Genomic DNA, 57,671 nt, shown 5'->3' on the forward strand with positions numbered 1-57,671 from the left:
CCCGACCCCGACACCACCGGCCCCGACACCACCCCCGAACCACTCACCACCACACCAGCAACCACCAAAGCCGAGACCGTCACCGGAGCAGAAACACGCATACGGCCACACCCAATCCCTCGACGTCGTCCGCGTCTCTCGGGACGGACGTATCCGCACGGGAGACAGCGGAGTCCTCCTTGCCGGGCCGTATCCCGACCCTGCTCCACCTCGGCAGGTGAAGTGAACCTCCAATAACATACGGTACACAGTGTGCAGCAAATCGGCCCGTGAGTTGCGGAAACACACGATAACTTATCGTCCGCGCGGCAACCTTGTCTCCAGGGTACCGGTCTCCGCGGCGATACGCCGTGACTCATCGCCGAGATACGTCTCGGTCCAAGCTCTTTCACGGGACCGCCGGTTATGAACTCCGGAAAGCTTTCGGCCTCCGACCGCTTCGCGTCCTCACGGACGCCGGGTGCGCTGCGGCTTTCGCGCGGCTTCCTCGGTCATCTGGGCGCGCCGCTCGGCGGGCACCAGAGCGCGGATGTCCTCCCGCGAGCCGATCATCAGTTTCTGCAGGACCGCGGCCATCTGGGCGTCCACGGTCTTGAAGGAGCTGCCGCGCCGCGCGGCGATCGCGGTGTTGGTCCAGCCCGCCGCGGCCAGCACGGCGACATCTTGTTCAGCCGTCGACAGTTCCTGCCAGCGTGAGGGCCGATCACGCCGGACCGGGTGGTCGACCGGCAAACGGTCCAGTGCCAGGCTGCCCAGCGCCAGCTGCGCGACCTCGCCGAGCTCGGGCCGCAGCAACGCTCCTTCTCGCTCCGCCACGGCGAAATCCTTCGCGCCGAGGACTTCTCGAGCAATCGCGGTGGCGGCGTCGGTCTCGGTCGCGAACGGTCCGAGATTGACGATGTTCACGCCGAGTTTGTGCCGCAGCGTAGCGGCGCCTCCGGCGAGCCGGGCGATGTCCCGCGCCCAGTCCGTCACGACGTCCGAGCGCTCGCCGGCCGCGGCGGTGATCAGGCGTGCCAGTGACCACGCGCGAACGTGGACGGCCCACACGGCGCCCCACTGATCGCGCATGGCCAGCTGCTTGGTCAGCGTCGTATGCCCCACGGCCAGTGCATCATTCGGGTCGCCGTGTTTGGTCAGTGCGATCGCCCAGGCCAATTCGGCCCAGGACTTGGCCCACCGCGCACCGGACCGATCCGCGTTGTCCAAGTGCCGCCGGGCGATCTCCAGCGCCTGCGTCGCCGTGCCGAGGAACGCGGCCGCCAACGCCTCGAACAACTCGCTCATCGCGGCGCCACCACGGTCGCCGCGCGCGGCGAATTTCGATCGGGCGCGGGCGAATACCGCGATCGCGCGCACATCGCGACGCACCAGCATCAGTTCGCTGCCCCTGCTGAACTCGACCGCGGCGGGCAGATCGAGATCGCGTTCGGGGTGCTCGCGCCACCCCGAACGCGCGACGGGGTCCGGCACGCAGGTGGCGACGCACTCGTCGAGCATGCGCTGGGCGTCGCCGTGCGCGCCCTGGCACATGCTGATCCACCCGATCAGCGCCAGCGCCGCGATCTGCAACTCGACCGGCTGCGGGTCGAGGCTACGGCTGGCGGCGAGCGTGCGCTCGGCCCATCGGCGCGGTTCGCGCAATGAGCCGGTGAAGAACGGGCTGCGCAGAGCGATGAGCCCGACCGCGATCTCCAAACCGGTCGCGGCCTCCCCCGGCGTGCTGAGGCTGCCCTCGATGGCGCACAACAGGTTGTCCCAGGCCGCCCGGGCCCACTCGAGCAGGTCCTGCTCGGCCGGGCCGAACCATTCGGCCTGCGCGGTGACGACTTTGTCCCGGTAGTAGCGACGGTGCCTACTGGCCAACCGCGCGAATTCGGCGCCGCGTTCGCGCAAACGCTGCTGAGCGAACACTCGAACGCTCTCCAGCAGCGAGTAGCGCACCGTGGTCGCGGTCAGATGGACCGCAACCAGGGATTGATCCGCCAGCCGCTCGAGCAGGTCTTCGATCTCGGTACGGGCCAAGCCGCCGGGCTCCTCGTCGGCGCAGACGGCTTCGATCGCCTCCAGCTCGGCGCCGACGTCGAGCCCGGGCGTGTCCGCGTCCTCGTGATCGTCGTAACCGGCGGCGAACACCGACAACCGCTCCAACAGCAGCCGCTCCTGGTCCCCGCACAGGTCGTAGGACCAGCCGATGACGTCGCGAATGCCCTGGTGCCGTTCCTCGGCGCCGACCCGGGGCCCGTGCGACCAGCGCAGGCGCCGATCGCTCGCCTCCCCGCTGAGGTCACGCAGGATCATCGCCAGCGGCTGGCGCAGCAGGCGCGCGGCGGCCAACCGGATATACAGCGGGTGATTGTGCACGTGCCTGCAGATCGCGGCGGCCGGCTCGACATCGCCGTCGGCGATGACGTGCCCGGTCAGTTCCGCCCGTGCGCGGAACAAGGTCAGCGCCTGCTGCTTGGACAGTGCGGGCACGGGCACGAGCTGCTCGTCGACCCAGCCGATCGCCTCTCGGCTGGTGGCCAGCACGGTGAGCCCGGGCGCCGCGTCGAGCAAGTCGGCGATCACCTGGCCCGCGCCCTGCAAGACGTGCTCGCAGTTGTCCATCACCAGGATCGTCTGCAGGGTGCGCCCGACCGCATCGCGACGCCGCAGCGTGTCGAGCACCGCCTCCCACGCCGACCGTCCAGAGAAGTCGGCGTCGATCAGCGACCGCGCGACCTGCTCCTCCACCGCACCCGCGTCCGCGTCGCGGGACAGCACTGCCAGCCGCACCCAGTGCACCGGCACCCGCCGCGCCTTGTGGAACCGGTGCACGGCCTCCGCCGCCAGTCTGGTCTTGCCGATGCCGCCCGCACCGATCAGGGTGACCAAGCGGGTCGCACCCAGCAGCGACATCCCGATCTTCTCCAGCTCGCGTTCGCGGCCGACGAAATCGCTGGTTGTCGCGGGTGGGAGACCCGGACCCGATGCACGCCTTACCGACACAGCAGTGCAGCGTAGTCGGCCTGCGGACCGGAACGCTCCGGGGAACGAGCGGGCGACAGAGCGGGCATCAGCCCATACCGATCGGCCCGGGATGCTGTCCCGGCGGCCGGCCAGGTCTCTACCGATGTGGCGCACCCACCTATTCCTCGACGATTCCGCTATCGCCGCAATCGATCTCACGACCGAAAGGACGCCATGGTGGGACAGGTACAGGTACTCGGAGCGGGCGAATGCGGGCTAACCCTCGCCCATTGTCTCGTGCGCGGCGGTAGCTCGGTCACGCTCGTGACCGACCGCGACGCCGAAGCGATCCTCGCGGGCACGGTGACCAGCACGCAGGTCAAGTTCCCTCGGACGCTCGACCTCGAATCGGATGCGGGCCTGGGCTTCTGGCGGACCAGCGCGCCGAACATCGAGGGCATCCGGTTCACCATGGCGGTCGACCGCACGGCCGTGGCCACCTGGGCCGGACGCTTGCCCCGGCCGGCGCAGAGCGTGGACCAGCGGACCGTCTTCGCACGCTGGCTGAGCGAATTCCTGGCCGCGGGCGGGGACCTGCGCGTCGCCGATCCATCGGTGACGGACGTCGACCGCGCCGCCGCCGACTACGACCTCACCGTGGTGACCCGCGCGTCACGCGAACTCGCCGCCTGTTTCGAGGACGACCCGGCGTGGACGGTGCCCGCCGCGCCCCAGCGGCGGCTCGCGGTGCTGTACCTCGACGGCGTCCAGCCCGATCCGCACCACCTCGGCACCTACACCGCACTACCCGAACACGGTGAGGTGATCTCCTATCCCGGACTGACCGGACGACCGGGCCAGGAACGCCGCTGCGAGATCACGCTTTTCGAGGCGCGGCCGGGTGGCGCCCTCGACGTCTTCGACCAGCACGGCACACCGGCGCAACGATTGCGGCAGGCCAAGCAGCTCATCGACGAGCACCTGCCCGCCGAGCTCGCCGAGCGGTATCGCGGCGCCGAGCTCACCGACGCCGGAGCGACGCTGGTCGGGGCCGTGGCACCGGCCATGCGCAGGCCGGTCGGCACCCTGCCCTCGGGCAGTCCGGTGCTCGGCGGCGGCGACGTCGTCTGCCGGATGGATCCGGGCGGCGCGCAGGGCGCCAACAATGCCGTGCACTGCGCCATCCGCTACGCGGAGGCGATCCTGCACACGCCCGACGGACGCTACGACAGGGACTGGATGGAGTGGGCGGCGGCGCCGTGGCTCACCGCCGTCGCGCATCCCGCGGCGCGATGGACCGCGACCGTGCTCGACCCACCTCCGGCGATGCAGGAACTGATGCTGGCCGCGCAGCACGATTCGACGCTGGCCGATGCGTTCGCCGCCACCTTCGCGCGGCCGTCCAGTATGGCGCAGTTCGCGGCGGCCGCCCCCTCCTGAGCCGTCGCGGGTGCGGTGTCACGGATGCCAGGGTGGGGTCTCGGGGAAGACGACCGGAAGCGCGGTCAGGGCTCGATGGAAAGGCCCTGGCCGCCAGGTCAATTCGTGCACCGGGACGGCCGGCCGCAGTTCCGGCAGCGCGTCCAGCAGCTGGTCGATCGCGTTCTGTCCGATCAAGTAGGCCGGGGTGCGGGCCGGACAGGCGTGCGGCCCGGCGCCCCACGCCAAATGCGACCGGTTTCCGCTGTGATTCTCGGCGCTGATCGCCGGATCGTTGTTACACGCAGCGAAACTGACGACGACCGGTTGATGGGCGGGCAGCCACACATCGTCGATCAGGATCGGCTGACGCGGGTAGGTGACGGAGAAGTTGGCCATCGGCGGGTCGGTGAACAGCACCTCGTCCAAGGCGTCGCGGGTGGACAGGCTCCCGCCGAGGACGTGGCCGCCGAAACGGTCGTCGGTCAGGATCAGTACGAGGCTGTTGACGATCAGGTTCTGTAGCGGCTCGATGCCCGCACCGTAGAGCACGACGAGCTGGTGGATCAGCTCCGCGTCGTCGAGGCGGGCCGGGTGCTGCAGCAGGCGGGTGGTGATGTCGTCGCCCGGTTCGGCGCGCTTGAGTTCGAGCAGCCGCAGCAGCGCGGCGCTGAGCATGCGATTGCCCGCTTCGGCGTCGACGCCGTCGAACACCGCGGCGGTCGCGGCGGCGACCTCCTTCCCGATCTCCGGTGGGCATCCCAGCATCGCGTTGATCACCTCGAAGGCGAGCGGTAACGCGTACTGGGAGACCAGATCGGCGCTGCCCGTCGTGCAGAAGGTGTTGATCAGCGGCACGGCGATCCGCTCCACCGTGGCGTGCAGGGCGTGCAGATCAACGGCATTGATGGCCGCGGTGTTGGCCTCGCGGTAACGGGCATGCTCGGCGCCCACGCTGCGCATCGCGTTGGGCCGCCATTCCAGCACCGGCAGCACCGGGCAGTCGGCGGGTACGCTCGCCTGCCAGGTACGCGGATCGGCCGGGAAATGCTGTGGGTCGTGCAGGATTCGCACAGCGGTGCGATAACTGAGCACCAGTGTCGCGGGCACGCCGGGCGCCAACTCCACGGGCGCCAGCGAACCGTAACGTGCCCGCATGTCCCGGTATGCCCGATGCGGATCGGCCGCGAACTCCCTGGAGTGCAGCGGTATTCGTTCGACGTCGGTGTCGATCGGCGAACCATGATGTGCGCCAGTAGTGTTGCTGGCCGGGACGAGATCTCGGGGCGTGGTCAACGCGCGACTCCCACAGTTGAAGCGAATTCGGCGGTCGGGCGAACTCGGCACGGACCGTCCGACGCCGCTGTCGTCCGGTTCTGCGGTGCACCAGCGCGACATGAGCTCCCGACCGCGGTTCTGATCGACACACAGGATGGTCAGGTAGGTATGCCATCGGCATCGGTAGCGGCGGATGACCTGCGCTTATGCAGCTCACTCAGAATGTTTCACAACGGGATTCGCGGCTACCGCGTCAAAGGCGTGGACGCGGTGGGATGGCTGTATCGACGGTCCACACCGTCACCTGTGCTATGGCCAGTCCACCGGCGCGAGCGGAGCGATCCTCGCACACAGCGCAATTCGTTCACGATGCTGTCGATTCGCTGTACCGAGCTCGGCTCGAGCACCGGTCCGGTACGAGTCCGACGCCGCTGGTGAAGCGCGGCGGAACAGCTCATATCGAAGGGAGCACAAGCACTTCGGCGCGCAGGGCCTGGTGTATAACTTCCATCGGCCCGGTCGACTCCACCGACAAGCGATAGCGAGACACGATGCACGGTTACCTGAACCAGGTCTCCCACGGCACCACCCCCTCCGGCTATCCGACACGCGAACCCGAAGTTCGCGTGGTCGAGCCGCCGCGCAAGGGGGATCTGGTCGTCAGCGCGCTGCTGTGGCTACTGCCCGCGGCGCTGGCCACGATGTCGGTGGTACTCGCGCCGTGGTTCCTGATGGCGGGCGGCATCTGCGCGTCCAAGCCCGACTGCCGGGTCGACACGAGCGCGGGCGTATGGATCATGGTGGGCGGCGGAATTTTCGGATTCGCCGTCGGCGCGGCACTGTCCGCCACGGCGGCCAGGCACGGGCGTGCACTCTTCCCCGGCGCGCTGGTCGGTGCCTTGCTGGTCCTGCTGGCGTGGTTCGCCGCCTCGTTCGTCATGGGCTGACCTTCCCGGCTCGGCGACGGAGACGCCGGGAAGGGGACCCCATCCCGCGGTGTCCGTTCGCCGGAATCACCGCACAATGCGAACTCGACCTGACAACCCGCGCTGCCTGCGCGCGTCCTTTGCCACCATAGAGGGGTGGGCCAGATCCGGATCGGCACGTCAGGATGGGTATATCCGCCCTGGCGGGGGACGTTCTATCCCGCGGGCGTGCGGCACAAGCGCGAGCTGGCCTATCTGTCGGAGCGACTCGACAGCGTCGAGATCAACGGCTCCTTCTATTCGCTGCAACGCCCGTCCAGCTACCGCAACTGGGCGGAGCAGACCCCGGACGACTTCGTGTTCGCGGTGAAGGGCAGTCGCTTCATCACCCACATGAAAAGGCTGCGGGACGGCGACGAGCCGCTGGCGAACTTCCTCGCGTCCGGCCCCTTGGCGCTGGGGCCCAAGCTCGGTCCGATGCTGTGGCAACTGCCACCGACCTTCCCCTTCGACTCCGACGTGCTCGACGCCTTCCTCTCCAGGCTGCCCCGCAGCACCGAGGAGGCCGCGGTGATCGCGCGAGGGCACGATCACCGCGTCGACCCCGCACACACCAGCACCGATGCCGACCGGCCGATGCGGCACGCACTGGAGATCCGGCACGCCAGCTTCCTGACCCCGGCGTTCACAGACCTGCTCACCCGCCACGGTGTGGCGCTCGTCGTCGCCGACGCGGCAGGCAAGTATCCGCTGATCGAAGAGGTCACCGCTGATTTCGTCTATATCCGGTTGCACGGGCACGACGAGCTCTACGTCAGCGGCTACACCGACGAAGGCCTGGACATGTGGGCGGAGAAGATCCGTTCCTGGGCTCGATTCGGCGATGTGTACACGTATTTCGACAACGACGCGAAGGTGATGGCGCCCCGCGACGCCATCGCATTGCGGGCACGGCTGACGTAAACGGTCGCGCGGAAATGATTCCGGATTTCGCCTGCCTCAGTTCGTTCTCCATCGTCGCGCGCGGGTCGGAAGAAGCGCGGCGGATGCCGAGAGAATGGTCGATGGTGTGTCGACAAGAGGGAGGTGACGCCGGTGCGGCAAATTGCGGTATGCGGGCCGAGAGAGTGCTCGTCGCAGGAAGCGGAGTGGGCGCGTGCGGTGGGCGAGCTTTTGGCTGCCGCAGGAAACGGACTCATCTTCCAGTGGCGCACTTGGGCGGGCGCTGTCGAGGCCGCGCGGCGACGAGGACCGCTGGGTGGCCGGGAGCAAGGCCCGCGCCGAGCCGGTGACTACGCCGACTGGCGCAGTGGATGCAGCGCGGCAAGCGCGCGCAGTGCGTCGGCGCGCGAGATGGGCTGGTCGTTTTCCAGGGCGGCCAGTTCCAGCTCGATCCAGTCGCGAAGCAACGCGGACATCGTCACGTTGCGCTGCTCGGCGGCCTTCTTCACCCGCTGATGCAGGTCGAGCGGGATGCGCAGCGAGGTGGTGACGGTGACCGTGTCCTCGGCGCGCAGCGGCGGCGGCAGCTCGGCCGGATCCACCGGCGCGTCGGTGTATTCGAGGCCGGATAGGAAGTCCTGGACGTCCTTCGGATTCGTCGGGTAGTCAGTCATCAGCGTGCTCCCAGCGCTCGAGTTCGGCCACCTGGGACTCGGTCATCTCGACCGCGCCCAGGATGTCCCACTGCCAGCCTTCGGTGCGGCGGACAGCGACGATCAGTGGCCGGCCCGTCTCGGTGCGGCCCCAGACCGTCAGCACCGAGAGCTCGTTCCGGCCACGCGCCTGCCGAGGCCATCGGCGGGCACCCATGAGCACCTGCAGCACTTCGCGAGGGTCGATCCCCACCAGCGACAACAGTGCCCACTCGGGCCAGTTATAACCCACGATCAGCGATAATACAAGTGTATTGCAATAGGGCTCACCGTGCTCGCGCCCGGGACAGGTTCCAGCTCCGCCAGGTGTCCGCGTCGAGATCGGCGCGCAGCCGGGTGCGCAGTTCGGTCCGCAGCGGCTCGGGAAGCCGATCGGTCGCGGGCAGGATGTCCGGCGAGAGACTGCCCAGATAGTCCGTGTCCAACGACTTGCCCTGCTGCCAGCGGTCGATGTTCTGCTCGGCGATCAACCGTTCCGGGTCGAGGACGGCGAGCGCGAGCAGCGTCGCCATGGCCGTGCCCAGCACGGCGCGTGGCAGCCAGTCTCGCCGCAACCGCACGACGGCGACCACGACCAAGACATAGACCAGCCCGAGCCAGACCTCACAGACCTCGACCAGCAGACGTAGCACCGTGAAGCCGTAGGCCCGCTGATAGGTCCACATCCGGCCGAGTGCCGAGGCGACGATGATCAGCGCGAGCCCGCTGACCGCCGTGAGCAGGCCACGCAACCACATGCGGTCGGCGGCGGTGTCCTGCGACGCCCAACGCAGCACGATCATGAGTACCGCGAGGGTGAGGACGGTGACGGCGGAGAGTTGCCAGAATCCGGTGCGCGCGTACTCGGCGTAAGTCAGGCCCGCGGTGCGCTGAACGTATCCGTCGCCGCCGAAGAGCACGACGAACTGAGTGCTGACGAACGCCGCGAAGAGAATCGCGAGCGCGCCGACGGGCAGTGCCCACTCGGTCCGGCGCAGACCGCGTCGCCGGGCGGTCGCGGTGGCGGGCAGCGGTGGACCGGCGAGCGCGAACAGCGCGCCGAGCGCGCCGAGGGCGGCCAGTGCAAACAACACGATCCACCGCACCACCGCGGGAGCGTCGAGATCCGGCGTCACGCTGCGGATCAGGCTCGCGAAGATCGCGTCCGCACTGCCCAGCAGCGGCACGAACACCGCGAGCAGCGTGACGGTCACCGCCGCCGACAGTGCGAGCCGCCATCTGCTGGTCGCGTCGGCGCCGCTGGCCCGGGCCGTGCCCGCATAGACCCAGGGCACCGCCGCCAATGCTTCGAGCGGTACCGCGAGCGTGTCGTAGAGGATGCCGTTAGCCGATCGGCGTCCGACGACGACCAGCGAACCGGCGAGACCCGCCGCCACCACGCACAACGCGAACAGCCAGCCCGCGGCGCGGAATGCCCCGACTGCCAGCAGGGCAAGCGCGAGGCCTGCCCACCACAGCCGCCCCAGGTGCTGCCTGCGGCGAAGGACACCCTTTGTCGCTGTCGTCTGGCCGTCCGTCGATGCCAGGCGGGATTCTCCGTTTTCCGACGTGCCGGACATCGCAGCCCGCACGCCCCGGCGCGCACGGCGGTCGACGAGAAAGACGGCCGCCGCGGCGGTGACGGCGGCGATCACCCAACCGATGCCAGGCCGATCCCACCGGATCAGGACCGCGGCGGCCAATCCGGAGATCAACGCGGCGGGCGCAACACCGGGCGGGCACACGACACGCCGCCACTTGGGCACGCGGTTCGGTCGCAGCTGTGTAGCCGCCGACGTCCGGAGCAGCGCCGGAGTGCCGCGCTGCTCATCTCCCGCGCTATCGGAGACCCGCTCCACCTTCTTCGGAGATTCATTCTGCTTCGTCAACGGCTTTGCACCCCCCGCCGCACCGGATTTCCCTGCCGTTGACGATGACGGCGAGGGTTCGGCTGACGACGCGGATTCGGTTCCTTCGGGCATGGCAGTTCCCTTCGATAGGCGTGCGGAATCGTCCCGGGTCCAGGTGAAGTCCGGGTCGGGTGACGTGGCAGGTCAGTGCTCGGGCAGGACCACTCGGATGCGCGAGCCGGGGTCGGCGACGGCGATGGTGCCGCCGTGCAGGTCGACCACCCAGCGCGAGATGGCGAGGCCGAGTCCGGTGCCGCCGCCCGCGGTGCGTCCGCCCCTGGTGAACCGGTCGAAGACCCTGGCGCGTTCGGCGGGCGGAATGCCCGGTCCGTCGTCCTCGACGTCGATGACGACCTCGCCCGGCAAGACACGCACGGCGATGCGGACTTCACCGCCGGCGGGTCCGTGCCGCGCGGCGTTGTCGAGCAGGTTGAGCAGCACCTGATGCAATCGCGCACGGTCGGCGTACACGCGGGCGGTGCCGGGCAGGACGTCGGTGTGGAAGCGCACGCCGCGACCGAGCGCGGCGGTCATGACTTCGGCCTCGGCGACGACGTCCGCCAGCAGCGGCGCGATCGGCAGCTCTTCGCGATCGAGCGGGAAGGCGCCCGCTTCGATGCTGGAGAGATCGAGGAGTTCGGATACCAGCAGGGTCAGCCGCTCGGTCTGGGCAAGAGCGGTGCGCAGGGTCGCCGGGTCTGGTTGTGAGACGCCATCGACCAGGTTCTCCAGTACCGCGTGCAAAGCGGTGACAGGCGTGCGCAATTCGTGCGAGACGTTCGCGATGAGGTCGCGGCGTTGCTGGTCGGCCGCGGCGAGGTCGGCGGCCATTTGGTTGAACGCCTCGGCCAATTGCCCGACTTCGTCGCGGGAGCTCGCCCGTACCCGGTGGGTGTAGTCACCGTGCGCCATCCGTTTGGCCGCCGCGGTCATCTCGCGTAGCGGCCGGGTGATGCCATGCGCGAGGACTTGCGAGGTCGCCAGCGCGATCACCATCGCGGCGAGCGTCGTGCGCGGCGGCAACCAGCCGATCTTGAACCGGAAGAACCCGAACGCGACCCCGCCGGAGCACAACATGAGGATCGCCAATTTCAGCTTGATCGATGTGACCGGGTCCAGCGGCCGCGGCAACAACTCGGCCACACGGTCGCTCGTCCGGCGCACCCACCGTCGCGCGGCGGGCATCCCGTGGTCGATCTGTTCCCTCCGTTTCGCTGCGGGGAACCGCCCACCGCGGGCAGCCATCGGACCCTGACCGGACTCGGCGCTCATCGGGCCTCCAGCGCGTACCCGACACCGCGCACGGTGCGGATGAGGTCGGCGCCGAGCTTGCGTCGCAAAGCCTTGATGTGACTGTCGACCGCGCGGGTACCCGCCGCGTCGGCCCAGTCCCAGACGTCTTCGAGCAGACGCTCGCGCGCGAGCACCGTGCGCGGGCGACGGGCCAGGCGGGCAAGCAGATCGAATTCGAGCGGCGTCAGCCGCGCCTCGACGTCGGCGCGCCACACCCGGCGCTGGTCGACATCGATGCGCAGGTCCCCGACCAGAATCGTCGCGCCGTCGCGATCGGCGGCACGCTCCATCCGGCGCAGCAGTGCGTGCACTCGCGCGGCGAGCACCCGGAGCGAGAACGGTTTGGTGAGGTAGTCGTCCGCGCCGACACCAAGACCGACCAGCTGGTCTGTTTCATCGGCGCGTGCGGTGAGCATGAGCACGGGAATCGGGCTCCGCGCCTGAATGCGCCGGCACACTTCCAGGCCGTCGAACCCGGGCAGCATGACGTCGAGCACCACCAGGTCGGGTTCGGCGGTCGCGACGGCGGCGACGGCGCTAGGGCCGTCGTGCGCGAGATCGACCGCGAATCCCTCCGCCCGCAGTCGCGCCGCGACCGACTGGGCGATGGTGATTTCGTCGTCCACCACCAGGATCCGCCGCGTGGCCGGCTGCGGAGCGGTCGCCGTGCTCTGTTCCATGCACCGAACCCTAGCCACCACCCGTGGAGGAACCCGTCGGCAATTGTGGAGATTTCGTGTGCACCCGTCCAGCGGCGGACGGGCTCACGGCCGGGGCCAGGGCCGCTTGGCGGCGCTCGTCGCGCTGGCCATCCCGGTCCGCAAGCCCGCCGGATCGATTCGGGATTCCGGCGCTCCCGAGCCCGCGATGGCGCACAGCCGAGCAGGCACGAGACCGACGGCGTCAGGCGAACAGGCGCGCGACGAACGGAGTGCTGTCGGGCAAGGACGCGGCCATCGTCGCGCTGTGGTCCTTGCCCGGATACACGTGCACTTCGGGCCGGACGCCGTGCACTTCCAGATCGGAGACGAGTTTCGCGGTCAGGGGTGCGGGAACGTCCGTGTCGTTGGTTCCCTGACCGATGAACAGCGGCCGGTCGTACCCCGTGAGCGGGACATCCATGACCGGCCGGGCGGTGGCGACGAAGTCTCCATCGGAAAGCGGACGGGAGAACATGCGGTTGACCGGGACCCCCTGTGCACGCTCGGCCAGCGGCTGGAAGCACAGCGTCTCCGCGGCGGTCGTCAATTGCTTGCCGAGCGGACCGAGGTACCCGTCCATGTCGAAGTCCGGCCGAGCCGCCCGCAGCCCGTTGAGTACGTAGGCGACGTAGGCCGTCAGGTGTGCGTTCTCCGGCGCGGGCGCACCCGGGCCGAGCAGCGCGGCGGCGTCGACGACATTGGAGGCGGGACCGGTCGCGACCGCGCCGCGGTAGTCCAGTTCCGGTGCGTACTTCGTGGCCAATGATGCGGTGAACACCGCGGCGCCGCCGCCTTGCGACTGGCCGATGGCCACCCACTTCGACGACAGCGAATCATCCACGGCGCGCGCGGCGCGGACCATATCGATCGCCGCGTGCGCCTCGGCGCGGCCATCGAGGTATGCGTGCGGCCCCGGAGTGCCCAGGCCGATGTAGTCGGTGGCGACGACGGCGTAACCCTGCCGGATCCAGTGCGCCAGATAGTCCAGGTCGCGCTTGCTGCGTCCGGCGGTGGATGGCGCGCATTCGTCGCCGAGGCCGACCGTCCCGTGCTCCCAGGACAACACCGGCCAGCCCCCGCTGGGCGGGGTACCGGCGGGAATGAAGACGGCGCCGGTGGACAGCGCGGGCCGATCATCGGAGGTGCGGGTCCAGTACGTCACACGCCGCCCCGTGCCGGTACCCGCGATCCACAGCTGTTCGGGCAGCGCCACGCTCTGCGCCACCGTGCCGGGCGCCTCACTCCGCGCGGCCGGGTCGGCTGCGGCAAGTCCCGCCGAGGGTGCCAGGGCGAGCACTGCCGCCGCGGCCATGGTGATTCCTGCGCGTCGCATCGACATGAGCGCCCGCCTCTCGGTCTTGATGTCTCAACGAGACACACTGTAGCGGCATTTTCCCGTAAAGTGTCACTTTGAGACATCAATGAGCGGTGGCATGCGAAGAAAGACTGCGGCATGACGAGCGGGAACGGTCCACGCGATCGCGAGAAAGCGCGAGTGCGGAGTGAATTGATCGACGCGGCGCTGTGCCTGTTCGAGCGACAAGGGTTCGAGCAGACCACGGTGCAGCAGATCGCGGATGCGGCGCAGGTGTCCCGGCGCACCTTCCACCGCCACTTTCCGTCGAAAATGGCGGTGGTCTTCAGCCATGAGGAAGATCTGATGGCGCAGCTGCTCGCCGCCGTCGAGCGGCGCCCGGCGAGCGAGTCGGTACTCACTGCCCTCCGAGCGGCCCTGCGCGATTTCCTGTTCGACGAGGGGGACGCGCCGTCGCGGCGACGCCAGGCCGACACGGCACGGCGGGCCAGGCACCTGCTGGTCGGCAATCCGGAGTTACGCAGGGAGAACTTCATCGGGGCACTGGGCCGCCAGCGCGCGATGGCGCGAAATTTCGCTGCGCGCGCCGGACTGTCCGCCGACGACCTGGGGCCGCAGCTCACAGCCGCCGCCTGTTTCGCCGCATTCGGCGTCGGCCTGGATCACTGGATGCTGGGCGAGGACCATTCGATCGCGGCTCTGCAGCGCGTCCTCGATCGCGCGGTGGCTTCACTGCAGCAGGGCATCGACCTCGATGGCGCAGACTGATCCTCAACCGCGCTGGTCAGTACCGCCCACGCCGCAACCGGTTTCACCCGTCACCTACCATCGCCAAGGTGATCACGGTGGCCAGTTGGAACGTTCTGCATCGCGTCCATGCCGAGAACTGGTACGAGGACGTCGCGATGCGGTGGCCGGACGAGGGCGCGCGGATCGCCGCGATCACCGCGCGCGTCGCCGGACGCACCGAGCGGATCATCGCACTGCAAGAAGTCAGCGGAGACCAGCTGGCCAGCCTCAGGATGGCCTTACCGGACAGGACCTTTCACGCGATGCGCTACCAGCGTCTGCCGACGCCGCGCCGCGTGCCCAGTTCGCTACTCGACGGTGGTGAGTACCTGGTGGTGCTCACCGCCGAGCCGAGCAGGGAACTCGCCGCCGAGTCGTTCGCGCAGGATCAGGGCAAGGGCGCGCTCGTCGTCGACGCGGGCGGACTCGTGGTGATCGCCACGCACGTGACCGGCGACCGGCGGCGCGCGCAGCAGCTGACCCGGCTGACCGAACTCGCGACCGCCGCACCGGGACATGCCGCCGTGCTGCTCGGCGACTTCAATACCGATCGTGGCACGGTCGCCGACGGGTTGGGCAACGGCTTCGTAGTCGCCGAGTGCGTCGCCGGCGCGCTCCCGACTCGGCCGCGCGCGTCGGGGTCGAAGTCCCAGTACATCGATCACGTGGTCGTGCACGGCGCGACCGTCACGCCGGCGTCGGTCGACGACGTGGGCGGGGTGTCCGATCACAACCTCGTCAGCGCGGCCGTCGCGATCTGAGTCGTTTCCGGCACATCACCAGCCGTGCCCCGTAGGTGGGCCGGCCACGACATGATCGTTCCCTGCACGCGCATTGACGGGCTCGATGAGCGAATACGTTGCACACCTTACTGCCTGGCACTTCGCGGTTTGGCGCGCGCCACGGGAGGGTCGGCGACTTGGGCGAGTCAGCCGGTCACGTGCCGACCCGCCGATCGCGATAGGTCGACCCCTGCGCCCGACTGCCGCCAGCGGGCGTGAATCCGTGATGTCCGGCAGTCCACCGCGATTCGCGTCCTCGGTGGCGACTCCGATCGGCCGAAGCTCACCGCGGGGTGCGCCGCAGAGCCGCCGTCGTGGGCTCGATCCGGTGCCGGCATCCGCTACGACAGGAAGTAGTATTGATCGGTGCGAACTCCGGCGAAAGTGGCGACGCGGCTGCGCGGCGCGTTCGTCGGATCCGCGGCCGGGGCGGTGAGCATTGCCGCGCATGCCATCGGCAGTGGAGCGATGTCCCCCGGCGCTGCACCGATCGCGGTGTTGATCCTCGCATGCGCGGCGGTGGGTGTCCTGGTCGGAGCGCGGCAGCACCGCCGTGGGCTCGGCGAGATCACGGCGATGCTGGCGATCGGCCAGACTGTCGCACATCTAGCGCTGACTCTCTCCGCCGGGCATCAGCACGACGCGAGTACGTCCTCGGTCATGCTCGGTGCGCATCTCGCGGCCATCCCGATCGGCGCGCTGCTCATCCACGCCGCCGAACGGGCGGCAGTACGAGCCGCATCCGACATCCAGCACACCGTGCGCATTCTGACAGTCGGTCCCACCACACCCGCCGGATGCTGCTCACCCGTGATCGACCGCGCTCTCGCCCGTCCGCGGCGCCTGCTGCTCGGTTCGGGCTCCGGCCTGCGTGGCCCGCCACTTCCCCGCTGACTTCCTGCACTGCCGGTGCACATCAGGCCTTGCTGCCCAATGCTTTTCCTGGGCGGCCGGATCACTGCGTTCCTATCCAGGGCCAGCCCGTTCGCCGCCGCAACCAGACATGCGGTTCGATGTTCATTTCGGATATCGCTGCCTGCTGATCGGAGCGTGCGCGCTACGCCATTGCACGAACAGCGCGGTGTCACAGGATCGGGCGACGAGTCAGGCTCCTGTTCGGCGGATTGCCGAAAGCATCTGCGGCCCAGTGGAACCAGATACACGTAACCGATCCGTCGCCATAGCGCCCCGCGATGCCTGTGCGGACAGCACATCAACCGCTCCTGTGAACCCGTTGCTGCGCCATAGAGCCGCCGGTCCAGGGCTGTGCCGAATCGGCACGAGACGGGAGCGGCCTCGTTCACCGGCGGAACTACCCCCACATCTCACATCTCCGGAGTTTCCATGCCTACCAGCACCTTCGACCCCGCACACGTCCTGTCGCGCACCGCTCGCCTGCTGCGCGGCGTGGCCGCCGCCGCGGCGGTGCCCGTCCTCGTGGTCGCCTGCTCGTCGAACGACAAGACCGACGCCGCGTCCGCCACCGACACCGTGACCATTTCCGATCAATGGGTCAAGGCGGCCGACAGCGGGATGTCGGCCGCGTTCGGCGACCTCACCAACACCAGTGACACGCCGCGCACCGTGGTGTCGGCGACCAGCCCCGCCTCCGACCGGATCGAGTTGCACGAAGTGGTCACCGACGCGAACGGAACGAAGACGATGCGACCCAAACAGGGCGGCTTCGTGATTCCGGCGCACGGCCAGAAACGGATGCGACCCGGCGGTGACCACATCATGTTCATGGATCTGCACGGACCGCTGCGCACCGGCTCGGCGACGTCGGTCACGCTGACCTTCGACGACGGCTCCACCACGACCTTCACCGCCCAGGTGCGCGACTTCTCCGGCAACCAGGAGAATTACGTGCCCGATCACGGTAGCGGCGCACCGCACGCCGGTGCGCAGACCCCCTCGCACGGTGGCTGAGCGGAACGGTTCGCGACCCGCACGGATCAACCGGCGGCGTCTGCTCGGTGGCGGCGCCGCCGCGGCAGGCGCCGCCGGGCTCGGGCTCGGCACGGCAGCGCTGACCGGGACGCGAGAATCCGGAATGGCGCGCGAGGTCGCGACGGTACCGTTCTACGGACCGCACCAAGCGGGTATCGCCACCGCCCCGCAGTCGCACGCGGCGTTCGTCGCGTTCGATCTGAAGCCGGGCACGCGGCGCGACGACCTCGTCGGGATGCTGAAGATCTGGACCGACGACGCCGCCCGGCTCACCCAGGGCCGCCCCGCCCTCGCCGACACCGAACCCGGCCTCGCCCGGCGTCCGGCACGGCTCACTGTCACAGTGGGCTTCGGGCCCGCCGTGTTCGAGGTGGCGGGCCTCGAGCGGCACCGGCCGTCCTGGCTGCGGCCGTTGCCGCCGTTCGCCATCGACCGGCTCGAACCGGCCTGGACCGGCGGCGATCTGCTGCTGCAGATCTGCGCCGACGAGGTGACCACGGTGTCGCACGCGGTGCGCGTGCTGTGCCGGAGCGTGTCCTCTTTGGTGGGCGTGCGCTGGGTGCAGCGCGGATTCCGCGATGCCGCGCCCGGAACGACGCCGCGCAATCTCATGGGCCAAGTGGACGGCACCGCGAATCTCGCGCCGGGCACCCCCGAGTTCGCACGCCTGGTGTGGGACGACGGCGCAACCCTGCCGTGGCTGGCCGGCGGCACCTCGTTCGTGCTGCGGCGGATCGCGATGACGCTCGACACGTGGGACGAAATCGACCAGGAGGAAAGGGAACTCACCGTCGGGCGCACCATCGCCAACGGCGCACCGCTGACCGGGACCGACGAGTTCGACGAACCTGATTTCACGGCCGCGGACGCGAACGGTATTCCGGTCATCCCGCCGTCGTCGCACATCGCTCGAGCCCATCACACGCACGACGGGGAACGGTTCCTCAGGCGTGGCTACAACTACGACGACGCACCCGCGCCCGGCCGGATCTCCAACTCGGGCTTGCTCTTCGCCGCCTACCAACGCGACATGGACACCCAGTTCCTGCCGGTCCAGCGCCGTCTCGCGGAGTTCGACGCGCTCAACGTCTGGACCACGCCGATCGGATCCGCGGTGTTCGCGATACCGCCGGGGGTGCCGTCGCAGGGCGGCTATCTCGGCCAGCCGCTGTTCGAGGCCTGACCCTCGTCGGGTGCCCGGAGCACTCGGGCCGTGCTCGCGCCCTCACCGTCGGGCGCGAGCACACCTGGTGTTTCAGGCGCGAGATCCCGGATATCCAGTGGCGGTGTCAGCTGTCTGGAGACAGTCCGGCGATCGCGCGCAGCGCGGAGATCATTCCGTTGACCGGAATGCCGGGATCGATTGTCCGGAACACGCCGAGCCCGACACCGAGCGCCAGCACAGCGACGGCGGCTTCGGCCGTCGGCACGTGGGTATCGACCTCGTCGGTCGTCTTCAGGGCCGTGCCGATCATGCTGACGATGGCGCCGAGCCGCGTCGCGAGTTCGCCGCGCAACTGGCCGTTGCGCCGCGCCTGCACACTGAACTCCAATTCCAGCTGTGTCCAGTTCGGATCGCCGATGACCTGCTCGGCCCATTCCGCGAGCCGCCGCAGACGATCCGCGGTCGTAGGCGCGGCGATAATGTCGGCGACCTCGGCCGCACGTTCGCCGTGAATTTCGTCGAGCACGGCCAAACACAGCTCGTCTTTGGTGCGGAAGTTCGAATACACCGCCCCTTTTGTGAAACCCGCGGCCTCGGCGACTTTATCGATGCTCGTGGCCTGATAGCCCTCGTCCAGGAACAGGCGCTTGGCAGTGGAGATCAACACCGCGCGCGTCTGTGCCTGACTCTGGGCTCGGGTCGGCCGTTCCACCTGCCCATATGCCTGAAGCCGCCGATTCTCATCCTGATTCGCAGACAACCGATATCCCTTCAGATACTCTCAGTATCCAATTGTAGATGCCAGCGGTATCCCAAATCGCAGGAAGGATCGAATCGTGAGGAGCCGAATAGGCAAAGTCGCCGCAGCTCTGACGGGAACCCTCCTCGTGGTCGGAGGCGGCGCGATCTCTGCACCACACGCATGGACGCAGCCGGCCGCGGAAGCCGCCGCTGACTTCTACCTGCCGCCGGTGCCGCTGCCATCGTCGGCGCCGGGCACGATCATCCGCACCGAACCGTCGCGTCTGGCGCTGTCGGTCCCAGGAGGGCCAGGAGCGATCCCGGCGACGGCGACCCGGGTCATGTACGTCAGCAGCGATACCCACGACGCACCGACCGCGGTCGTGGGAACGTATCTGGAGGCATCACAGCCGTGGACCGGCCCGGGAGAGCGCCCCCTGATCGCCTACGCGGTCGGCACGAAGGGACAGGGCGATCAGTGCGCGCCCTCGAAGTTGCTGGCGCAGTTCGTCCAGTATCAGCCTCCGCTCGACGTCATCGTGGAATATGACGTGCTGGCGATCTATACGCTCCTGGCCCGTGGCATGTCGGTCATGGTGACCGATTACCACGGCCTGGGCACGCCCGCAGTGCACGACTTCCTGAACCGGAAAGCGCAAGCTCACGCGCTGCTGGACGGGGCGCGTGCCGCGCTGCAACTGCCGGGCACCACCCTCGGGGCCAATGCTCCGGTCATTCTTTACGGCTACTCGCAGGGCGGCATGGCCTCGGCGGGCGCGGCTGAACTGGAACCGAGCTACGCCCCTGAACTGAACGTGCGTGGCGCCTACATCGGCGGGCCGGTGGTGGACGACGAGTACTTCATCGGACACAACGACGGCCGGGCCGCCATGGGGCCCGCCTTCGCCTGGATCCTCAACGGCATCGCCGCCAACTACCCGGAAACGCGCGCGGTGCTCGACGCCGAACTCAACGACACGGGTAAGGCGATCCTGCGCGAAGCCCAGGACAAATGCGCCGTTCCGCTCGGACTCGCCCAGCTGCATCAGTTCACGTCCCAATGGACCACTAGCGGAGAGCCTCTCACCGCCGTGATCGATCGGTCCCCGGCGCTGAAAGCGGCATTCGACGATCAGCGGGTCGGCTCACTCGCCCCGTCGGTGCCCGTGCTCGTCGCCTCGAGCCCGAACGACGAGGGAGCGCCGTATCCGCCCGTCCGCGATATGGCCGCCCGATGGTGTGGTGCCGGGGTGCCCGTCCGGCTGGAATCGAACGCCGATATTCCCAGCGTCATCACGGGCTTGAAGGTGACCCACGTGCTGGCTTTCTTCCCCTCGCTGGCGGCCTCGCAGGACTGGATGACCGCTCGACTCGCGGACGAGCCCGCACCGAGCAACTGCGGGGCTCTGCCGTAGGCACGCAGGCCCGGTTTGCGTAGGGACAACCGGCTCCGATACCGTCAGTATCCCAATCGGATGTACGGCCCCGCGCATCGCTCGAGCCGGACACGGATGAGGTGGTGCCGCTGCCCGGCGCGGGTCGGTCTCAGGTCCGGTCCGCGCCGGTGGCACTGGCCGAGGCGATCGCACAGCCCTGCGCGAAGCCAGCGAGATTCACCCACTGTTCTGCCGAAAGTTTCCGCGGTTGTCAGAGCCGACGGCTCGGTGCCATGGCATCGAACTCGGTGCACGGTTCCAGTGTTCGTTCGCTAGCTCGGAATTGTGAAGGGAGGGTCGAATGTCGGAGTTGGCTCACCGCCACCGTGATTTCGGTGACCCTGCCGTCAGATCGACTTCGTGCGCATTTCCCATGCCGGCCGGCGCCACGAGCCGGGACCGGGACAATAGACAGACGACACGGATCTCGCATGCCCACGCCATCTGCCCGGCGGCCACGCGCCGCACCGAGACGCCGGAGTGGAGCCGATGACCACGACGCGCAGTCTTTTTCGCGGAAATCGCGACAAGCCGGATCCGAAGCGCCCCCTGTGGGTGCTGAGCCTGCTGGCTCCCGCTTTCGGGCTGTTGCCGTCCCAACTGGTGTTGCACACCGGAGCCGCGGTGTTCTGGTGGATCGAGCCGATCATCATTCTGATCGTGATCCCGTTGCTGGACTGGATGATCGGTGAGGACGGCACCAATCCGCGCGAGGAAGACTACGAGTCGCTCTCCAACGACCGGTACTACCGGTGGTGCACGTATCTGTTCCTGCCCGTCCAATTCGTCGCTTTGCTGATCGCGGCCTTCCTGTGGGCCGGCGCGGAACTGACCGTCTTCGACAAGCTGGGTCTGGCGGTCACGATGGGTTTCATGTCGGGAATCGGCATCAACGCCGCGCATGAACTCGGCCACCGGGTCGAACGTCTCGAACGCTGGCTGGCGAAAATCGCACTCGCGCCGTCTGCTTACGGCCACTTCTACGTCGAGCACAACCGGGGCCACCACACGCGGGTCGCCACACCGGAGGACCCGGCCAGCGCGAGGCTCGGCGAGTCACTGTGGGCATTCCTCCCCCGCACCGTCGTCGGCGGATTCCGCTCGGCACTGCAGCTGGAACAAGAGCGCCTGCGGCGCAAGGGATCGCGCTGGTGGAGCAGCCAGAACAACATCCTGCAGGCGTGGGCGATGACGCTGGTGCTGTTCGGCGTCCTGCTCGCCGTCTTCGGCTGGGCCATCCTGCCATACCTGCTGGTCCAGGCGGTGATCGGTGCCGCGCTGCTGGAGACGGTGAACTATGTCGAGCACTACGGGCTGCTGCGGCGGCGACTGCCGAACGGCCGCTGGGCACGGTGCTCACCGGCCGACAGCTGGAACTCCGATCGCCTGCTCACCAACGTCGTCTTGTTCCACCTGCAGCGACACAGCGACCACCACGCCAATCCCGGGCGGCGTTACCAGACGCTGCGCAGTTCGCAGGATGCGCCGCAACTTCCCGCCGGGTACGCCACCATGATCGTGCTCGCCGCCGTGCCACCCCTGTGGCGTCGTGTCATGGACCCTCGGGTCCTGGCCCACTATGACGGCGACGTCACCCGCGCCAACATCGCGCCCCGTAAGCGCGATCGGCTCCTCGCGGCGTACAAGCCGCCCGATGCGGCCCGGCCTCGGGATCCGGACGACGATTTCCGCTCGGACCCGTCCCCCAGTCGCTGGTGAAGCCGGCCGGGGCCGGCTATCCGACGGAGATACTGCCGCCCTTGGGCAGGTAACCCAGCTTCTCCACGGGCAGCTCACCGAGCACCGTACCGGTGCAGTCGCGGCCGGAGTGGAGCGTGATCGGCCGATCGGTGCCGTTGCCGACGGTCACCTGGAGGGTGGAGAAGAAGGTGCCGTCGGTGTTCAGGCAGCCAACCGGGTCGACATGCGGCTCGCCGTTGATCGTCACCGTGCCGACCGCGGCCTGCGCCGTCCCAGCCGACAGCACGGCAGCGGCCCCGGCCAGGGCCAGCACACCGACAAACCCAGCAGTACGAATCATTCGTGCCTCCAGCTCTTTTCGATGCCGGCCAACCCCGAAGCCGACTTCTGGTGAAAATGCGCCTGCGATTCTGTCACGAGTTCCAACAGGACCCAACCGCGCTGGTCGGCAGACATGCCGGTGCGGGCCGGGTGACCATAGCTCCCGGCCCCGCGAGATCGGTGTCAGGCGGCCGCGGTGCGCAGGGCCTTGGCGTCCCTGCGGATCCCGAACGACACGATGATCTCCATGACGCCGAGCACGATCAGCCACACCCCCGCCAGAATGGCGAGCGTGGCCACCGATTGCACCGGCCAGACGATCAGCACGACACCCGCGATAGCCGTCACGATGCCGAAGAACACCTGCCACCAGCGTCCCGGCAACGCGGGCTCGGAGATCGCGGCCATCAGCAACGCGATCCCGCGAAACAGCCAGCCGATACCGATCCACAACCCCAGCAAGAAGAGCGAGGCCAGCTCGTCGCGGAAACAGAAGACGCCGATCACGATGGACAACACGCCGACGATGAAGGACAGCACCCGAACACCGGCACTCGCCGGGGCGCCGAACGCCGCCAGCAGCTGCAGAAAGCCGGTGACCACCAGGTACACACCGAAGATGATGCCGGCGGCCAGCAGCGTGATGTCCGGCCAGACCAGGATCAGGACACCGAGGATCACCGCGAGGATGCCGGCGACCAAGACGGTTTGCCACGCACGGCGGGCAACAGACTGCAGAGGACCCTCTAGCACGCTGTTTGTCGTCATGCCGTGATGCTATAGCTCGACCCGTCGGTTTACTGAACATTTGCCGCTAGGGGTCGGCGGTGGCGAGAAGGAATAACGAGGCAGCCACGCTCGCAGTTCACGTTTTATCGCCCGAGCGGTCGGGTAGTCATCCCTGAGTGACTCTTCGTGTACGCCCCTGGGTGGAGCGGGTGGGTCGGGTTCGGTGAGGCTCGGGGCTAGGAGACGAGGGTGGCGGTTCTGCTCGTGCTGCGGGCACGTGGGCTGGGTGATCTACTCACCGCGGTCCCGGCTTTACGTGCGCTGCGCCGGGCGAAGCCGCACGACCGGATCGTCCTCGCCGCTCCGCAGCGGCTCAAGCCGATCGTCGACCTCATCACGTCGGTCGATGCCCTGGTGCCGACCGCCGAACCAGGCAGCCTGCGCTGGGACGCGCCGCCGCCCGAACTGGCGATCAACCTGCACGGCCCGAGCGCCGAAAGTATCGTCACGCTGGCCAAAACACAGCCCGGACGCATCCTCACCTATCGCAACGCCGCGTTTCCCGAGCTGTCCGGCCCCGAATGGCAAACCGACATGCACGACGTCGACCGCTGGTGTCATCTGCTCGAATACGACGGCATCGGGGCGGATCGCCGCAATCTCGGACTAGTCCCACCGGTCGCGACGACCAGCCACCGCGACTGCGTGGTGGTGCACGTCGGCGCGGGCGCACCGGCCCGCCGCTGGCCGCCCGACCGGTTCGCCGCAGTCGTCCGGCACCTGCTGGTGCTCGGCCGGAACGTGGTGATCACCGGTGACGAGTACGAACGCGAACTCGCATTGAGCATCGCCGCGCGGGCGGGGCTGCCCGTCGGCCGTGTTCTCGCCGGGGAACAGAACCTCATCGAACTGTCCGCCACCATCGCCGAGGCCGCGCTCGTGATCTGCGGCGACACCGGCGTCGCGCACCTTGCCACCGCGTTCGGCACCCGTACGGTCCTGCTCTTCGGCCCCACGCCACCCCGGTGGGGCGGTCCTCCGGCGCACCTGCTGGGCAGGCACGCCGTGCTGTGGGCAGGTCAAGTCGGCGACCCGGACGCCGACACGCCCGACCCCGGCTTGCTGCGCATCGGCGTCACCGAGGTGATCAATGCCGTCGACAACCAGCTGAGCAAACGCACCTTGCCCGGCACGGGCGCCGACCGCCGAGGGACTGCCTACCGCCGCGTCGGATGACCGGACCGGACGCCGCCGCCATGCCCGCCGAGACGGCGCGACCCGGTCAGGCGGTCTCCGTCGCAGCGGTGTGCAGCGCGGCGGAGTAGGCGGCGATCGCGCTCGGCCAGAACTGTTCGAGGTAGTCGCGCGCATCGGCGAGGCCACGCGGGTCGAGCGAATACAGTCGGCGGTTGCCTTCCGGCCGCACCATGACCAGCCGGGCCTCGCGCAGCACGCGTAGATGCTGCGATACCGCAGAGCCGCTCACACCGACCTCCTGCGCCAGTTCTCCGACCGAACGCGCCTGCGGCAACGCCTCGAAAATCGCGCGGCGAGTCGGGTCGGCCAGCGCGGTAAGGGCGCGAACTCCATTAGTCGCCACTCACATAGTGTGATCACTTAGCGTTTCGCTGGTCAACTCCTGGCATCGCACCATTTCCCCAGGTCGTGCCGCAAACAACGGCATCCCGTTATCTCTTCGTAATACGCGAGCTGGGCGTTTATCCATCCGTGACAGTTGCCACAGGATTGCCGAAGGCCGCTTCCGCTCGCTTACGTTCGTTCCATGCCCGTGACCTTCCCGTTATCAATCCGTCGCGGCGCGACCCGGTTCCGCCGCCACCGCGCCGCCACTCGCGTGGCCGCCGTCTCCGCGATCGTCACCGCCTCGGTCTGCGTCCTCGCCGCAGCGCAACAGGACCAGGACACCGGCGCTTCCGCCCGGCTCGTCGCAGGAAAGATCGCGTCGGGCGAAATCGCTCCGGCCCAGGGCCAACCTCGCTTGGCCTCGTTCAACCTGCACGAAGCACCGGCGCCGCAGGCCGCTGCGGCTCCCGCGCCGTGGGATGCGAACCAGGCCGCGCAGGAATTCACTCGCCCGAAGACGGTCCGGCCCGTCGCCGGGAGGCTCACCTCCACCTTCGGCACGCGCTGGGGCGCGATGCACGCGGGCTTGGACTTCGGCGACCCGCTCGGCGCTCCGATCTTCGCGGTCACCGACGGCGTCGTGATCGAGGCCGGTCCCGCCTCCGGCTTCGGCCTCTGGGTCCGGGTGCAACAGGACGACGGAACCGTGGGCGTCTACGGCCACGTCAACGAGATCCTCGCCGCGGTCGGCCAGCCCGTTCGCGCCGGGGACGTCATCGCGACCGTCGGCAACCGCGGCCAATCCACCGGCCCGCACCTGCACTACGAGGTTCACCTGCCCGGCGGACAAAAGATCGATCCGGCGCCCTGGCTGGCCGAACGCGGCATCGACGTCATGCAGCATCCGGGCTGACGGACCCCCTTCGCGAGACATGAGGGGCTCGCGAACCGATTCGGCGACCCAGCCGTCGCCCGACGGGCCGCGAACGCAACGCCGCGTTCGCGGCCCGTCGGCGTCTTCGTTCGGCACAGGACACCTCCCGCGTAGCTGAAACCGCAACCCTCGATACCGGAGTACGAGGAACGAATAGCGCTCTGGCGGGACGCCCGCAGGGATCCATGATTCCTACGTTCTATCCATGGCCCCGATACATTTCGCCACCGCAGGAGAACCGAAGCCGGCGACCGAGCCACTCCGCAGCCGCACGCCGGACCCGCCGCGCGCCGTATCCCGACTGCACCGGCCGCTTTTGGTTACCGCGGCGGTCATGGCAGCGCTCGCGGCGGTCTCGCTCGGGGGCATACTCGCCGACGACCGCGTCCTGCTCGGCGAGTCGGTATGGCTCAAGCCGTTCAAGTTCGGCGTCGCCTTTGCCCTCTACAGCCTCACACTGGCGTGGCTGCTGTCGTTGCCGCACAGGGGAAGCCGTGCCACGTGGTGGCTCGGAACGGTATTCGCCGTGACCGGCCTTCTCGACGTCGGTTTCATCGCCGTGCAGGCCGGCCGAGGCACATTCAGTCACTTCAACAACGCCGACCCCGACCCGGTGAACCGGATCGGGCAGACCATCTTCATGTCCGGCGTGCCGGGGTTGTTCTTCGCGAATCTGCTGATCGTGCTGATCTTGTCCTGGCAGCGCGTCGCGGACCGTCCGACGGCACGTGCCATCCACGCCGGGCTCGGCCTCGCCGTGGCCGGTATGGCACTGGGTTACGTCATGGGATACACCGGCAAGCAGTTCGTACGCGACGCCGATGGCCGGGTGGTCGAACTGATCGCCGGGCATACGGTGCTGGACGACCCCACCCGCGCCGAGCATGCCCGGGACGGCCTCGCGGGCATGCCGATCACCCACTGGAGCACCGTCGGCGGCGATCTGCGCGTACCGCACTTCGTCGGCCTGCACGGCATCCAGGTGCTGTTGGCCGTCTCGTTCACGCTGGCCTGGCTGGCTCCGCGCTATCGCTGGCTGCGCTCCGAACGCGCCCGCGCCGCCATCGTCGGCGTGCTGGCGGCGGGTTACTCCGGCCTGCTCGCCCTCGTCTTCTGGCAGGCGATGCGCGCTCAGCCACTGGTCAACCCGGACAGCGTCACGGTGGCCGCGGCCGCCGGACTCGCCGCGACGGTCGCGGCGCTGCTCGGCGCGGTATACCGGCGTCACCGCGCCGGGGCACCGGCCGCCGAATCGGTCAGCGCAGGCGTTCCGCGTCGCGGGTGAGCTCGACCACGGTCTTGCCGAGCGCCGCCAGCTCCTCGGCCGTCGCCCCCTCGGCGATGGCCGTGGCGACGTCCTCGGCGGCGCAGCGGGCGGCGAACCAGCGGTCGGCCAGGTCGGCGGCCTCCTGGGCACTGAGCACCACCGAATCGTCGGGAATCCCGGTTCCCTTCAAGCTGTTGCGATGTTCGTAGGCGCGTTGGCGACAGGACTGACGGCAGTACCGGCGGCGACGTCCGGCTTCCGATTCCACGATTTCCCGTCCGCACCACAAACAGGACAGCAAGCGGCTGCGCGACATGAGGCAGAACACTAATAGCTCGCGGCAGGCGATCCGCTCAGCGACCCCCGGAACCGGCCCCCGGCGGGCATGGCGGGCTCAGCGCGCCGGTGGCACTACAATGGAACGGTTCACCGCGGCCGCGTCGGGAACTATCGGCGCAGGCCCGATCGTTGCACAGTAGGTCCAACGAGCGCCCCGCTCGTGCGGCCCCGGTCGCAGCGCACCAAGACTCGAGCACACAGGGAGAGGCACACCATGGCAGATCGCGTACTCCGAGGCAGTCGGCTCGGAGCGGTGAGCTACGAGACCGATCGCGACCACGACCTGGCTCCGCGCCGGATCGCCCGGTACCGGACCGACAACGGCGAGGAATTCGACGTACCGTTCGCCGACGACGCCGAGATCCCGCCGACCTGGCTGTGCCGCAACGGTCAGGAAGGCGTGCTGATCGAGGGCACCAGCCAGGAGACCAAGAAGGTCAAGCCGCCGCGCACCCATTGGGACATGCTGCTGGAACGGCGCAGCAAGGAGGAGTTGGAGGAATTGCTCAAGGAGCGCCTCGAACTGCTCAAGACGCGCCGCCGCGCCTGACGAAGTCCATCGGGACGAGAATGGCCGCCGCATCGTCGATGCGGCGGCCGTTCGCTGTCGGGGTCACGGTGCCGCGGTCAGCGGCTCGCCACCTTGCGGTAGCGCAGCAGCGCCAGCGGCACGGCCACCACGAGGATCGCCACCGAGCAGATCACCGCGTACTCGACGCAGTGATCCGCCGCCCAACCGGTGGGTGGGACGAAGGTCGGCGGAGCGCCGTTGTCGAACAACTTGCGCCCAGACGCCGACACCGCGGTGATCGGATTCCATTCCGCGATCGTGCGCAGCGGACCGGGAAGGGTCTCGGCGGAGATGAACGCCGAAGAGATGAACGTCAGCGGGAACAGCCAGATCAGCCCGGCGCTCTGAGCCACCTCGACGGTCGGCGACAGCAGGCCCGTCAGCGCGCCGACCCAGGACATCGCGAACGCGAACAACAAGATCACCGCGAACGCCAGCACGGCGTCGGCGACGCCGCCGTGGATGCGCCAGCCGACGACGTATCCGCACCCGACCATCACGGCGAGGCTGAGGATGTTGACCACCAGGTCCGACAGCGTGCGGCCCATGAGCACGGCCAGCCGCGACATCGGCAGCGCTCGCATCCGGTCGATGATGCCCTTCTGCAGGTCCCCGGCCAGACCGACGGTGGTGAACGCGGCGTTGAACGCGACGGTCTGGGTGAAGATGCCGGCGAGCAGGAACTCCCGGTACTGGCCGCCGCCGAGCGAGGCGCCGAAGATGTAGGCGAACAGGAACACGAACATCAGCGGCTGGATCGTGGCGGTCACCAGCAGCGTCGGCACGCGCAGGATGGTCAGCAGATTGCGGTGCGCAACGATCGCGCTGTCCCGGAACAACCGCAGCCGTGGACCCGAATCCCGGTGCCGCCCTGCCTTTTCCGTCTCCGGCTCCGCCTTCGGGGATGCCTCCCCGACCACTGCGGTACTCACGACATGATCTCCTCTTGTACGTCGTCGGTCTCCGGGTCCGCGACGGGCGCGCCGACCGGTTTGCCGGTGATGGAAAGGAAGACGTCGTCGAGGCTCGGGCGGTGCACGTTCGCGTCGACCACGCAGACGCCGGCGTCGTCGAGCCGGCGCAGCGCTTCCACCATGGTGCGCGAGCCGTCGCCGACCACCACCGACACCTCGTCGGTCCCGGCTTCGTGACCGGGTTCGCCGACGCCGATCTGCGCCAGCACCGCGAGGGCGGGCTCGGCCTCCTGGCCCGCGGCCAACGTCACGGTGAGCCGGTCGCCGCCGATGGAAGTCTTCAGCTCGTCCGCCGAGCCGCGTGCGATGACCCGCCCGTGGTCGATGACGGTGATGCGGTCGGCCAGCAGATCGGCCTCTTCCAGATATTGCGTCGTGAGCAGCACCGTGGTGCCGTCGTCGACCAGATCGCCGATGACGCTCCACATGTCCAGCCTGCCGCGCGGGTCCAGACCGGTGGTCGGCTCGTCCAGCACCACCACGGCCGGCCGGGCGACCAGCGCGCCGGCGAGGTCGAGGCGACGGGCCATGCCGCCGGAGTAGGTGCCCGCCCTGCGGTGCGCGGCGTACTCGAGGCCCAGCGCGCTGAGCAGCTCGTCCGCCCGAGCGGATGCCTGTCGCGGCGACATCCCGTACAGCCGCGCGACCATGCGCAAGTTCTCATAGCCGGAGAGGTTGGCGTCGACGGCGGCGTACTGGCCGGACAAACCGATCCGTTTGCGTGCCGCGGCTGGATCGCGCAGCACATCGATACCCGCCACCCGCACCGATCCGGCGCACGGCTTCAGCAACGTGGTGACGATCCGCACGGTCGTCGTCTTGCCCGCGCCGTTCGGTCCGAGCAGGCCCATCACCGTGCCGGCCGGGATCTGCAGGTCGACCTCGTCCAGCACCCGGATCCGGCCATAGTTCTTCACCAGGCCGGTGACTTCCACCGCGAAACTCACGACGTCACCTCGCCGGCGCTCGGCTTCGTCGCGTCCAGCCACGTCCGCAACACCGGCCCGATCACCGACAGCGCTTCCGGGGTGGTCATCGCGGAGTGCTCGCAGCGCAGCTCGTGATCGTGGATGACCCCGGTGACGTACGGCTGCCATGCGCCGGCCCGCCGATCCGGGTGGGACCGGTTGATCTCGTCGTCGCCCGCGGTGAAGAACACCACGTCGCCGTCGAACACGCCGGGCTGGAATCCGCTGGCTTGCACCGCACCGTCGTGGTAGCCGGTGTAGAGCCGCTCCAGATGCTCGACGGTCAGCGCCGCGAACGGTCCGGACCGGGCGCGCAGCAGCTCGGCCGCGTCGCGCAGGCTCATCCCCGGATCGATCTCGGCGCCGAGTTCATCGCTGCCGAGCTCACCGACGATCTCGGCGATACTCGGGGTCGCGTGCTCGATCAACTCTTCCGACAGCCGGTAGCTGTCCATCATCGACAGCAACGCGACCTCGTCACCGGCCTCCTGCAGTTGCACCGCCATCTCGTGCGCGATCAGGCCGCCCAGAGACCAGCCGAGCAGGTGGTAGGGGCCCTCGGGCTGGATCGTCTTGATCGCGTCCACGTAGTGGCTCGCCGCGTCGGCGATCGACCGGTAGCCTTCCTGCCCCGCGACATGCGGAGCCTGCAACCCGTACACCGGACGGTCCGGCGTCAGGTGCGCGAGCAGCCCCGAGTAGCACCAGGCCAACCCGATCGCCGGGTGGACGCAGAACAGTGGCGCCTGGTCCGGCGCCGTGCGCGGCCGGATCGGCAGCACCGGCTCCAGCACCGAAGCGACCGCCGCGCCCGCGGTCGCGCCCGCGCGGTCGAGGCGTGCGGCTATGGCCGCGGGGGTGGCATCGCCGAACATCAGCTGCACCGGCAGGTCGATGCCCCTTTCCCGAAGGTGGGCAACCACTTTCGTGGCCAGCAGCGAGTTGCCGCCGAGTTCGAAGAACCCGTCGTCCGCGCCGACCGACCCCGTGCCGAGCACCTCGGCGAAGGCCGCGCACAGCGCCGTCTCCGTCGGAGTGGACGGCGCCCGGTAGCCCTTGGTCGCGGTGAAGACCGGCTCGGGCAGCTTGGCGCGGTCCAGTTTGCCCACCGGGCTCAGCGGCACCTCGTCGAGCAGCATGATCGCCTGCGGGACCATGTAGTTCGGCACCTGGCCGGCCACATGCTCGGTCAGCTCGGACGCGGTGAGCGTGACGCCGTCCCGCGGCTTCACATACGACACCAGTGCCGTCGCGCCCGCCGGGGTGCGGTGCCCGATGGTGGTGGAGAACGCCACCGCGCCGTGGCGCGCGAGCGCGGCGTCGATCTCGCCGAGCTCGATACGGAAGCCGCGGATCTTCACCTGGTGATCGGTGCGGCCGACGTACTCGATCTCCTGCGCCGACTCCGCGGCAGGCCCATTGTTCCTCGATCCGGTCCACCACCGCACCAGGTCACCGGTCCGGTACATCCGCTCCCCTGGCTTCCCGAACGGATTCGCGACGAACCGCTGCGCGGTAAGGCCGGGCCGGTTCAGGTAGCCGCGCGCAAGCGCGTCTCCCGCGAGGTGCAATTCACCGGTGACCCGGACCGGTGCGGGATGCAGGCGCGCATCGAGGATGGTCGCGTTGACGCCACGGATGGGGCCGCCGATGGTGATCGGCCCGCCCGGCTCCATCGGCTGCGAGATCACCGTGACGATGGTGGTCTCGGTCGGCCCGTACACGTTGTACAGGTTGCGGCCGGGCGCCCACCTGGACACCAGGTCCGGCGGCAACGCCTCACCGCCGACCAGCACGTGCTGGAACTCGGTGATCCCGGTGGGGTCGACCGTGCCGAGGGCCGAGGTGGTGATGAACGCGTGCGTGATCCGCTCCTGGATGAGCACCCGCCGCAGGTCGTCGCCGCCGACCACGCCCGGGGGCGTGATCACCAGGGTCGCCGCGCCGCCGAGGGCCAGCAGCAGATCGAGCATCGCGGCGTCGAAGCTCGGTGTGGCGAAGTGCAGCACGCGGCACCCCGGCTCGACATCGAACCGCTGCGCGGTCTCGGCGGCGAAGTTGGACAACCCGCCGTGCGTGACCACGACGCCCTTCGGTGTACCGGTCGAGCCCGAGGTGTAGACCACGTACGCGGGGTTGTCGATCCGCAGCGGCGCGGGGCGTTCGGCGTCGGCGATCGGCGCATCCGGCGCATCGAGCACGAGCCCGCGGAAATGCGGGTCGTCCAGCACGATCCACTCCGTGTCCTCCGGCAGCTCGTCGCGGTAGCCCGACAGCGTGATGCCGAGCGCAGCACCGGAATCCGACAGCATGTGCGCGATGCGCTGGTGTGGGTACAGCGGGTCGACCGGCACGAACGCCGCGCCGGTCTTGGCGACCGCGAGCACCGTCGCCACCGACTCGATCGACCGCGGAATACCCAGCGCCACCAGAGTTTCGGGGCCTACACCGCGTCGGATGAGGACTCGCGCCAGCCGGTTTGTCCAGCGGTCCAGCGCACCATAGGTCACCTCGGTGCCGTCGGAGACCAGCGCGACCGCGGCGCGGTCGATGTCGGCCGCCTGCTCGAACACCTCGGGGAGGGTGACCGGCCGGTCCGGCTTCGCACCGCGCACCGGAGCCAGTCCCGACCATTCGGCGGGATCGAGCAGTTCCAGATCGCCGACGGCGGTGGTCGGGTTGGCGGCGACGGCCGCGAGCAGCCGGGTCAGTCGCTTGCCGAGGCGCTGTGCGGTCGACTCGTCGAACAGATCCGTCGCGTAGTTCACCGCGACGCTGATACCGGCCGGATCGCGGTGTGCGGTCTGCGCTTCGGTCAGCGTGAATTGGAGGTCGAACTTGGCGACTCCGGTGTCCAAGTCGGCCGCCTCGATCCGCAGCCGCGGCAGGTCGACCCCGCCGACCGGCTCGTTGCGGACCGACAACATCACCTGGAACATCGGGTGGTGCGCCTGAGATCTGGCCGGGTTGAGCACCTCCACGAGACGCTCGAACGGCAGGTCCCCGTGGGCGAAGGCGTCCAGGTCGGCTTCGCGCACGGTGTGCAGCAGATCGGTGAACCGGGCGCTCGGATCGATCCGCGTGCGCAGCACCAGCGTGTTGACGAACATGCCGACCATCCGGTCCAGCGCGGGGTGACCGCGGCCCGCGATCGGCGAGCCGATCGCTATGTCGTCGGTGGCGGTCATCCGGTGCAGCAGGACCGCGAGCGCGGCGTGCAGCACCATGAACAGGCTGACATTGTTGCTGCCCGCGATCGCCTGCAATTCGCGGTGGGTGACCGGGTCCACCGTGCACTCCACGGTGCCACCCCGATAGGACGGCGTGGGCGGGCGCGGGCGGTCGGCCGGGACGGTCAGCAACTCGGGGATGCCGTCCAGAGTGCGCCGCCAGTAGTCGAGCTGTCTGCTCACCAGCGAGTCCGGGTCGTCCTCGGTGCCGAGCAGGTCCTGTTGCCACAGGGTGTAATCGGCGTATTGGACCTCGGGCTCGGCCCAGTCGGGCGCGACGCCCGCGCAGGCCGCGCGGTAGGCGACGGCGACGTCGGCGGCCATCGGTTCGAGCGACCAGCCGTCCATCGCGATGTGGTGCACGACCAGCACCAGGACGTGCTCGTCGGATACGGCGGCGACGCCGGTCGGTACCGAGAGCAGCGCCGCACGGATCGGGACTGTGGTGGCGAGGTCGAACCCTGGTGCGGCGAAACGGCGTACGGCGGCCTCGACCTGGTCCGGCGGCGCCGTCGCGCGGTCCAGCGAGATCGCCGCCTCGTCCGGGTCGAGGACGACCTGGACGGGTTCGCCGCCGACCTCAGGGAACACTGTCCGCAACGTTTCGTGCCTGGCCTGCACCGCGTGCAGCGCGGAGGCGAGCGCGTCGACGTTCAGGCGGCCGGTCATGCGCAGCACGAGCGGGATGTTGTACGCGCCCGCCGACCGATCCGCGCCCGAGGCGCCGCCTGCGTTGAATCGGTTGAGGAACCACAGCCGCCGCTGTGCGGCCGAGAGCGGGATCCGCTCCGGACGGCTCCGGCGCACCAGCGGGGGACGTCCCTCCTCGGAGTGCGCGCCCGCGTCCAGCAGTTCGGCGAGAGCGGCGACCGTCGGCGTCGCGAAGACCGTGCGCACGGCGAGCCGCACGTTCGTCGCGGCGGCCAGCCGGGCCACGAGCTGCGTTGCCAGCAGCGAGTTCCCGCCGATGTCGAAGAAGCTGTCCTCGGCGCCCACGCTCGGCACGCCGACCAGCTCGCCCATGACCTGGGCGACCAGACGCTCGCTGTCGGTCCGCGGCTCGCGGCTCGCGGTATCGGCGGCGAGCCGCGGTTCCGGCAGCGCCTTGGTGTCCAGCTTGCCGACCGGCGTCAGCGGGATGGTGTCCAGCACGGTGATGCTCGCGGGCACCATGTGCGCGGGCAGGCGCCGCCCGAGAGCTGCACGCACGGCCGCGACGTCGACGCCGGCTTTCCGGTCGGCGGGCTGGATGTACGCGACGATCCGGTCGGCACCGGCGATGCGGCGTACTTCGGTGTGCGCGAACCGGACCGCCGGGTGGTCGAAGAGTGCGACGTTGATCTCGCCGAGTTCGATGCGGAACCCGCGCATCTTCACCTGGTGATCGCTGCGGCCCAGGTAGACCAGCTCGCCGGCCGCGTTCCAGCGCACGACGTCACCGGTTCGGTACATCCTGGTTCCGGCCGGGCCGTACGGGTCGGCCACGAAACGCGCGGCGGTGAGCCCGAATCGGTCCAAGTATCCGCGTGCCACGCCCAGGCCGCCGAGGTACAGCTCGCCCGGTACGCCGACCGGCACCGGACGCAACCGCTCGTCGAGCACCAGCGCTGTGGCACCCCGCACCAGCGTGCCGATGGTGATCGGCTCGCCGATCACCATCGGGCTGGTCGCGCTCACGACGATCGTGGTCTCGGTGGGCCCGTACACGTTGTACAAGTTGCGGTCCGGCGCCCACCTGGTAACCAGCTCCGGCGGCAACGCCTCGCCGCCGATCATCAGTGCACGCAGATGCGGCAGCGACCAGCGCCCGTGATCGATGGTGGCCAGGGCGGCGGTGGTCATGAAGGTGTGGGTGATCCGCTCGCGTTCCAGCAGTGCGGCCAGCTCGTCGCCGCCGTAGATGTCCGGCGGGCAGATCACCATGGCCGCACCGGCGCCCACCGCCAGCACCAGGTCGAATACCGCCGCGTCGAAGCTCGGCGTGGAGAAGTGCAGCGTGTTCGAGTGCTCATCGACGCCTGTGCGGTCGCGGACCTCGTCGGCGAAGTTGGACAGGCCGGCGTGGGTGACCGCGACTCCCTTGGGGACTCCGGTCGATCCGGAGGTGTAGATCAAGTAGGCGATGTCGGACACGTGGGTAGCGCGCACGCGCTCCATGTCGCCGATCGGCGTTCCATCGTAGCTACGCAATTCATCGACGAATTCGGCGTTGTCCAGCAGCAACCACTCGGTGTCCACGCCCGCCGCGGAACTCGCCCGCAGACGCTCGGCGTGCTCGCCGGCCGTGATGCCGACCGCGCAGCCGGAGTCGCTGAGCATGTGCCGAACCCGATCGGCCGGGTACTTCGGGTCGACCGGCACGAACGCGGCGCCGGACTTGGCCACGGCGAGCATCGCGACGACCGAGTCGATCGACCGGGTGAGGCCGAGCCCGACGCGGTCCTCCGTCCCGAGCCCGCGCGCGATCAACGCGCGCGCCAAACGATTCGAGCGCTGCTCCACTTCGGCGTATGTCAAGGACGTGGCACCCGAGCGCAGGAACGGGTGGTCCGGATACCTGCGCGCGGCGGCGGTGAAGAAGTCGCCCAGCGTGCACGGCGGGGCTGACGGCCCGCCCTTCGCGGGGGCGAGCGTGCGGCGCTCGTGTTCGGTGCGCGCGTCGATGGCGCGCACCGGCACGTGCGGGTCGGCGGTGACGGCGGTGAGCACCCGCAGGAACCGGTCGGCCAGCGTCTCGATCGTCGCCTCGTCGAAAAGCTCAGCAGCATAGACGAATTCGAAGCCCGGATCACCGAGGTGGGCTCCGGTGTCGAAGCCGATGTTCGCCACGCGCAGCTCCAGGTCGAATTTCGCCAGCGCAATGTCCAAGGGCTCCGCGCGCAGTGCGAGGCCGGGCAGCTCCAGCGTCGGCACGGGGCCGTCCTGCACGCTCAGCGCCACCTGGAACAAGGGGTGCCGGCCCGACGCCCGGGACTCGCGGCCGAGTTCCTCGACGATGCGCTCGAACGGGATGTCGGCGTGCGCCATCGCGGCCAGCTCGGTGTCGCGGTCGGCGCGCAGCAAGTCGGCGAAGCCACGGTCGGGATCCACGTCCGAGCGCAGCACCAGCGTGTTCACGAACATGCCGACCAGCTCGTCGAGCTTGGTGTCGGTCCGGCCCGCCACCGGGGTGCCGATCACGATGTCGCGGCCGCCGGTGACGCAACGCAGCAGCACCGCGAAGGCCGAACGCAGCACCATGAACTTGCTCACGCCCTGATCGCGGGCGATCTCGGAAAGCCTGCGCTGCACCGGCTCCGGCACCGTGAAACGCACGGTGCCGGCCCGCTGGGTCGGCTCCATGGGCCGTGGCCGGTCGTAGGGCAGCGGCAGTTGGTCGGGAATGTCCGCCAGCGCGGTCCGCCAGTACTCCAATTGGGTGCTCGCCACACTGGCCGGGTCGTCCTCCGCACCGAGGCAGGCGCGCTGCCAGAGCCCGAAGTCGGCGTACTGCACCGGAAGCGGAGCCCAGGATGGCGAATCGCCCTCGTGCCGTGCCGCATACGCGGCCGCCAGATCCTTGGTCAGCGGACCGAGCGACCAACCGTCGGCGGCGATGTGGTGCAGCACGATGCCGAGCAGATAGCGCTCGGGCGAGGTGCGCAGCAGCGACAGACGCACCGGCGTCTGCCTGGTGAGGTCGAAACCGGTGTGCGCCAAGGCTTCCAGCGCGGCCCTTGCCCCGGAATCGTCGATGTCGGTCGCCATCACGTCCGGCACCGCTCGCTCGACCGGCAGCACCACCTGCTGGGCGCCTTCGGCGTCTTCCGGGAAGACGGTCCGCAGCACTTCGTGCCGCCGCACCAGGTCGGCGATCGCGGCCCGCAAGGCAGGCACGTCCAGCTCACCGGCGATGCGGATCACGAAAGCGATGTTGTACGCGCTCGATTCGGGCGCATATCGGTTGAGGAACCACAGCCGCTGCTGCGGCAGCGACAATGGGATACGTCCTGGACGCGGCGTCTGCACCGCCAGCGCCGGCCGCTGCGTCCGGGGCGCCGCGGCCAGCTGCTCGGCGACCCCGGCGACGGTGGGCATCTCGAAGATCGACCGCACCGGCAGCTCCACGGCGAACTTCGCGTGGATCGCGGCGGCCAGCCTGGTGGCCAGCAGTGAGTTGCCGCCGAGATCGAAGAAACTGTCCTCGGCGCCGGTGACCGGGCGGCCGAGGATATCGCCGAACACGCCCGCGACCTGCAACTCCAGCTCGGTGCTCGGCGCACGGGAGGTGCCCGAAGCCGCGAACACCGGCTGCGGCAACGCCTTCCGGTCCAGCTTGCCCGCCGGAGTGAGCGGAACCTCGTCCAGCACGGCGATCGACGCGGGCACCATGTAGCCGGGCAACAGCTGGCGCGCGGTGTCCAGAACTGCCCTCGGCTCGACCGGCCGGTCGGCGGTCACGTAGGAGGCGAGCCGCACCTGGCCGTGCTCGTCGGTGTGCACGACGGTCAGCGCGAAGCGGACGCCGGGATGCAGGCGCAGCGCGTGGTCGACCTCGCGCAGTTCGATGCGGAAACCACGGATCTTGATCTGGTCGTCGGCGCGTCCGAGGAAGCGGAGCTGCCCCGACCGCTCCAAGACCACCAGATCGCCGGTGCGGTACATGCGCTCGCCGCGCCTGCCGTGCGGGTTGGCCACGAACCGTTGCGCGGTCAGACCGAAGCGGCCGAGGTAGCCGCGGGCCACGCCGGGGCCGGATACGTACAGTTCGCCCGGCGTGCCCGGCGGCACCGGGTGCAGACGGTCGTCCAGCACGAACAGCCGCATGCCGCGCACCGGCATGCCGAGCGGCACCGGGCGGCCCGGCACCATCGGCCCGGACGCGGTCGCGGCGACGGTGGCCTCGGACGGGCCGTACATGTTGTGCATGCGACGCCCGGTGGTCCAGGTCTCGACCAGTTCCTCGGAGCAGGCGTCACCGCCGACGATGACCACCTCGAGGTCGCCGAGTCCCTCGTCCGGCACGGTGGCCAGCGCGGCGGGCGTCACGAACGCGTGCGTCACCCGCTCCTCGCGCAGCAGCCTGCCCAGTTCGGCGCCGCCGTACATGCCCGCGGGGGCGATCACCATGGTGGCGCCCGCGGCGAAGCCGAGCAACATCTCCAGTACCGACGCGTCGAAGCTGGGCGAGGAGAAGTGCAGCGTCCGCGCCGAATCCGAGATGCCGAACAGGTAGGTCTGCTCGGCGGCGAGCGAGGCGATACCCCCGTGCGTGACGACGACCGCCTTGGGTGTGCCGGTGGAACCGGAGGTGTAGATGAGGTAGGCCGGTTGGCTCACCCGCATCGGGTGGTGCCGTTCTGCGTCGGTGATCGGATCGGCCGGATAGCAGGCGAGTTCGGCCGCCAGCTCGTCGGAGCCGAGCACCAGCCAGTCGACCTGGGACTTGCGGTGCCTGCCCTGCGCCTGCGGCCTGACGGGCATGGCGGCCAGGCTCGCGGAGTCGGTCAGCCCCACCATGACACCGGAGTCACCGATCATGTGCGCGATCCGCTCGCCGGGGTAGCTCGGGTCGATCGGCACGTAGGCCGCACCGGTTTTGGCGACAGCCCACACCGCGGTGATCGCGTCCAGGCCGCGGGGCAGTGCGATCGCGACGACCATCTCGGGACCGGCGCCGTGTTCGATGAGGGCGCGGGCCAGGGTGTTCGACCGCTCGTCGAGTTCCCGGTAGGTGGTGTCGGCGCCCAGGTAGCGCACCGCCACCGCGTCCGGCACCCGCATGGCGGTGCCGGTGAGCAACGTGGCCAGGGTGATCGGGGACTCGGCCGGTGCGCCCCCGAGGGGCACCAGGTTCTCGGTTTCCTTGCGGTCCAGGATGGGCACGTCGCCCACCGGAAGCTCGGGCGCGGCCACACCCCCGCTCAGCACGGCGACGAACCGGCGGGCGAACGACCGCACCGTGTTCTGATCGAAAATGTCAGTGGCATAGCCGAATTCGGCTGAAAGCGGCCCATCGCCGGTGTCGTCGTGCACGACCAGTTGCAAGTCGAACTTCGCGACGTCCGTCGCGATCGGCAGCACCTTCGCGCGCACACCGGGCAGGTCGATGCGCAGATCCGGCGCGTGATCGTAGGACAGCATCACCTGGAACAGCGGATGGCGGGACGGCGAGCGCTCCGGGTTGACCACCTCGACCAGCCGCTCGAACGGCACGTCGGCGTTGGCGAAGGCGTTGAGGTCGGTCTCGCGCACCACGTCGAGCATCCGGTCGAAGCCCGCGGCCGGGTCGACCTCGGTGCGCAGCACCAGCGTGTTGACGAACATGCCGACCAGATCGTCCAGCGCCGGGTCCGAACGCCCCGCGATGGGCGTGCCGATCGCGATGTCGCCGCTCGCGCACAGCCTGGACAGCAACGTGGCCAGGGCCGCGTGCAGCACCATGAACATGCTCACGCCGCGACTGGCCGCCAATTCCACTGCGGCGCGTCGGATCTCGGCCGGAATGGTGAACTCGACCCGGCCGCCGACGGTGGATCTGTGCAGTGGGCGCGGCCGGTCCAGCGGTAGGTCGAGCTGGTCGGGCAACCCGGCCAGCTCCGAGCGCCAATGCGTCAGCTGACGACTGAGCGCACTAGCCGGATCGGACTCCTCGCCGAGCAGTTCACGCTGCCAGAGCGCGAAGTCGGCGTACTGCACCGGCAGATCCGTCCACTGCGGCGCGACGCCGTTGGCACGCGCGGACACCGCGGTCATCAAGTCCCGGGCCAGTGGCGCGATGGACCACCCGTCGCCGCAGATGTGATGCAGCACGATGAGGAACACATGTTGCTGGGGTCCGGTGCGGTACAGCGCGACCCGGATCGGTGCCTGGCTGCGCAGGTCGAAACCGTAACCGGCGTATTCGGTGGCCAGCGCGGCCACGTCGGCGCCGGTGGCCTCGATCGGGTCGAGCATCAGCGGAATCGCGTCGGCCGGATGAATCAGCTGGTAGGGCCCCTCCGGTGACTCCGGGAAGGTGGTGCGCAGGCTCTCGTGCCGCTCGATGACGTCGACCAGACCCGCGCGCAGCGCCGCCACATCCAGCGGACCGTCGATCTCGACGGCCAGCGGCATGTTGTAGGCGGCGGCGTGCTCGGAGAACCGGTTGAGAATCCACAAACGCTGCTGTGCCTGGGACAGCGGGATGCGGTCCGGCCGCTCGGCGGGCGTCAACCGCGGCGACGACGCGTCGGAGGTCTCCATGGCGAAACGCTGGGTGAGCGCCGCGATGGTCGCGGCCTCGAACAGATCGCGAATGGTCAGCGCGGTGCCGAGCGCGGCGTTGATCCTCGCCACCGCACGCGCGGCGATGAGCGAGTTGCCGCCCATCTCGAAAAAGCTGTCCTCGACGCCGATCTCGGTCTCCAAGACCTCCGCGAAGATGCCGGCCAGCACCCGCTCCACCTCGGTGCGCGGCTCGGCCACCGGCCGCATCGGGCGGGTGCCGACCGCAGGCGCGGGCAACGCTTTGCGATCGATCTTGCCGTTGGCGTTCAGCGGAAGCTCGTCGAGCTGCATCAGCGCGGAGGGCACCATGTACCCCGGCAGCGTGCGCCGCAAGCCGGTCAGCAGCGCGGCGGTGTCCAAGCGGACGTCGCCGTCGGCCTGTTTGGCCGCGACGACGTAGGCGACCAGCTCGTCACCGGTGCGCCCGGTATGTGCCACGCAGACCGCCCTGGCCACTCCCGGGTCGTCCAGCAGCGCGGCCTCGATCTCCCCGAGTTCGATGCGCAAACCGCGGATCTTGACCTGGAAGTCGCTGCGCCCCAGGTATTCCAGCACGCCTGGCTCGTCGCCGGAGCGGCCGACCTGCCAGCGCGCCAGGTCACCGGTGCGATACATCCGCGCGCCGGGCGTGAACGGGCTGGCCACGAACCGGTCCGCGGTCAGCCGCGGTTGCCGCAGGTAACCGCGGGCCAATTGAACACCGGCGAGGTACAGCTCGCCGACCGCGCCGGGCGGGACCGGTTGCAGCCGCGAATCCAGCACGTAGGTCTGGGTGTTCCACACCGGCGAGCCGATCGGTACGCTGCTCGCGTCCGGTGCGCAAGGCCAGTAGGTGACGTCCACGGCGGCTTCGGTGGGACCGTACAGGTTGTGCAGCTCGCAGGTGGGTAATGCCGCGTAGAACTCCCGGACGGCGGCGGCGGGTAAGGCCTCGCCGCTGCAGAACACCTGGCGCAGGCCGGTGCAGCCGCTCAGGTCGGCCTCGGTGACGAACACCGACAGCATCGACGGCACGAAATGCGCTGTCGTGATGCCCTTTTCCGCGATGACGCGGGCGAGGTAGGCCGGGTCACGGTGGCCGTCGGGTGCGGCGACCACCAGGCGTGCGCCGATCTGCAAGGGCCAGAAGAACTCCCACACCGAGACATCGAAGGTCGCGGGTGTCTTCTGTAAGACGGCGTCGGTGCGGTCGAGCGGGTACTCGTGCTGCATCCAGCGCAGCCGGTTGACGATCGCGGCGTGCGTGACGCCGACGCCCTTGGGTTTTCCGGTCGAGCCGGAGGTGAAGATCACGTACGCGAGGTGATCGGGGCGCAGTTCGCCGCGGCGGTCGGCGTCGGTGATCGGCGCGTCGTCGAAACCGGATACCCGCACGGTGTCGATGTCCACCCTCGGCGCGACCTTCGGCAGGTCGAGCTCGTCGCGCGCCGCGGTGAGCACGCACAGCGGTTCGGCGTGCCGCAGGATCTGCCCGATCCGCTCGGCGGGATGCTCCGGGTCCAGCGGCAGGTACGCCGCGCCCGCCTTGACGATCGCGTACATGCCGACGACCAGGTCGGCGCTGCGACGCAGGCACAGCGCGACCGTGGTGTCCGGACCGGCGCCCCGGGCGATGAGTAGCCGGGCCAGGCGATTGGCGCGCGCGTCCAGTTCGGCGTAGGTCAGCGCCTCGTCGCCGAACTCGAGCGCGATCGTGTCCGGGTCGGCCGCGGCACGCTCGGCGAACAGGCTCGCGAGCGTGCCGTCCTGCCGGGGCGTCTCGGTGGCGTTCCATGCCCGCAGGACCTGTTCTCGCTCGCCGTCGGTGATCGCGACGAGCGACTCGGCGGGCGTCTGCGGATCCGCCTCCAAGAACCGGCCGAGAAAGTCCAGGTAGCGCGCGTGATGCACGCCGACCTCGGCGTCACTGTAGAGCCGGGGATTGGCTTCGAAGTCGATGCGGAGGCGATCGCCTGCGCCGTTGTAGACGTTGACCGACAGATCCTCGACCGGCCCGGTGGCCAGCACGTGGATCGAGCCGACCAGGTCGCCGAACCGCAGCTCGTTGTGGAACAGCATGAGGTTGACCATGGGTCCGAAGAATCCGCGCGCGTCGCGGGAGTAGCCGCTGTCGCGCCGGATGTCCTCATGCCGGTAGCGCTGATGGCGCAGGGCGCCGGTGATCTGCAGTTCGGCCGCTTTCACCAGGTCGGCGACCGTGGTGGAGTCGTCCATCCGCAACCGGATAGGCACGACGTTGGACACCACGCCCGCCGAGCGGCGCAACGACACCGTGGTGCGCGCTGAGACGGGCAGGCTCAAGACCACATCCCGGTTTCCGGTCACCGATCGCACATAAGCGGCCAGCGCCGCGACGAACATCGCGGCGTCGGTCGTGTCGTTCGCGGCGGTGGCCGCTTCGAGCGCGGCGTGGCGCTCGTCGTCGAGCATGGCGGTGGCGAGTCTGCGGCCCGCGTCGTGGGTGGCGGCGGTGAGCCGGGCGCCGCCCAGGGTCACCGGCTCGCCGGCCCCGGACAGCTGCTCGAGCCAGTACTCGCGATCGTTGTGGAAGCGGCTGGAGCTGTGGTAGCGCGCCTCGTCGGCGTAGATATCGGCCAGTGGGTTCGCACGCGAGGCAATCGGCTCGGTCTGGTTCTCCAGTGCCGTGTAGATCTCCGCCGTGCGGGTGAGCGCGTTCATCGCGCCGTAGCCATCGATGGTGATGTGGTGGGCGCAGGAATACCAGATGTAGTCGGACTCCCCGATCCGCAGCACCGCGTTGGAGGTCAGCGGGTCGCGCTCCAGATCGATCGGCGAGTTCGTGTGGTCGTGCATCCAGCGCAGCGCGGCCGCGTGCGGATCGGGCTCGGAGCGCAGGTCGATGCGGGCCCAGCCGGGCCGGTGGACCGGATCGACGAGCTGGTAGGGAGTGCCGTCGATCTCCGCCAAGCGAACCTGGCCGACCTGGGTCTCGGCGCCGAACCGCTCGATCGAGTACAGCAGCCGCCCCTCGTCCAGATCACCGTGGATCTCGACGTACTGCGAGATCGTCAGCGGTACGTCGGGGCGGATGCGCTGCGCGTACCAGAGAGCCGTCTGTGCGGGTGACAGAGCAAACGGTTGTGCCGAAAATTCGCCGGATGAACATTGGTCGACGCGATCCGTGGCCAATGAACTCATCAATCACTCCGTTCTGCCGCTATTGACGCAACTCCCCGAGCACCATCACAGCAAGCGCACGCGCGCCAGCCGGGACGTGATCCACGCCCTATGATTCGGAGCATCACATCAGCCGGATTGCCAGCGTTTTGGATTTGTTTCACATCCAACGCCCTTGGCAGAAGGCCACTTTGGTTGGTTACATTTCCGCAAACATTGCGACTCGATGAGGTCGAGCCAAAAGGAAACAGCACCTGACCAGACCGTCCAATGCTACTGCGACGCTCAGTGGAGTTATCGAGCTAACCCCGCGCAACGCAACACTGCCCCATTACTCCGTGGGCAAGTTGGGGGCTAGAACATACCGAGTGTTCGGTTATTTCTGGTTTGGTTGGACTACCGGTCGAGCGGTCACGCCAGCGTTGTCGGTCGAGTCGTCCTCGCGGGTGGATCGCCGCCGGATGATCGCGGCAAGTACGGCGGCAGCGGTCAGAATAGCGAAGATTCGCTCCGGGACAGGGCCAATTCGCGTCGCCAGCGTGTTGTCGTCGCGGAGCGGAAGCTCCGCGACCAAGGCGGCGGGCACGAACAGCGCCGTTTCCTGCCGCACGCTGCCATCGGCGGCGATGATCGCGCTCACACCCGAGGTCGCCGCGACGACCAAGGCCCTTCCGTGTTCGACGGCACGGATACGGGACATGGCCAGCTGCTGATAGGTCATCTCGCTGTCGCCGAAGGTAGCGTTGTTGGTGGGCACGGTGAGCAGCTCGGCGCCCGCGCGCATCGCGTCTTCGAACGCCCTGTCGAAGGCCACCTCATAGCAGGTGGCGACGCCGATGTCGATGCCGGCGGCCCGTACTACGCCGTCGCCGTGGCCGGGGACGAAATATCCTGCCCGATCGGCGTATTCGGAGAACAGCCGGAAGAAGCCGCGCATCGGCAGGTACTCGCCGAAGGGCTGGATGATCTTCTTGTCATGCCGCTCGCCCGGGCCCGCCGCGCCGTTCCACACCATCACCGAGTTGGTGGTCGTCCGATCCGAATTGACCAGCACCGCGCCGACCAGGATCGGTGCGCCGATCCGCTCGGAGGCCGCGGTGATCAAGGCGGCGGCGTCGCCGTTGCGCAGCGGATCGATGTCCGAGGAGTTCTCCGGCCAGATCACCACATCCGGTCGCGGCGCGCGGCCCGCCGCGACGTCCGCGGCCAGTTCCTCGGTACGGCGCACGTGGTTGTCCAGCACGGCGCGCCGCTGTTCGTTGAAATCCAGCCCGAGCCGCGGCACGCTCCCTTGGATCGCGGCGACCGTGACCGTTCGGTCGCCCGAGTCCGGGCCCGGCAAGGCGGAGCGGAGCAGCAGTCCGGCGACAGGCATGACGGCCACGGTGAGCACCGCCGCGGCATACCCGAGCCGGGCCGCGTGGGCCGCGGGCGCGGAGATTCCGGGCCCGGCGTCGGAGACCGATGCGTCAGCCCTTCTGGATGCGCGACGTGACCACAGCAGGGACGCCAGTGCCGCGGCACCGGTTCCGGTGAGGGCCACCGCGAACCCGACCAGCGGTGCGCCGCCGACCGCAGCCAGCGGCAGGAACCAGCCGTCGGCTTGGCCGAATGCCAAGCGGCCCCAGGGAAATCCGCCGAAGGGGAAGCTGGAGCGGCCCCACTCGGCGGTCGTCCAGGCCAGCGCCACCCACAGGGGCCAGCCGGGAAGCGTGCCGACGAGCCGGGCGAGCAGACCGAAGACGCCCACGTGGACCGCGCACGCGGTGGACAGCGCAAGCCACGGCACCGGCCCGACGTAGATGCCGGTCCACGGCAGCAACGGGAGGAAGAACGCCAGGCCGGCCAGGAATCCGTAACCGAAGCCCGCGCGCAGGCGTCCAGCACTTCGGGCCACCAGCGTAAGCAGGGCCATGCCGACCGGCGCGAGGAACCACCACGGCCGTGGCGGAAAGCTGCCGAACAGCAGCAGCCCGGCGAGGATCGCCGCCGCGGAGCGCGCCGGCACCGGATGCCTGCGCACCGCGGCCGCCAGCGACCGCATCCATTCCGCTACCCGCTCGCGCACCATCCCCTGGCTACCGTCCGCCATTCGGCCGTCGTTCGACACCCGGCGGACGTACGCCACTCGGCCCACACATGCCGTATAGGCCTGCGTTCCGCCGATTCCCGCCAGAACAACCGCAATGACCGATACCTGCCCTGTGATGGCGCCCACCACGGTCCGGGCTCACACCGAGCTCCGCTACGTAGTCGCGGTCTGCCGGTCGCCAAACGTCCGCGCCCCGGTGTACATGCGTCACCGCAACCCCAATAGCCACTGCATCAACATCTGCCACTTCAACCACCCGGCGACCGGCGAATTCGGGCGCCGGCTCGTCGCCGACTCGGTCATGCCGCATAGATCGTCGCTCCCCGGTGAACGGTGCGCAGGCACCTCGGCAGCGGTGAATCAGGTTCGAGCGCAGGCAATCCCGGGACACGCGACCGCGGGTCGGTGGACCAGCGCTGGACCGAGTCGGAGGCAGCGGCGACAACGAGTTCATCGGCGTCCCAGATCGCGTAGGATGCCGGCGCACCTGGTACCAGCGTGCCCGCCACACCGTCGCGGACTCCGCCCGCGCGCCAGGCGCCGCGCGTCGCCGCGGCGAAGGCGGCGCGCGGCGACAGTCCGTGCTCCGGGGTGCGATGGTTGGCCGCGGCCCGCACCGCCGCCCACGGATCGAGGGCGGTGACCGGGGCGTCGGAGCCGATCGCGAGGGCGACGCCGGAGGCGGCCATGGCGGCGAACGGGTTCAGGGTCGCCGCGCGATCGGCGCCGAGCCGCGCGGCGTACATGCCGTGCGATCCACCCCAGACGGCGTCGAATCCCGGCTGCACACTGGCGATTACGCCCCAGCGGGCGAGCTTCGCAATGTGCTCGGCGTCGATCAGTTCGGCATGCTCGACCCGGTGCCCGAGTGCGGCGACGGCGGGTCCGCCGAGATCGTCGACCACCCGCTCGATACCCGCGACGAGCGTATCCATCGCGGCGTCACCGATCGCGTGGAACCCGGCCTGGATACCCGCGACCGTGCAGGCGCGCACATGATCGGCGATCGTCTCCGCATCGAGATAGCTCCGGCCACAATGGGACTCGTCGGCGTAGGGCGCGCGCAGCCAGGCGGTGCGCGACCCGAGGGAGCCGTCGACGAACAGGTCGCCCCCCAAGGCGTGCACGCCGAGTTCCTCGACCAGGGCGCGTGCCTGTTCGGCGCTGCGCACCGCCTCGCCCCAATATGCCCGGACCTGCACGCCGTGGTCGAATTCGAGCAGTTCGCGAAGGTCCTCGCGCCCAGCGATCTCCGGGCCCGCGCATTCGTGCACCGCGACGATCCCGTGCGCGGCAGCGTGATCCAGTGCCGCGGCGCGCGCTTTATCCCGTTGCGCCCGAGAGAGACTCGCGAGCGCGGCGGTGCGCACCAGATGGTGGGCCGCGGCGCGCACCGGCTCGCCGCGGGTGAATCCGTCGGTCGAGGTCAGCCCGGGCAGTGTGTCCAGCAGTGCCGAGGACGCCACGGCGGAGTGCGTGTCCACGCGCGAGAGGTACACGTGGCGCCCGGCGCCCGCCGCCGCATCGATCTCCTCGACGCTGGGCGGCCTGCCCTCCCGCCAGGTGGTCTCGTCCCAGCCGTCACCCAGGACGGCGCCGTCGGGGTGTGCCTCGGCGAACGCGCGCAGCAGCCGCAGGCAGTGTCCGAGCGACTCCGCACCGGACAGGTCGAGACCGGTCAGCTTCAGCCCGAGTGCCGTGACGTGCACGTGTGGATCGACGAACGCGGGCGCGACGAAGGCGCCGTCGAGGTCGACGATCTCGGCGTCGATGTGCAGCGCGCGTCCTGGCTGCTCGGCGCCCAGCCAGACCACGGTCCCGTCGGTCACCGCCATGGCCGTGGCGTCGGGTGAACTCGCGCTGTAGAAACGACCACCGATCAGCAACTGGGTACTCACGGGGCACCAGTCTGCCGTATGCCCGAAGCGGCGGTTTCGGTCAGCCGTTCAGTGCGGGCCTGCGCGCCAGATCCTCCTGCTGCGCCAGTACCGTCATCACCTCCGCGTACGCCGGCGGCGCTGCACCGGTTCCGCCCGCCGCCGTGGACCGGCAGCCCGCCTCCATGGCGATCAGCTCCAGCCGCAGCGCCGCGGCCGTGAATCCGGAAATCGACTGTCCCGCTGAGGCCGCCGCACGTCGCACCGCAGCGGCCAGCTCCTCGCTCACCGTCACGGTGAGTTGCTCGGTGGCCATCGCGCCACGATAGCCCTTCGGCGCGCAGCGCGGAACCTGGCGTAGGCGGTTTCACCCTCAGGACGGGCTGATCGCGCGGCGGGCGTCGCCCTGTCCGTCGTCGTACCACTGCCGCACCACGTCGCCATCGATCACCTCGTCGCCGTCGATGACGACACCGCGATAGGGTGCGGCGGCGGCGATCCTGCCGAACCGTCGGGCCGCGAACGCCGTGACCAGCGGACGCACCAGAAACCGCGTCGGTGGCAGCAGCAGTAGCAGACCGAGCAGCGAGGTGACCAGGCCCGGCACGAACATCAGCACACCACCCGCCGCGACCAGCGCGCCATCGGCCACGGCGGTACCCGGCGCGATTTCTCCGCGACCGGCGCGGCGGAACTGCTCGAACACCCGGCGCCCTTGCGAGCCGATCAGCAGCATGCCCGCGGCCGATCCGGCGATCAGCACCAGAATCGTCGGCATGACGCCGATCAGCTGGCCGACCGCGACCAGCGCGGCGATCTCGACGACGACGTACAGCACGAACAACAACGCGGCCATGGCGATCCCTTCGGACGATCTACCCGGTCAACGTCCGGAACCGGCGTTTTTCTCCCGGCGCACCTGAAAAGACGCTGAGATCCGCCCTGGTCAGCCGCCCGGGCGCACCAAACCCGTCTCGTAGGCCAAGACGACCGCCTGAACGCGGTCCCGCAGACCGAGTTTGGTGAGCACCCTGCCGACGTGCGTCTTGACCGTGGCCTCGGACAGGTACAGCTGCTCGGCGATCTCGGCGTTGGAGCGGCCCGCCGCGATCTGCTCGAGCACCTCGCGTTCGCGGGCGGTGAGCACGTCGAGCACGCCCGGGTCGCGGGTCCGGGCCGGGTCCTCCGCGATGAGGCGGTCCAGCAGGCGCTTGGTCACCTTCGGCGAGACCACCGCGTCGCCCGCGGCGACACTGCGGATGGCGGAGATGAGGTCTTCCGGCGGGGTGTCCTTCAAGAGGAATCCGCTCGCTCCCGCGCGGAGCGCGCCGAGCGCGTGCTCGTCGAGGTCGAAGGTCGTCATGACGAGTACCCGGCTGCCGTGCCCGGCCTCCACGATCCTGGTGGTGGCGGCGACGCCGTCGACGACGGGCATCCGCACATCCATCAGCACGACGTCGGGCCGCAGCTCCGCCGCCCTGGCGACCGCGGCGGCGCCGTTGGCCGCCTCGCCGATCACTTCGATGCCGGGGTGCGCGCCGAGCACCATCTTCAATCCCATACGCATGAGTTCCTGGTCATCGACAACGAGAACGGTGATCGGCACGCCCCCAATGTAACGTGGGCGCTTCCGCGTCTCGGGCGTCCTGCGCCGCGACGACCCTGGCACCCCGCTCCCGACTTTGTCCCTGTGACCGAATCCACTTGGGGCGCATGGATTCACAGGCCGATGCCACCGAGCTCGGCTCACTCCGCCGAGCCCGGCCGCAGCGGGAGGCTCGCGTGTACCCGCCAGGCTCCGTCCGCGTCGGGGCCCGCGTCCAAGCTGCCGCCCAGCACGGCGACGCGCTCGCGCATCCCGACCAACCCGAGCCCGCTGCCCTCGATGCGCGTGGCGGGTTCGTGCAGCGGCACGCCGCCGCTGTCGGTGACGTCGATCACCACGTCGGAGTCGGTGCGGCGCACCCGCACCCACGCTTTCGGGTGCGGGCCCGCGTGCCGCAGCGTGTTGGTCAGCGATTCCTGCACGATGCGGTGCACGCCGAGACTGACCTCGGGTGCGATGTCGTCCAGCTCCCCGGTCAGCTCGAGCTCGACGGCGAGGCCGGTGCCGCGCATCATCTCCACGACCTTGGCGAGGCCGGCGGTGCCGTGCTGGGGCAGTTGGTCGGGCGCGTGCTCGGTCCGCAGCAGGGCCACGGTTCTGCGCAGTTCGCGCAGCGCTTCACGGCCGGTGCTCGCGATGGTGGTGAGCGCCTGCTCCGCCGCGTCCGGGTCGCGGCGCAGCGCGTATTTCGCGCCGTCGGCCTGCACGATGATCACGCTCACCGCGTGCGCCACCACGTCGTGCAGTTCCCGGGCGATGCGCGTGCGTTCGGCCGAGACGGCGTCGTGCGCGCGGCGCTCTTTGTCGTAGTCGGCGACCGCCAGGCGTGCCGCGACCTCGGCGTCGTAGGCGTGCCGAGCGCCGATGAACTCCGCCAGCGTCCAGGACAGCGCGTAGAACATGGCCGTGAAGACGATGTCGGGCCCGGCCGGCCGGTCGATCGCCGCGATCGAGAGCACGACGTCCACGCCGAGGCCGAGCCCGAACCACAGCCCCTCGCGCCGCCCGACGTAGGCCACCAGCGTGTACAGGATGATGCCCTGCGACAGCAACGCGATGTGGTCGGCGTCCTCCTGGGTCAGGAAGCCCACCAGCGACGCGGTCATCGATAGCGCCAGCGTGGCGACCGCCATCGTCCGCGGATACACCCGGCGCAGCACCACCGGAAGCGGAAGCAGCACGCCGACGGCCAGATACGCGAGCTTGTTGTGCGCGTTGCCAACGCTGACGATCTCGAGCAGCAGAAGCAGCGCCGCCAGCGCCGAATCGGCGACGATGGGCTTGCCCCGAAGCCACAGACTGAACCGACGCACGGGGTTCAGCCTAGGTGCGCCCGGTACGCGGCCACGCAACCCCACGGACGCAGGGCCGAATGCCCCGCATGATTCGGGCGGGGCGCCGATGCCAGTCAGCGGATGAACCGATGATCTGGTTGTCTTACCCGCGTGGAGATCGGAGACTGGGCGGTTCTGTTGACGGCGGCGACGGCCGCGGGATGGGTGGACGCGGTGGTCGGCGGGGGTGGGCTGATCATTCTGCCCACGCTGTTCGTGGTGGCGCCCGGCATCGCGCCGCAGACCGCGCTCGGCACCAACAAGCTCGCCGCGGTCGCCGGGACCAGCGCCGCGGTGGCTACCTTCGCGCGCAAGGTGCCGATGCGCTGGCGCGTGCTGGTGCCCGCCGCCGTGATCGCCGCGGTGGCGGCCGCGGTCGGCGCCGCCGCGGTCTCCCTGATCGACCGCGAGCTGTTCGTCCCGATCGTGATGGTGGTGCTGGTCGGCGTCGCGGTGTTCGTCACGATGCGTCCGTCAATCGGCGTCACGCTGGCCACTCACCCGCCCACGCGGCGCAAGGCCGTCCTCACCGTGGCGCTGGCCGCGGGATTGATCGGCTTCTACGACGGCCTGCTCGGGCCCGGCACCGGAACGTTCCTGATCATCACCTTCGCCACCCTGCTCGGGACCGAGTTCGTGCGGGCGGCAGCCATGGCCAAGGTGATCAACTGCGGCTCGAATCTCGGCGCGCTGGTCTTCTTCGGGGCGACCGGCCACATCCTGTGGGCGCTCGGTGCCGCGATGGCCGCGGCGAACGTGCTCGGCGCGGTGGTCGGCTCGCGGATGGCGGTGCGCAAGGGCGCCGAATTCGTGCGCGTCGTGCTGCTGGTGGTGGTGATCGCGATGGTGATCCGGTTGGGTTGGCAGCAGTTCGGCTGATCAGCCCACCGGTTCCACCCGATGAGTGGCCAGCCACGGTTGCAGGGCGCGCGAAGTCGTCTCGTGAATCCGGTGGTGCAGGCGCTCACCGTCCTCGGCCCCCACCACCGGATGCTGGAACAACACGGTCAACGCACCCGACACCGCGCCGACGACCGCGCCGACCAGCGCGGCGGCGCCCACCTCGTCGAGTTCGGCGGGGAACGCGCCGTGCAGCTGCCTGGCGATCTCGCGCTGCGCGACGAGCTGGGCGTGTGCGGCGCGGCCGCTCACCGCGGGCACGGTTCGCGACACCTTGGCACGCAGCGCGGCGATCCGGGCGGAAAGGTCGTCGATGAGGTGTTCGCCGGGGTTGTCCCCCGCGGCACGCAGCGCGCGCAGCATGACCTCCACCGGACGTTCTCCGGGGCGCCTGCTTGCGATCGCGGCCACCGCGGCGCGCACCCGCTCGTCGGATTCCGGGAAGAGCAGTTCTTCTTTGCTGGCGAAGTAGTTGAAGAACGTACGCGTGCCGACGTCCGCCGCGGCGGCGATGTCGGCCACCGTCGTGTCCTCGTAGCCTCTGGTCTCGAACAGCTCGGCGGCGGCTTCGAGGATGGCTCGGCGGGTACGTTCGCGCTTGCGGTCACGGAGAGCGGATGGCGGCACGCGGGCACAGTACGGCATTCGGTGAGAAACACGCGGTAAGCGAAGGTGTCGCGCGCGCCGTTCACACTGCACGATCGCGCATTCTACGCAAATCGGCACTCGATGCAGCTTCGCACTACAGCCGCGGCCTTGGCTCGGCCTGCGCGGGCTGTGGGCGGACGTTGTCCGACCGGGCGATTATGTTGGTCGGGTGAGCATCGCGACTTCCAAAGACGTGGACGCCGAGTTCCTCGGTCTGCCACTGACCGCGCTCGCCGACGCCGCGCTCACCGCGGCGACGGCGGCCGGCGCCGAGCACGCCGACCTGCGGGTGCACCGGTTGGTCACCCAGTCGATCCGATTGCGCGACGGACGTGTGGAGGCCATCACCGACAGCACCGAACTCGGCTTCGCCGTGCGCGTCATCGTGGACGGCACTTGGGGTTTCGCGTCGCACGCCGCGCTCACGCCCGACGTCGCCGCCGAGGTGGCCCGCACCGCGGTCACCGTCGCCACCACACTGCGCGCACTCAACCGGGAGCGGGTCGAACTCGCCGCCGAGCCACGCTACGCAGGCGTGCGCTGGGTCTCGGACTACGACATCGATCCGTTCACCGTGCCGACCGGCGAGAAGGTCGCTCTGCTGCAGGACTATTCGGAGCGGCTCTCGCACGCCGACGGCGTCGATCACGTCACCGCGGGTCTGCTCCAGGTCAAGGAGCAGACTTTCTACGCCGACACCGCCGGGTCGTCGATCATCCAGCAGCGCGTCCGGCTGCATCCGAGTCTGGAAGCCATCACGGTGGACTCCGCGGCGGGGGTCTTCGAGACGATGCGCACGCTGGCCGCGCCGGCGGGTCGCGGGTGGGAGTACGTCACCGGCGCCGACGGTATCTGGGACTGGGACGACGAACTCGCGCGGATCCCGGAGTGGCTCGCCGAGAAGGTGAAGGCGCCCAGCGTGCAGGCGGGGCCGACCGATCTCGTCATCGATCCGACCAACCTGTGGCTCACCATCCACGAATCCATCGGCCACGCCACCGAGTACGACCGCGCAATCGGCTACGAATCCGCCTACGCGGGCACCTCTTTCGCCACGCCGGACAAATTGGGCACGCTGCGCTATGGGACGCCGATCATGCACGTGACCGGCGACCGCACCGAAGCGCACGGCTTGGCCAGTGTCGGCTACGACGACGAAGGTGTCGCCGGGCAGCGGTGGGATCTGGTGCGCGACGGCATCCTGGTCGGGTATCAACTGGACCGGGCGTTCGCCCCGCGGCTGGGCCTGGAGCGATCCAACGGCTGCTCGTATGCCGACTCGGCCCATCACGTGCCGATCCAGCGGATGGCCAACGTCTCGCTGCAGCCGGATCCCGACCGCGACACCAGCACCGAGGAACTGATCTCCCGGGTGGACGACGGTATCTACATCGTCGGCGACAAATCGTGGTCGATCGACATGCAGCGATACAACTTCCAGTTCACCGGTCAGCGATTCTTCCGCATCCGCGGCGGCAAGCTGGACGGGCAGCTGCGCGACGTCGCCTACCAGGCCACGACCACCGATTTCTGGGGCGCGATGGAGGCAGTCGGCGGACCGTCCACCTGGCGGCTGGGCGGGGCGTTCAACTGCGGCAAAGCGCAGCCCGGTCAGGTCGCGTCGGTCAGCCACGGCTGCCCGTCGATCCTGGTGCGCGGCATCGATGTTCTCAACACCCGGACGGAGGCCGGCCAGTGACCGACGACCTGTTCCCCGCGAGTGCGACCGTGGAGCGGGCGCTCGCGCTGTCGACCGCCGACGAGACGATGGTGATCGTCCGTGACGAGCACGAAGCCTCGTTGCGCTGGGCCGGGAACTCGATGACCACCAATGGGTCATCGGTATCGCGCAGCTGGGCGGTGATCTCGGTGTTCCGCGACGGGCCCACCCTCGCTCGGGTCGGTACGATCGCCTCGAGCAGCGTGGACCCCGATGACATCGCGGCGGTGGTGCGGGCTGGCGAGGAGGCCGCGCGCACCGCGGAACCGGCCAGGGACGCCATGCCACTGCTGGAACCGGACACCGTCGACGACGACTGGTCCGCCCCGGCGGCCGGCACCGGCATCGAAGTGTTCACCGATCTCGCCCACGATTTGGCCGCCGGTTTCGACAGCGCCGACCGCCTCTACGGTTTCGCCCACCACCAGATGCACACCACATGGCTGGGTACCTCGACCGGCGTCCGCCGCCGCTTCGTCCAACCCACCGGTTCGGTGGAGATCAACGGCAAACGCGGCGCGGACGCGGATCTGGCCAGCGCGTGGGCCGGGGTGGGGACCACCGACTTCACCGACGTCGACGTGACCGGGCTGCTCGCCGAACTGTCCCGGCGCCTGGACTGGGCCAAGCGCAAGGTCGAGTTGCCCGCGGGCCGCTACGAAACCCTGCTGCCGCCGTCCACCGTCGCCGACTTGATGATCTACCTGGCCTGGTCGATGGAAGGCCGCGGCGCGCAGGAGGGTCACACAGCGTTCGCGCGGGCGGGCGGGACCAGGGTCGGCGAGCGCCTGACCGACATTCCGCTCACGCTCTACTCGGACCCGTACGCGCCCGGCTTGGCATATCGCCCGTTCGTCGCGACCACCGCGTCATCGGAGTCGATGTCGGTCTTCGACAACGGCATGCCCGCCGAACGCGTCGACTGGCTGCGCGACGGCGTGATCTCCGCGCTGATCTACCCGCGCGCGACGGCCGCCGAGTTCGGCGTCCCCGTGACGGTGCCTGGGGAGAACCTGCTGATGACCGGAGGTTCCGACGCGAGCATCGACGAGATGATCGCCCGCACCGAGCGCGGCCTGCTGCTGACGACGCTGTGGTACATCCGCGAGGTCGATCCGGCGACGCTGCTGCTCACCGGGCTCACCCGGGACGGGGTGTACCTCGTGGAGAACGGAGAGGTCACCGCCGCGGTGAACAATTTCCGGTTCAACGAGAGCCCGCTGGATCTGCTGCGGCGGGTGAGCGAAGCGGGCGCCACCGAGACCACGCTGCCGCGCGAATGGAAGGACTGGTTCACCCGGACTGCCATGCCGCCCTTGCGGATTCCCGACTTCCACATGTCCTCGGTCAGCCAGGCGACCTGACACCGCTGCCCGGTGGTCCGGGCGGGACTGAGCGGCACGCGGTGTGGCGACCGGGCGATTTCCTACGCCGCGGCGGTCGCCCGCCGCAGGGTCAGGCCGCGGGCGTGATCTCGATGCCGATGGTGCCGGACTTGCCGCGGCGCAGATTGCTGCCGAGGATGATCAGCGGGCCGGTGAGCCAGTACTTCCGCCGCAGCAGTTTGCGAACCCGTTCCGTGCCTTCGGCGTCCAGGATCCTGGCGGTCCCTTCGACCACCTCGCCGTGCGGCTTGCCCGTCGCACCGCAAGGCTGCAGGGTGACCGCCGGGTTGCGGCGCAGCCGCTTGACCTTCCAGCTGTCGGTCACCGTCCAGACGTACAGTTTGCCGTTCTCGGATACCGCCCACACGGCGGTGCCGACGGGAGTGCCGTCCTTGCGGAACGTCGTCAGCAGCACGTAGTCGGCCGCGGCGACAGCTGCCAGCGCATTCGTCATGCGAGCCAGCGTATCCGCCGATCACGTGCTTCGGCGCGTCCAGTGGCACGCTGTTCTCCGTCGCGCCTGCCAGAACCCGGGGCCGATTCGAGCAAACGGACCTATGGCTGGGGCATTGACGAGTGGGTACCGCTCAGGCCAGCCTGGCCCTGGTCCGACATCCGGTACTCCCCCGACTCCAGCCGCGCCAGCACCCCGCCGGTCCACCCCGATAGGTTCTCGAAGACGCCGCTCCACAACTCCAGCAGATCCGTGGCGTGCGGCGCCTCGTATCGCCCGGGGAAGTTCGGGATCATGGCGAGCAGGCTGGTGCGCACTTCCTCACTGCGGCGGCGCTGTTCGCGCAATTTCTCGATCACGTGCGCTCTGGGCAGCGCGTCCATGAAGGCTATGGCCGCGCCCAGTTCCTCCATGTCGACGCTGACCAGCGCTTCGTCCATGAGCCTGCGGAACTCGGCCTCGCCCGCCTCGGTCATCCGGAACAGCGTGCGACCGGGACCTTGCTGGCTGTCCTCGGTGCCGAACGCGCTCAGCTTGCCCTCCTGGGTGAGCTGTTTGAGCGCGTGATAGATCGAGCCGGGTTTCACGTTCGTCCACGTCTCGGCGCGCCATGACAGCAACTCCCGCCGCACGGCATAGCCGTGGGTGGGCTGACGCAGGCGCATCACGCCCAGCACCAATAGGCGCACGGCCGACATGGCGAACTCCTTCCGCTCGGACCTCGCCATAGTAGTCAAGTTTGACTTCTCGTCGAGCATGCCCCTACGCTCAGCTAGTCAAAATTGACTACTACGGGTATTTCGGGAGGATTCATGTCCGACACGGCGGTACCGCAGCTCTGGACCGGTGACCTGGCGGGCACGCTGGATTTCTATAAAACGCTCGGCTACGTGGTGACCCACGAGCAGACCCGCCCCTACATCTACGGCGCCGTAGAAGACCATGGCTGCGCCCTGCATTTCGTGACCGCCCCAACGGGCGACATACCCGCCGAGCGCGCCGCATGCCTGGTGATGGTCGACGACGTCGCGACCAGGCATCAAGCGTTCACCACGGCACTGCGTGCCCGCTACGGCAAGGTTCCCGCGAAAGGTCTCCCGCGGATCACCCGATTCCGGCCGGGGCAGAGCCGGTTCACGGTCGTGGACCCGGCGGGCAACCAGGTGATCTACATCCAGCGCGACGAACCCATGAAACTCGAGTACGGCGGGTCGAAGGCGTTGAACGGCTTGGCCAAGGTGCTGGACAACGCCCGCATCCTCCGCGATTTCAAGAACGACGACAAGGCGGCATTCCGAGTGCTCGAAGTCGGTCTCGGACGATTTCGGCTCGAGGCACCACGGCTGGATGTGGCCCGGGCGCTGGCGGCGCTCACCGAACTTGCCGTCGCCGCTGACGACCCCGGTCGCGCGGCACAGTTCCGCACCGAGCTACGCGCGATGGAGTTGTCCGACACGGAACGAGCCGCGGTCGGGGGCGAGCTACGCGCATCCGACGACCTCGCCGCCTGGCTGTCCGAAACATAGTCGGCAAAACCATGTTCGACACTCGACGCGACGCCGGATGCTCGTCGCCCCATGGCGGTCACGCGGCAGCGGTCAGCACCTCAGGCCCCTCGGACGTAATCGCGACAGTGTGTTCGGAGTGCGCGGTGCGTGAACCGTCCGCCGAGCGAATGGTCCAGCCGTCAGGGTCGGTGACTATGCGGTCGGTCGTGCGCGCGAACCAGGGTTCGATCGCGATGGTGAGTCCAGGACGCAAGCGGTAGCCACGTCCCGGACGGCCGGTGTTGGGCACATGCGGGTCCTCGTGCATGGTGCGACCCAGGCCGTGGCCGCCGAACTCGGTGTTCACCGGATAGCCGTAGTCGCGCGCCACCGCGGCGACGGCGGCCGAGACGTCACCGATGTGGTTGCCCGGCACGGCGACCGCGATCGCCGCCGCGAGCGCCTCCTCGGTGGCGCGGACCAACCGCACGTCCTCGGGCGCGGCGGTGCCGACCACGACGGTGGTCGCCGAATCCGCCACCCACCCGTCGATCCCGACGGCGAGATCCATGCTCAGCACGTCACCGTCACGCAGGACGTAGTCGAACGGAAGACCATGCAGCACAGCATCGTTCACCGACAGGCACACGGTATTGCGGAACGGCCCGCGCCCGAACGACGGTGCGTAGTCCCAGTAGCAGGACTGCGCTCCGCGCACGCGAATGCGCTCCCGGACATAAGCCTCCAGCTCGAGCAGGTTCACCCCGACCCGCGCGCGTTCGCGCAATCCGGCCAGCACATCGGCGACGAAGCGCCCCGCCACTCGCATCCGCGCGATCTCTGCGGGGCTCTTCAACTCGACCATCATTCCTC

General features: G+C 69.3%; 44 protein-coding genes. 18 read left to right on the plus strand and 26 right to left on the minus strand.

Annotation, left to right across the window (positions count from 1 at the left end):
• Window positions 1-447: 447 nt before the first annotated feature.
• Window positions 448-2,991 (minus strand): AAA family ATPase, encoded by a 2,544-nt coding sequence (locus IU459_RS29855; RefSeq protein WP_195132935.1) that lies wholly within the window; start codon window positions 2,989-2,991, stop codon window positions 448-450.
• 198 nt (window positions 2,992-3,189) lie between these two features.
• Here IU459_RS29855 and IU459_RS29860 point away from each other — a divergent pair, with 198 nt between their 5' ends.
• Window positions 3,190-4,392: a styrene monooxygenase/indole monooxygenase family protein gene (locus tag IU459_RS29860; RefSeq protein ID WP_195132936.1), complete on the plus strand. Its 1,203-nt coding sequence runs from the start codon at window positions 3,190-3,192 to the stop codon at window positions 4,390-4,392.
• Between the two features lie 18 nt (window positions 4,393-4,410).
• On the opposite strand, the gene IU459_RS29865 is transcribed toward IU459_RS29860, so the two are convergent.
• The gene (locus IU459_RS29865) at window positions 4,411-5,667 is read right to left on the minus strand and encodes a cytochrome P450 (RefSeq protein WP_195132937.1); all 1,257 of its coding nucleotides are present in this window, start codon (window positions 5,665-5,667) and stop codon (window positions 4,411-4,413) included.
• Window positions 5,668-6,200: 533 nt separating this feature from the next.
• Here IU459_RS29865 and IU459_RS29870 point away from each other — a divergent pair.
• Window positions 6,201-6,596, plus strand: a complete 396-nt coding sequence (locus IU459_RS29870; RefSeq protein WP_195132938.1) for a hypothetical protein — start codon at window positions 6,201-6,203, stop codon at window positions 6,594-6,596.
• A 135-nt stretch (window positions 6,597-6,731) separates the two neighbouring features.
• Window positions 6,732-7,538, plus strand: coding sequence for a DUF72 domain-containing protein (locus IU459_RS29875; protein WP_195132939.1), 807 nt, complete (start codon window positions 6,732-6,734; stop codon window positions 7,536-7,538).
• A gap of 329 nt (window positions 7,539-7,867) precedes the next feature.
• Here the strand turns inward: IU459_RS29875 and IU459_RS29880 are convergent, their stop codons facing one another.
• From IU459_RS29880 to IU459_RS29905, 6 genes are all read right to left on the minus strand, one after another.
• Window positions 7,868-8,191, minus strand: a complete 324-nt coding sequence (locus IU459_RS29880) for a CopG family transcriptional regulator (RefSeq protein ID WP_195132940.1) — start codon at window positions 8,189-8,191, stop codon at window positions 7,868-7,870.
• On the minus strand, window positions 8,184-8,462 hold the full coding sequence (locus IU459_RS29885; protein WP_067471962.1) for a hypothetical protein: 279 nt from the start codon (window positions 8,460-8,462) through the stop codon (window positions 8,184-8,186). Before IU459_RS29885 ends, IU459_RS29880 begins: the two co-directional genes overlap by 8 nt.
• Before the next feature lie 34 nt (window positions 8,463-8,496).
• Window positions 8,497-10,098, minus strand: coding sequence for a DUF4153 domain-containing protein (locus IU459_RS29890; protein ID WP_228838718.1), 1,602 nt, complete (start codon window positions 10,096-10,098; stop codon window positions 8,497-8,499).
• Between the two features lie 165 nt (window positions 10,099-10,263).
• Window positions 10,264-11,304 (minus strand): HAMP domain-containing sensor histidine kinase, encoded by a 1,041-nt coding sequence (locus IU459_RS29895; RefSeq protein WP_195132989.1) that lies wholly within the window; start codon window positions 11,302-11,304, stop codon window positions 10,264-10,266.
• Window positions 11,305-11,387: 83 nt separating this feature from the next.
• The gene (locus tag IU459_RS29900; RefSeq protein ID WP_195132941.1) at window positions 11,388-12,092 is read right to left on the minus strand and encodes a response regulator transcription factor; all 705 of its coding nucleotides are present in this window, start codon (window positions 12,090-12,092) and stop codon (window positions 11,388-11,390) included.
• Window positions 12,093-12,315: 223 nt separating this feature from the next.
• Entirely contained in the window at window positions 12,316-13,452 is a 1,137-nt protein-coding gene (locus IU459_RS29905; protein ID WP_195132942.1) for a lipase family protein, read from the minus strand.
• Between the two features lie 156 nt (window positions 13,453-13,608).
• On the opposite strand from IU459_RS29905, the gene IU459_RS29910 reads away from it, so the two are divergent.
• The 5 genes from IU459_RS29910 to IU459_RS29930 all read left to right on the plus strand — a co-directional run bounded on the left by IU459_RS29910 (window position 13,609) and on the right by IU459_RS29930 (window position 18,132).
• Window positions 13,609-14,196 (plus strand): TetR/AcrR family transcriptional regulator, encoded by a 588-nt coding sequence (locus tag IU459_RS29910; protein ID WP_195132943.1) that lies wholly within the window; start codon window positions 13,609-13,611, stop codon window positions 14,194-14,196.
• 68 nt (window positions 14,197-14,264) lie between these two features.
• Entirely contained in the window at window positions 14,265-14,978 is a 714-nt protein-coding gene (locus IU459_RS29915) for an endonuclease/exonuclease/phosphatase family protein (RefSeq protein WP_195132944.1), read from the plus strand.
• Window positions 14,979-15,365: 387 nt separating this feature from the next.
• Entirely contained in the window at window positions 15,366-15,893 is a 528-nt protein-coding gene (locus IU459_RS29920; protein WP_324199083.1) for a hypothetical protein, read from the plus strand.
• 450 nt (window positions 15,894-16,343) lie between these two features.
• Window positions 16,344-16,928 (plus strand): copper chaperone PCu(A)C, encoded by a 585-nt coding sequence (locus tag IU459_RS29925; RefSeq protein ID WP_195132945.1) that lies wholly within the window; start codon window positions 16,344-16,346, stop codon window positions 16,926-16,928.
• Window positions 16,921-18,132 (plus strand): Dyp-type peroxidase, encoded by a 1,212-nt coding sequence (locus tag IU459_RS29930; RefSeq protein ID WP_195132946.1) that lies wholly within the window; start codon window positions 16,921-16,923, stop codon window positions 18,130-18,132. Before IU459_RS29925 ends, IU459_RS29930 begins: the two co-directional genes overlap by 8 nt.
• A 106-nt stretch (window positions 18,133-18,238) precedes the next feature.
• On the opposite strand, the gene IU459_RS29935 is transcribed toward IU459_RS29930, so the two are convergent.
• Entirely contained in the window at window positions 18,239-18,781 is a 543-nt protein-coding gene (locus tag IU459_RS29935; RefSeq protein ID WP_324199084.1) for a TetR/AcrR family transcriptional regulator, read from the minus strand.
• Window positions 18,782-18,950: 169 nt separating this feature from the next.
• Between IU459_RS29935 and IU459_RS38815 the strand changes: the two genes are divergently transcribed.
• Entirely contained in the window at window positions 18,951-20,270 is a 1,320-nt protein-coding gene (locus IU459_RS38815) for a lipase family protein (RefSeq protein ID WP_195132947.1), read from the plus strand.
• Window positions 20,271-20,780: 510 nt separating this feature from the next.
• Window positions 20,781-22,010: an alkane 1-monooxygenase gene (locus tag IU459_RS29945; protein WP_195132948.1), complete on the plus strand. Its 1,230-nt coding sequence runs from the start codon at window positions 20,781-20,783 to the stop codon at window positions 22,008-22,010.
• Window positions 22,011-22,026: 16 nt separating this feature from the next.
• Here IU459_RS29945 and IU459_RS29950 read toward each other — a convergent pair whose 3' ends face one another.
• Together IU459_RS29950 and IU459_RS29955 are read right to left on the minus strand one after the other, a co-directional pair.
• Window positions 22,027-22,332 carry a hypothetical protein gene (locus tag IU459_RS29950; protein ID WP_195132949.1) on the minus strand — a complete coding sequence of 102 codons (306 nt, stop codon included), beginning with the start codon at window positions 22,330-22,332 and terminating at the stop codon, window positions 22,027-22,029.
• A 164-nt stretch (window positions 22,333-22,496) separates the two neighbouring features.
• The gene (locus tag IU459_RS29955; RefSeq protein ID WP_195132950.1) at window positions 22,497-23,081 is read right to left on the minus strand and encodes an HdeD family acid-resistance protein; all 585 of its coding nucleotides are present in this window, start codon (window positions 23,079-23,081) and stop codon (window positions 22,497-22,499) included.
• Between the two features lie 210 nt (window positions 23,082-23,291).
• Here IU459_RS29955 and IU459_RS29960 point away from each other — a divergent pair, with 210 nt between their 5' ends.
• Window positions 23,292-24,278, plus strand: coding sequence for a glycosyltransferase family 9 protein (locus IU459_RS29960; protein ID WP_195132951.1), 987 nt, complete (start codon window positions 23,292-23,294; stop codon window positions 24,276-24,278).
• A 46-nt stretch (window positions 24,279-24,324) separates the two neighbouring features.
• Here IU459_RS29960 and IU459_RS29965 read toward each other — a convergent pair whose 3' ends face one another.
• Complete coding sequence (locus tag IU459_RS29965) at window positions 24,325-24,642, minus strand: ArsR/SmtB family transcription factor (protein WP_195132952.1); 318 nt, start codon at window positions 24,640-24,642, stop codon at window positions 24,325-24,327.
• 183 nt (window positions 24,643-24,825) lie between these two features.
• On the opposite strand from IU459_RS29965, the gene IU459_RS29970 reads away from it, so the two are divergent.
• Window positions 24,826-25,539: a M23 family metallopeptidase gene (locus IU459_RS29970; RefSeq protein ID WP_195132953.1), complete on the plus strand. Its 714-nt coding sequence runs from the start codon at window positions 24,826-24,828 to the stop codon at window positions 25,537-25,539.
• Window positions 25,540-25,894: 355 nt separating this feature from the next.
• Window positions 25,895-26,845, plus strand: coding sequence for a hypothetical protein (locus IU459_RS29975; protein WP_195132954.1), 951 nt, complete (start codon window positions 25,895-25,897; stop codon window positions 26,843-26,845).
• Here the strand turns inward: IU459_RS29975 and IU459_RS29980 are convergent.
• Window positions 26,817-27,143, minus strand: coding sequence for a hypothetical protein (locus tag IU459_RS29980; RefSeq protein ID WP_195132955.1), 327 nt, complete (start codon window positions 27,141-27,143; stop codon window positions 26,817-26,819). The genes IU459_RS29975 and IU459_RS29980 overlap by 29 nt on opposite strands.
• Before the next feature lie 237 nt (window positions 27,144-27,380).
• On the opposite strand from IU459_RS29980, the gene IU459_RS29985 reads away from it, so the two are divergent.
• Entirely contained in the window at window positions 27,381-27,716 is a 336-nt protein-coding gene (locus IU459_RS29985; RefSeq protein ID WP_040779429.1) for an RNA polymerase-binding protein RbpA, read from the plus strand.
• Between the two features lie 77 nt (window positions 27,717-27,793).
• Here the strand turns inward: IU459_RS29985 and IU459_RS29990 are convergent, their stop codons facing one another.
• The 9 genes from IU459_RS29990 to IU459_RS30030 form a co-directional block, all read right to left on the minus strand.
• Window positions 27,794-28,576 carry an ABC transporter permease gene (locus IU459_RS29990; protein WP_195132992.1) on the minus strand — a complete coding sequence of 261 codons (783 nt, stop codon included), beginning with the start codon at window positions 28,574-28,576 and terminating at the stop codon, window positions 27,794-27,796.
• An 89-nt stretch (window positions 28,577-28,665) separates the two neighbouring features.
• Window positions 28,666-29,658 (minus strand): ATP-binding cassette domain-containing protein, encoded by a 993-nt coding sequence (locus IU459_RS29995; RefSeq protein ID WP_195132956.1) that lies wholly within the window; start codon window positions 29,656-29,658, stop codon window positions 28,666-28,668.
• The gene (locus IU459_RS30000) at window positions 29,655-43,316 is read right to left on the minus strand and encodes a non-ribosomal peptide synthetase (RefSeq protein WP_195132957.1); all 13,662 of its coding nucleotides are present in this window, start codon (window positions 43,314-43,316) and stop codon (window positions 29,655-29,657) included. The genes IU459_RS29995 and IU459_RS30000 overlap by 4 nt, the downstream gene beginning before the upstream one ends.
• A gap of 355 nt (window positions 43,317-43,671) precedes the next feature.
• A complete protein-coding gene (gene lnt, locus IU459_RS30005) occupies window positions 43,672-45,339 on the minus strand; it encodes an apolipoprotein N-acyltransferase (RefSeq protein ID WP_195132993.1) in 1,668 nt (555 codons plus the stop codon).
• A gap of 347 nt (window positions 45,340-45,686) precedes the next feature.
• Complete coding sequence (locus IU459_RS30010) at window positions 45,687-47,285, minus strand: amidohydrolase (protein ID WP_195132958.1); 1,599 nt, start codon at window positions 47,283-47,285, stop codon at window positions 45,687-45,689.
• Between the two features lie 40 nt (window positions 47,286-47,325).
• The gene (locus IU459_RS30015) at window positions 47,326-47,580 is read right to left on the minus strand and encodes a hypothetical protein (RefSeq protein WP_195132959.1); all 255 of its coding nucleotides are present in this window, start codon (window positions 47,578-47,580) and stop codon (window positions 47,326-47,328) included.
• Window positions 47,581-47,637: 57 nt separating this feature from the next.
• Window positions 47,638-48,120, minus strand: coding sequence for an FxsA family protein (locus IU459_RS30020; RefSeq protein ID WP_195132960.1), 483 nt, complete (start codon window positions 48,118-48,120; stop codon window positions 47,638-47,640).
• A 90-nt stretch (window positions 48,121-48,210) separates the two neighbouring features.
• On the minus strand, window positions 48,211-48,870 hold the full coding sequence (locus IU459_RS30025) for a response regulator (RefSeq protein WP_195132961.1): 660 nt from the start codon (window positions 48,868-48,870) through the stop codon (window positions 48,211-48,213).
• Window positions 48,871-49,010: 140 nt separating this feature from the next.
• Window positions 49,011-50,183: a sensor histidine kinase gene (locus IU459_RS30030; RefSeq protein WP_195132962.1), complete on the minus strand. Its 1,173-nt coding sequence runs from the start codon at window positions 50,181-50,183 to the stop codon at window positions 49,011-49,013.
• A gap of 132 nt (window positions 50,184-50,315) precedes the next feature.
• On the opposite strand from IU459_RS30030, the gene IU459_RS30035 reads away from it, so the two are divergent.
• Entirely contained in the window at window positions 50,316-51,083 is a 768-nt protein-coding gene (locus IU459_RS30035) for a TSUP family transporter (protein WP_195132963.1), read from the plus strand.
• Here IU459_RS30035 and IU459_RS30040 read toward each other — a convergent pair whose 3' ends face one another.
• Window positions 51,084-51,731 (minus strand): TetR/AcrR family transcriptional regulator, encoded by a 648-nt coding sequence (locus IU459_RS30040; RefSeq protein WP_324199085.1) that lies wholly within the window; start codon window positions 51,729-51,731, stop codon window positions 51,084-51,086.
• 190 nt (window positions 51,732-51,921) lie between these two features.
• Here IU459_RS30040 and IU459_RS30045 point away from each other — a divergent pair, with 190 nt between their 5' ends.
• The gene (locus IU459_RS30045; protein ID WP_440446542.1) at window positions 51,922-53,451 is read left to right on the plus strand and encodes a TldD/PmbA family protein; all 1,530 of its coding nucleotides are present in this window, start codon (window positions 51,922-51,924) and stop codon (window positions 53,449-53,451) included.
• A gap of 68 nt (window positions 53,452-53,519) precedes the next feature.
• Window positions 53,520-54,836, plus strand: coding sequence for a TldD/PmbA family protein (locus IU459_RS30050; RefSeq protein WP_195132995.1), 1,317 nt, complete (start codon window positions 53,520-53,522; stop codon window positions 54,834-54,836).
• A 91-nt stretch (window positions 54,837-54,927) separates the two neighbouring features.
• Here the strand turns inward: IU459_RS30050 and IU459_RS30055 are convergent, their stop codons facing one another.
• Together IU459_RS30055 and IU459_RS30060 are read right to left on the minus strand one after the other, a co-directional pair.
• Complete coding sequence (locus IU459_RS30055; protein ID WP_195132965.1) at window positions 54,928-55,311, minus strand: PPOX class F420-dependent oxidoreductase; 384 nt, start codon at window positions 55,309-55,311, stop codon at window positions 54,928-54,930.
• Window positions 55,312-55,412: 101 nt separating this feature from the next.
• The gene (locus IU459_RS30060; protein ID WP_195132966.1) at window positions 55,413-56,009 is read right to left on the minus strand and encodes a PadR family transcriptional regulator; all 597 of its coding nucleotides are present in this window, start codon (window positions 56,007-56,009) and stop codon (window positions 55,413-55,415) included.
• A 114-nt stretch (window positions 56,010-56,123) separates the two neighbouring features.
• Here IU459_RS30060 and IU459_RS30065 point away from each other — a divergent pair, with 114 nt between their 5' ends.
• The gene (locus IU459_RS30065) at window positions 56,124-56,837 is read left to right on the plus strand and encodes a glyoxalase (protein ID WP_195132967.1); all 714 of its coding nucleotides are present in this window, start codon (window positions 56,124-56,126) and stop codon (window positions 56,835-56,837) included.
• Between the two features lie 58 nt (window positions 56,838-56,895).
• On the opposite strand, the gene map is transcribed toward IU459_RS30065, so the two are convergent.
• Window positions 56,896-57,663, minus strand: a complete 768-nt coding sequence (gene map / locus IU459_RS30070) for a type I methionyl aminopeptidase (protein WP_195132968.1) — start codon at window positions 57,661-57,663, stop codon at window positions 56,896-56,898.
• Window positions 57,664-57,671: the final 8 nt, after the last annotated feature.

The sequence above is a fragment of the Nocardia amamiensis genome (genome assembly GCF_015477605.1).
Taxonomy (GTDB): Bacteria; Actinomycetota; Actinomycetes; order Mycobacteriales; family Mycobacteriaceae; genus Nocardia; species Nocardia amamiensis_A.

What these genes read in the sequence shown, in the direction of transcription:
- IU459_RS29900 (WP_195132941.1), bottom strand. Translation starts at nt 12,092, where the DNA reads ATGGAACAGAGCACGGCGACCGCTCCGCAGCCGGCCACGCGGCGGATC.
- IU459_RS29925 (WP_195132945.1), top strand. Translation starts at nt 16,344, where the DNA reads ATGCCTACCAGCACCTTCGACCCCGCACACGTCCTGTCGCGCACCGCT.
- IU459_RS29895 (WP_195132989.1), bottom strand. Translation starts at nt 11,304, where the DNA reads ATGCCCGCCGCGCGACGGTGGGTGCGCCGGACGAGCGACCGTGTGGCC.
- IU459_RS29905 (WP_195132942.1), bottom strand. Translation starts at nt 13,452, where the DNA reads ATGTCGATGCGACGCGCAGGAATCACCATGGCCGCGGCGGCAGTGCTC.
- map (WP_195132968.1), bottom strand. Translation starts at nt 57,663, where the DNA reads ATGGTCGAGTTGAAGAGCCCCGCAGAGATCGCGCGGATGCGAGTGGCG.
- IU459_RS29975 (WP_195132954.1), top strand. Translation starts at nt 25,895, where the DNA reads ATGGCAGCGCTCGCGGCGGTCTCGCTCGGGGGCATACTCGCCGACGAC.
- IU459_RS30050 (WP_195132995.1), top strand. Translation starts at nt 53,520, where the DNA reads ATGGTGATCGTCCGTGACGAGCACGAAGCCTCGTTGCGCTGGGCCGGG.
- IU459_RS30065 (WP_195132967.1), top strand. Translation starts at nt 56,124, where the DNA reads ATGTCCGACACGGCGGTACCGCAGCTCTGGACCGGTGACCTGGCGGGC.
- IU459_RS30020 (WP_195132960.1), bottom strand. Translation starts at nt 48,120, where the DNA reads ATGGCCGCGTTGTTGTTCGTGCTGTACGTCGTCGTCGAGATCGCCGCG.
- IU459_RS30055 (WP_195132965.1), bottom strand. Translation starts at nt 55,311, where the DNA reads ATGACGAATGCGCTGGCAGCTGTCGCCGCGGCCGACTACGTGCTGCTG.
- IU459_RS29955 (WP_195132950.1), bottom strand. Translation starts at nt 23,081, where the DNA reads ATGACGACAAACAGCGTGCTAGAGGGTCCTCTGCAGTCTGTTGCCCGC.
- IU459_RS29945 (WP_195132948.1), top strand. Translation starts at nt 20,781, where the DNA reads ATGACCACGACGCGCAGTCTTTTTCGCGGAAATCGCGACAAGCCGGAT.
- IU459_RS29985 (WP_040779429.1), top strand. Translation starts at nt 27,381, where the DNA reads ATGGCAGATCGCGTACTCCGAGGCAGTCGGCTCGGAGCGGTGAGCTAC.
- IU459_RS29880 (WP_195132940.1), bottom strand. Translation starts at nt 8,191, where the DNA reads ATGACTGACTACCCGACGAATCCGAAGGACGTCCAGGACTTCCTATCC.
- IU459_RS30000 (WP_195132957.1), bottom strand. Translation starts at nt 43,316, where the DNA reads ATGAGTTCATTGGCCACGGATCGCGTCGACCAATGTTCATCCGGCGAA.
- lnt (WP_195132993.1), bottom strand. Translation starts at nt 45,339, where the DNA reads ATGCGGTCGCTGGCGGCCGCGGTGCGCAGGCATCCGGTGCCGGCGCGC.
- IU459_RS29950 (WP_195132949.1), bottom strand. Translation starts at nt 22,332, where the DNA reads ATGATTCGTACTGCTGGGTTTGTCGGTGTGCTGGCCCTGGCCGGGGCC.
- IU459_RS29980 (WP_195132955.1), bottom strand. Translation starts at nt 27,143, where the DNA reads ATGTCGCGCAGCCGCTTGCTGTCCTGTTTGTGGTGCGGACGGGAAATC.
- IU459_RS29870 (WP_195132938.1), top strand. Translation starts at nt 6,201, where the DNA reads ATGCACGGTTACCTGAACCAGGTCTCCCACGGCACCACCCCCTCCGGC.
- IU459_RS30015 (WP_195132959.1), bottom strand. Translation starts at nt 47,580, where the DNA reads ATGGCCACCGAGCAACTCACCGTGACGGTGAGCGAGGAGCTGGCCGCT.
- IU459_RS29970 (WP_195132953.1), top strand. Translation starts at nt 24,826, where the DNA reads ATGCCCGTGACCTTCCCGTTATCAATCCGTCGCGGCGCGACCCGGTTC.
- IU459_RS30060 (WP_195132966.1), bottom strand. Translation starts at nt 56,009, where the DNA reads ATGTCGGCCGTGCGCCTATTGGTGCTGGGCGTGATGCGCCTGCGTCAG.